General features: G+C 71.1%; 55 protein-coding genes and 3 pseudogenes (1 of these 58 running past the window's edge). 25 read left to right on the forward strand and 33 right to left on the reverse strand.

Translation table 11 applies throughout. The features are described from left to right. Window positions 1-269 precede the first annotated feature (269 nt). On the forward strand, window positions 270-824 hold the full coding sequence (locus tag AC067Z_RS13860) for a type 1 glutamine amidotransferase domain-containing protein (protein WP_478789702.1): 555 nt from the start codon (window positions 270-272) through the stop codon (window positions 822-824). Window positions 825-881: 57 nt separating this feature from the next. Here AC067Z_RS13860 and AC067Z_RS13865 read toward each other — a convergent pair whose 3' ends face one another. Continuing rightward, entirely contained in the window at window positions 882-1,121 is a 240-nt protein-coding gene (locus AC067Z_RS13865) for a DUF6158 family protein (RefSeq protein WP_478789703.1), read from the reverse strand. A 122-nt stretch (window positions 1,122-1,243) separates the two neighbouring features. Between AC067Z_RS13865 and AC067Z_RS13870 the strand changes: the two genes are divergently transcribed. Further along, entirely contained in the window at window positions 1,244-1,366 is a 123-nt protein-coding gene (locus AC067Z_RS13870; protein ID WP_478789704.1) for a hypothetical protein, read from the forward strand. Next, a complete protein-coding gene (locus AC067Z_RS13875; protein ID WP_478789705.1) occupies window positions 1,363-2,061 on the forward strand; it encodes an endonuclease in 699 nt (232 codons plus the stop codon). Before AC067Z_RS13870 ends, AC067Z_RS13875 begins: the two co-directional genes overlap by 4 nt. A gap of 83 nt (window positions 2,062-2,144) precedes the next feature. On the opposite strand, the gene AC067Z_RS13880 is transcribed toward AC067Z_RS13875, so the two are convergent. After that, entirely contained in the window at window positions 2,145-2,468 is a 324-nt protein-coding gene (locus AC067Z_RS13880) for a plasmid stabilization protein (RefSeq protein ID WP_478789706.1), read from the reverse strand. Window positions 2,469-2,726: 258 nt separating this feature from the next. Here AC067Z_RS13880 and AC067Z_RS13885 point away from each other — a divergent pair, with 258 nt between their 5' ends. Then, a complete protein-coding gene (locus AC067Z_RS13885) occupies window positions 2,727-4,994 on the forward strand; it encodes a PP2C family protein-serine/threonine phosphatase (protein WP_478789707.1) in 2,268 nt (755 codons plus the stop codon). A 45-nt stretch (window positions 4,995-5,039) separates the two neighbouring features. Here the strand turns inward: AC067Z_RS13885 and AC067Z_RS13890 are convergent, their stop codons facing one another. The 3 genes from AC067Z_RS13890 to AC067Z_RS13900 all read right to left on the reverse strand — a co-directional run bounded on the left by AC067Z_RS13890 (window position 5,040) and on the right by AC067Z_RS13900 (window position 8,828). Further along, window positions 5,040-5,222 (reverse strand): hypothetical protein, encoded by a 183-nt coding sequence (locus AC067Z_RS13890; protein ID WP_478789708.1) that lies wholly within the window; start codon window positions 5,220-5,222, stop codon window positions 5,040-5,042. 49 nt (window positions 5,223-5,271) lie between these two features. Next, entirely contained in the window at window positions 5,272-8,229 is a 2,958-nt protein-coding gene (locus tag AC067Z_RS13895; protein WP_478789709.1) for a hybrid sensor histidine kinase/response regulator, read from the reverse strand. A 161-nt stretch (window positions 8,230-8,390) separates the two neighbouring features. After that, on the reverse strand, window positions 8,391-8,828 hold the full coding sequence (locus AC067Z_RS13900; protein WP_478789710.1) for an ATP-binding protein: 438 nt from the start codon (window positions 8,826-8,828) through the stop codon (window positions 8,391-8,393). A 128-nt stretch (window positions 8,829-8,956) separates the two neighbouring features. Here AC067Z_RS13900 and AC067Z_RS13905 point away from each other — a divergent pair, with 128 nt between their 5' ends. Then, window positions 8,957-9,853, forward strand: a complete 897-nt coding sequence (locus AC067Z_RS13905) for a SigB/SigF/SigG family RNA polymerase sigma factor (RefSeq protein ID WP_478789711.1) — start codon at window positions 8,957-8,959, stop codon at window positions 9,851-9,853. Between the two features lie 22 nt (window positions 9,854-9,875). On the opposite strand, the gene AC067Z_RS13910 is transcribed toward AC067Z_RS13905, so the two are convergent. Next, window positions 9,876-10,343, reverse strand: a complete 468-nt coding sequence (locus tag AC067Z_RS13910; protein WP_478789712.1) for an ATP-binding protein — start codon at window positions 10,341-10,343, stop codon at window positions 9,876-9,878. 14 nt (window positions 10,344-10,357) lie between these two features. After that, on the reverse strand, window positions 10,358-10,753 hold the full coding sequence (locus AC067Z_RS13915) for an STAS domain-containing protein (RefSeq protein WP_478789713.1): 396 nt from the start codon (window positions 10,751-10,753) through the stop codon (window positions 10,358-10,360). A gap of 387 nt (window positions 10,754-11,140) precedes the next feature. Between AC067Z_RS13915 and AC067Z_RS13920 the strand changes: the two genes are divergently transcribed. Continuing rightward, entirely contained in the window at window positions 11,141-11,929 is a 789-nt protein-coding gene (locus AC067Z_RS13920; protein ID WP_478789714.1) for a SigB/SigF/SigG family RNA polymerase sigma factor, read from the forward strand. 60 nt (window positions 11,930-11,989) lie between these two features. Here the strand turns inward: AC067Z_RS13920 and AC067Z_RS13925 are convergent, their stop codons facing one another. The 4 genes from AC067Z_RS13925 to AC067Z_RS13940 all read right to left on the reverse strand — a co-directional run bounded on the left by AC067Z_RS13925 (window position 11,990) and on the right by AC067Z_RS13940 (window position 15,489). Next, window positions 11,990-13,225: an FUSC family protein gene (locus AC067Z_RS13925; RefSeq protein ID WP_478789715.1), complete on the reverse strand. Its 1,236-nt coding sequence runs from the start codon at window positions 13,223-13,225 to the stop codon at window positions 11,990-11,992. A 51-nt stretch (window positions 13,226-13,276) separates the two neighbouring features. Continuing rightward, complete coding sequence (locus tag AC067Z_RS13930; protein WP_478789716.1) at window positions 13,277-13,528, reverse strand: DUF5133 domain-containing protein; 252 nt, start codon at window positions 13,526-13,528, stop codon at window positions 13,277-13,279. Window positions 13,529-13,686: 158 nt separating this feature from the next. Next, the gene (locus AC067Z_RS13935) at window positions 13,687-14,535 is read right to left on the reverse strand and encodes a VOC family protein (protein WP_478789942.1); all 849 of its coding nucleotides are present in this window, start codon (window positions 14,533-14,535) and stop codon (window positions 13,687-13,689) included. A 249-nt stretch (window positions 14,536-14,784) separates the two neighbouring features. After that, a complete protein-coding gene (locus tag AC067Z_RS13940; RefSeq protein ID WP_478789717.1) occupies window positions 14,785-15,489 on the reverse strand; it encodes a type 1 glutamine amidotransferase domain-containing protein in 705 nt (234 codons plus the stop codon). A gap of 125 nt (window positions 15,490-15,614) precedes the next feature. On the opposite strand from AC067Z_RS13940, the gene AC067Z_RS13945 reads away from it, so the two are divergent. The 3 genes and pseudogenes from AC067Z_RS13945 to AC067Z_RS13955 all read left to right on the forward strand — a co-directional run bounded on the left by AC067Z_RS13945 (window position 15,615) and on the right by AC067Z_RS13955 (window position 17,761). Next, on the forward strand, window positions 15,615-16,520 hold the full coding sequence (locus tag AC067Z_RS13945; protein ID WP_478789718.1) for a LysR family transcriptional regulator: 906 nt from the start codon (window positions 15,615-15,617) through the stop codon (window positions 16,518-16,520). A gap of 114 nt (window positions 16,521-16,634) precedes the next feature. Next, window positions 16,635-17,362 (forward strand): annotated as a pseudogene (locus tag AC067Z_RS13950) (2OG-Fe(II) oxygenase). Between the two features lie 147 nt (window positions 17,363-17,509). Continuing rightward, window positions 17,510-17,761: a hypothetical protein gene (locus tag AC067Z_RS13955; RefSeq protein WP_478789719.1), complete on the forward strand. Its 252-nt coding sequence runs from the start codon at window positions 17,510-17,512 to the stop codon at window positions 17,759-17,761. Window positions 17,762-17,812: 51 nt separating this feature from the next. Here AC067Z_RS13955 and AC067Z_RS13960 read toward each other — a convergent pair whose 3' ends face one another. Beyond that, entirely contained in the window at window positions 17,813-19,045 is a 1,233-nt protein-coding gene (locus AC067Z_RS13960; protein ID WP_478789720.1) for a cation:proton antiporter, read from the reverse strand. A gap of 3 nt (window positions 19,046-19,048) precedes the next feature. Next, on the reverse strand, window positions 19,049-19,534 hold the full coding sequence (locus AC067Z_RS13965; RefSeq protein WP_478789721.1) for a cation:proton antiporter regulatory subunit: 486 nt from the start codon (window positions 19,532-19,534) through the stop codon (window positions 19,049-19,051). A 210-nt stretch (window positions 19,535-19,744) separates the two neighbouring features. Between AC067Z_RS13965 and AC067Z_RS13970 the strand changes: the two genes are divergently transcribed. Both AC067Z_RS13970 and AC067Z_RS13975 read left to right on the forward strand, forming a co-directional pair. Next, window positions 19,745-20,698: a HAMP domain-containing sensor histidine kinase gene (locus tag AC067Z_RS13970; protein WP_478789722.1), complete on the forward strand. Its 954-nt coding sequence runs from the start codon at window positions 19,745-19,747 to the stop codon at window positions 20,696-20,698. Next, window positions 20,695-21,360, forward strand: a complete 666-nt coding sequence (locus AC067Z_RS13975) for a response regulator (protein WP_478789723.1) — start codon at window positions 20,695-20,697, stop codon at window positions 21,358-21,360. Before AC067Z_RS13970 ends, AC067Z_RS13975 begins: the two co-directional genes overlap by 4 nt. Here AC067Z_RS13975 and AC067Z_RS13980 read toward each other — a convergent pair. The 4 genes from AC067Z_RS13980 to AC067Z_RS13995 are packed head-to-tail and all read right to left on the reverse strand — an operon-like array spanning window position 21,302 to window position 27,287. Then, the gene (locus tag AC067Z_RS13980) at window positions 21,302-22,570 is read right to left on the reverse strand and encodes a type III PLP-dependent enzyme (RefSeq protein WP_478789724.1); all 1,269 of its coding nucleotides are present in this window, start codon (window positions 22,568-22,570) and stop codon (window positions 21,302-21,304) included. The two genes, AC067Z_RS13975 and AC067Z_RS13980, sit on opposite strands and share 59 nt — an antisense overlap. Next, the gene (locus AC067Z_RS13985) at window positions 22,567-24,333 is read right to left on the reverse strand and encodes an IucA/IucC family protein (RefSeq protein WP_478789725.1); all 1,767 of its coding nucleotides are present in this window, start codon (window positions 24,331-24,333) and stop codon (window positions 22,567-22,569) included. Before AC067Z_RS13985 ends, AC067Z_RS13980 begins: the two co-directional genes overlap by 4 nt. Window positions 24,334-24,339: 6 nt before the next feature. After that, window positions 24,340-26,097 (reverse strand): IucA/IucC family protein, encoded by a 1,758-nt coding sequence (locus tag AC067Z_RS13990; protein ID WP_478789726.1) that lies wholly within the window; start codon window positions 26,095-26,097, stop codon window positions 24,340-24,342. Next, window positions 26,094-27,287: an ATP-grasp domain-containing protein gene (locus AC067Z_RS13995; RefSeq protein ID WP_478789943.1), complete on the reverse strand. Its 1,194-nt coding sequence runs from the start codon at window positions 27,285-27,287 to the stop codon at window positions 26,094-26,096. Before AC067Z_RS13995 ends, AC067Z_RS13990 begins: the two co-directional genes overlap by 4 nt. 229 nt (window positions 27,288-27,516) lie before the next feature. Between AC067Z_RS13995 and AC067Z_RS14000 the strand changes: the two genes are divergently transcribed. Next, window positions 27,517-28,392 (forward strand): (2Fe-2S)-binding protein, encoded by an 876-nt coding sequence (locus AC067Z_RS14000; protein WP_478789727.1) that lies wholly within the window; start codon window positions 27,517-27,519, stop codon window positions 28,390-28,392. A gap of 77 nt (window positions 28,393-28,469) precedes the next feature. Here the strand turns inward: AC067Z_RS14000 and AC067Z_RS14005 are convergent, their stop codons facing one another. Then, window positions 28,470-30,560, reverse strand: a complete 2,091-nt coding sequence (locus AC067Z_RS14005) for a SpoIIE family protein phosphatase (RefSeq protein ID WP_478789728.1) — start codon at window positions 30,558-30,560, stop codon at window positions 28,470-28,472. 257 nt (window positions 30,561-30,817) lie between these two features. After that, on the reverse strand, window positions 30,818-31,249 hold the full coding sequence (locus tag AC067Z_RS14010) for a DUF7144 family membrane protein (RefSeq protein ID WP_478789729.1): 432 nt from the start codon (window positions 31,247-31,249) through the stop codon (window positions 30,818-30,820). A 221-nt stretch (window positions 31,250-31,470) separates the two neighbouring features. Between AC067Z_RS14010 and AC067Z_RS14015 the strand changes: the two genes are divergently transcribed. Both AC067Z_RS14015 and AC067Z_RS14020 read left to right on the forward strand, forming a co-directional pair. Further along, window positions 31,471-31,980, forward strand: coding sequence for a hypothetical protein (locus tag AC067Z_RS14015; RefSeq protein ID WP_478789730.1), 510 nt, complete (start codon window positions 31,471-31,473; stop codon window positions 31,978-31,980). After that, window positions 31,977-32,159 carry a hypothetical protein gene (locus AC067Z_RS14020; RefSeq protein WP_478789731.1) on the forward strand — a complete coding sequence of 61 codons (183 nt, stop codon included), beginning with the start codon at window positions 31,977-31,979 and terminating at the stop codon, window positions 32,157-32,159. The genes AC067Z_RS14015 and AC067Z_RS14020 overlap by 4 nt, the downstream gene beginning before the upstream one ends. A gap of 93 nt (window positions 32,160-32,252) precedes the next feature. Here the strand turns inward: AC067Z_RS14020 and AC067Z_RS14025 are convergent, their stop codons facing one another. The 3 genes from AC067Z_RS14025 to AC067Z_RS14035 all read right to left on the reverse strand — a co-directional run bounded on the left by AC067Z_RS14025 (window position 32,253) and on the right by AC067Z_RS14035 (window position 36,498). Beyond that, window positions 32,253-32,984, reverse strand: a complete 732-nt coding sequence (locus AC067Z_RS14025; RefSeq protein ID WP_478789732.1) for a DUF2470 domain-containing protein — start codon at window positions 32,982-32,984, stop codon at window positions 32,253-32,255. A 258-nt stretch (window positions 32,985-33,242) separates the two neighbouring features. Next, entirely contained in the window at window positions 33,243-35,576 is a 2,334-nt protein-coding gene (locus tag AC067Z_RS14030) for a glycosyl hydrolase family 95 catalytic domain-containing protein (RefSeq protein ID WP_478789733.1), read from the reverse strand. A 193-nt stretch (window positions 35,577-35,769) separates the two neighbouring features. Then, entirely contained in the window at window positions 35,770-36,498 is a 729-nt protein-coding gene (locus tag AC067Z_RS14035; RefSeq protein ID WP_478789734.1) for a TetR/AcrR family transcriptional regulator, read from the reverse strand. Between the two features lie 89 nt (window positions 36,499-36,587). On the opposite strand from AC067Z_RS14035, the gene AC067Z_RS14040 reads away from it, so the two are divergent. Both AC067Z_RS14040 and AC067Z_RS14045 read left to right on the forward strand, forming a co-directional pair. Continuing rightward, complete coding sequence (locus AC067Z_RS14040) at window positions 36,588-37,493, forward strand: AurF N-oxygenase family protein (RefSeq protein WP_478789735.1); 906 nt, start codon at window positions 36,588-36,590, stop codon at window positions 37,491-37,493. Between the two features lie 27 nt (window positions 37,494-37,520). Continuing rightward, a complete protein-coding gene (locus AC067Z_RS14045) occupies window positions 37,521-39,188 on the forward strand; it encodes an FAD-dependent oxidoreductase (protein WP_478789736.1) in 1,668 nt (555 codons plus the stop codon). A 397-nt stretch (window positions 39,189-39,585) separates the two neighbouring features. Here the strand turns inward: AC067Z_RS14045 and AC067Z_RS14050 are convergent, their stop codons facing one another. The 4 genes and pseudogenes from AC067Z_RS14050 to AC067Z_RS14065 all read right to left on the reverse strand — a co-directional run bounded on the left by AC067Z_RS14050 (window position 39,586) and on the right by AC067Z_RS14065 (window position 41,763). Next, window positions 39,586-40,062, reverse strand: coding sequence for a DUF5958 family protein (locus tag AC067Z_RS14050; protein WP_478789737.1), 477 nt, complete (start codon window positions 40,060-40,062; stop codon window positions 39,586-39,588). 234 nt (window positions 40,063-40,296) lie between these two features. Next, window positions 40,297-40,482 (reverse strand): annotated as a pseudogene (locus AC067Z_RS14055) (UTRA domain-containing protein); the annotation flags it as partial. A 23-nt stretch (window positions 40,483-40,505) separates the two neighbouring features. Further along, complete coding sequence (locus tag AC067Z_RS14060; RefSeq protein ID WP_478789738.1) at window positions 40,506-41,030, reverse strand: hypothetical protein; 525 nt, start codon at window positions 41,028-41,030, stop codon at window positions 40,506-40,508. A 277-nt stretch (window positions 41,031-41,307) separates the two neighbouring features. Further along, on the reverse strand, window positions 41,308-41,763 hold the full coding sequence (locus tag AC067Z_RS14065; RefSeq protein WP_478789739.1) for a DUF4279 domain-containing protein: 456 nt from the start codon (window positions 41,761-41,763) through the stop codon (window positions 41,308-41,310). A gap of 235 nt (window positions 41,764-41,998) precedes the next feature. Between AC067Z_RS14065 and AC067Z_RS14070 the strand changes: the two are divergent. Then, window positions 41,999-42,178, forward strand: a pseudogene (locus AC067Z_RS14070) (discoidin domain-containing protein); the annotation flags it as partial. Between the two features lie 96 nt (window positions 42,179-42,274). Here AC067Z_RS14070 and AC067Z_RS14075 read toward each other — a convergent pair. From AC067Z_RS14075 to AC067Z_RS14090, 4 genes are read right to left on the reverse strand one after another with little or no spacing between them, the layout of a single operon-like run. Next, window positions 42,275-43,639: a GH1 family beta-glucosidase gene (locus tag AC067Z_RS14075; RefSeq protein ID WP_478789740.1), complete on the reverse strand. Its 1,365-nt coding sequence runs from the start codon at window positions 43,637-43,639 to the stop codon at window positions 42,275-42,277. A 29-nt stretch (window positions 43,640-43,668) separates the two neighbouring features. After that, window positions 43,669-44,508 (reverse strand): carbohydrate ABC transporter permease, encoded by an 840-nt coding sequence (locus tag AC067Z_RS14080; RefSeq protein WP_478789741.1) that lies wholly within the window; start codon window positions 44,506-44,508, stop codon window positions 43,669-43,671. 37 nt (window positions 44,509-44,545) lie between these two features. Then, the gene (locus tag AC067Z_RS14085) at window positions 44,546-45,541 is read right to left on the reverse strand and encodes a carbohydrate ABC transporter permease (RefSeq protein ID WP_478789944.1); all 996 of its coding nucleotides are present in this window, start codon (window positions 45,539-45,541) and stop codon (window positions 44,546-44,548) included. A gap of 11 nt (window positions 45,542-45,552) precedes the next feature. Further along, entirely contained in the window at window positions 45,553-46,869 is a 1,317-nt protein-coding gene (locus AC067Z_RS14090; protein WP_478789742.1) for an ABC transporter substrate-binding protein, read from the reverse strand. A gap of 186 nt (window positions 46,870-47,055) precedes the next feature. On the opposite strand from AC067Z_RS14090, the gene AC067Z_RS14095 reads away from it, so the two are divergent. After that, entirely contained in the window at window positions 47,056-48,345 is a 1,290-nt protein-coding gene (locus tag AC067Z_RS14095) for an ROK family transcriptional regulator (RefSeq protein WP_478789743.1), read from the forward strand. 272 nt (window positions 48,346-48,617) lie between these two features. Here the strand turns inward: AC067Z_RS14095 and AC067Z_RS14100 are convergent, their stop codons facing one another. Further along, a complete protein-coding gene (locus AC067Z_RS14100; protein WP_478789744.1) occupies window positions 48,618-48,971 on the reverse strand; it encodes a class I SAM-dependent methyltransferase in 354 nt (117 codons plus the stop codon). Window positions 48,972-49,408: 437 nt separating this feature from the next. On the opposite strand from AC067Z_RS14100, the gene dhaK reads away from it, so the two are divergent. The 6 genes from dhaK (at window position 49,409) to AC067Z_RS14130 (ending at window position 53,570) form a co-directional block, all read left to right on the forward strand. Then, entirely contained in the window at window positions 49,409-50,401 is a 993-nt protein-coding gene (gene dhaK / locus AC067Z_RS14105; protein ID WP_478789745.1) for a dihydroxyacetone kinase subunit DhaK, read from the forward strand. Window positions 50,402-50,451: 50 nt separating this feature from the next. Then, complete coding sequence (dhaL, locus tag AC067Z_RS14110; RefSeq protein ID WP_478789746.1) at window positions 50,452-51,066, forward strand: dihydroxyacetone kinase subunit DhaL; 615 nt, start codon at window positions 50,452-50,454, stop codon at window positions 51,064-51,066. Further along, on the forward strand, window positions 51,063-51,473 hold the full coding sequence (gene dhaM / locus AC067Z_RS14115; protein ID WP_478789747.1) for a dihydroxyacetone kinase phosphoryl donor subunit DhaM: 411 nt from the start codon (window positions 51,063-51,065) through the stop codon (window positions 51,471-51,473). Before dhaL ends, dhaM begins: the two co-directional genes overlap by 4 nt. A 306-nt stretch (window positions 51,474-51,779) precedes the next feature. Beyond that, window positions 51,780-52,604, forward strand: coding sequence for a hypothetical protein (locus AC067Z_RS14120; RefSeq protein ID WP_478789748.1), 825 nt, complete (start codon window positions 51,780-51,782; stop codon window positions 52,602-52,604). Between the two features lie 38 nt (window positions 52,605-52,642). Further along, window positions 52,643-53,278: a class F sortase gene (locus AC067Z_RS14125; protein ID WP_478789749.1), complete on the forward strand. Its 636-nt coding sequence runs from the start codon at window positions 52,643-52,645 to the stop codon at window positions 53,276-53,278. A 76-nt stretch (window positions 53,279-53,354) separates the two neighbouring features. Then, window positions 53,355-53,570 carry a hypothetical protein gene (locus AC067Z_RS14130; RefSeq protein WP_478789750.1) on the forward strand — a complete coding sequence of 72 codons (216 nt, stop codon included), beginning with the start codon at window positions 53,355-53,357 and terminating at the stop codon, window positions 53,568-53,570. 205 nt (window positions 53,571-53,775) lie between these two features. Here the strand turns inward: AC067Z_RS14130 and AC067Z_RS14135 are convergent, their stop codons facing one another. After that, window positions 53,776-54,156, reverse strand: coding sequence for a hypothetical protein (locus tag AC067Z_RS14135; protein WP_478789751.1), 381 nt, complete (start codon window positions 54,154-54,156; stop codon window positions 53,776-53,778). 39 nt (window positions 54,157-54,195) lie between these two features. After that, complete coding sequence (locus tag AC067Z_RS14140; protein ID WP_478789752.1) at window positions 54,196-54,555, reverse strand: hypothetical protein; 360 nt, start codon at window positions 54,553-54,555, stop codon at window positions 54,196-54,198. A gap of 173 nt (window positions 54,556-54,728) precedes the next feature. Here AC067Z_RS14140 and AC067Z_RS14145 point away from each other — a divergent pair, with 173 nt between their 5' ends. Then, on the forward strand, window positions 54,729-54,800 hold the beginning of the coding sequence (locus tag AC067Z_RS14145) for a glucosamine-6-phosphate deaminase (RefSeq protein ID WP_478789753.1). The gene runs 711 nt beyond the window's last position; 72 of the gene's 783 nt are visible here — the first part of the coding sequence; its start codon is at window positions 54,729-54,731; the stop codon falls past the right edge of the window.

Consider the following 54,800-nt stretch of genomic DNA (forward strand, 5'->3'; position numbering starts at 1 on the left):
CCCTTCGTCTGGACGAAGACCGCCGACGAGATCCTCGACAAAGTCGCCACCTACTGCCGACGAACCTCCGACTCAGGTCACTAGGTCCTGTCCGGCGGATCAGGGCGCAGGGCGGCCACGGCATCCGGTGAATGAAGTCTCCCGGGCCGGGCCGGAAGCGCTGTGGCGGAACGCCGGGCGGACCCGGTGGTCACGGCGGTGTCGCCTCGCCCGTCGCGGGTACCCGCCCCGGCCGACGCACCCGGCAGGGGGAACGAGGAGAGCGCATCATGCTGATCGCATTTCTGACCGCACACGAGGGCGTGGAGCAGATCGAGCTCACCGATCCGTGGCAGGCCGCGAAGGACGCCGGCCACGAGCCACGTCTGGTCTCCACGCGGCGGGGCACGGTCCAGGCATTCAGGCATCTCGACAAGGCCGACACGTTCCCCGTGGACGAAGTGGTGTCCGACGCGTCCGCGGACGACTTCGGCGCCCTGGTACTGCCGGGCGGCGTGGCCAACCCGGACGCGCTGCGCATGGACGGTGCTGCCGTCGCCTTCGTCCGGGCCTTCTTCGAGGCGGACAAGCCCGTCGCGGCCATCTGCCACGCGCCGTGGACACTCGTGGAGGCCGATGTGGTGCGCGGGCGCACCCTGACCTCGTGGCCGAGTCTGCGCACCGACATCCGCAACGCGGGCGGCCGTTGGGTCGACGAGCAGGTGCACGTCTGTGAGGCTGCACCGGGCACGCTGATCACCAGCCGCAAGCCGCACGACCTCAGGGCTTTCTGCGAGACGTTGACCGCGTGGCTCGCTAAGGCCGCCGCCCACGCGGGACGCTGACGGCACACCGGCTGACGGGCGCGCCCGCGGCGGGTGCCAGGGGCTCGGCAGGATCGGTCACTGGTGCCGCGAGCGGGCCCCCTCGCGGGTGCGGCCGGATGCCGCCGTGCGATCGGGATGACGCCTCAGGTACTCGGCCTCCAGATCCGCCATCCGTACGTTGTGCGCCGCGAGTGCGGCGGCCGAGCCGTACAGCAGCGTGTCGTGGCGGCTGCGGTGGATGGTCTCCAGCTCGCGCAGCAGATCCTGCTCGCTCAGGCGTGCCGGGTCGACGCCCTGGTGCTCGGTCTCCTTCACGGCAACCGTCCTTTCCGTTCTCGCTGCGTCCCAGGTCCCCGCGCGCACGAGGGTTCCGTGTGGCCGACGACCTCGCGGGTACCCGCCCGTGGCGCATCCACCGGCCTCCGAGGGAGGACCGCATGCAGTTGTCGTATCCCCGCTCTCTCTACGAGCGTCCCGGACCCCGGGCGAGTGTGCAGGTCGACAGTACGGAAGCGGACACCGCGCCGCTGCGGCCGTACGGGGCGGGTGACCGGCGGTGACCGCCCGGAGCGCGGCCCCTGCCGCCCGGCGGGAAGTGCTGCGCGTGCTGCTCGACGAGTACGGCAGCACCTATGCCGAGGAGGCGGGCATCCGCCTGCGGGACACCCCGCAGCCGCTGTACCGCCTGCTGGTCCTCGCATGTCTGCTCAGCGCCCGTATCCGCAGCTCCGCCGCCGTCGCGGCGGCCCGGGAACTCGCCGACGCGGGAATGCGCAGCGCTCGCGCCATGGCCGATGCGTCGTGGCAGGAACGGGTCGACGCGCTCGGCCGGGGCGGGTACCGCCGCTACGACGAGAGCACGTCGACCCAACTGGGCGACGGCGCACAGCTGATGATCGAGAAGTACGGCGGCGATCTGCGCCGGATGCACGAGGCGGCCGGCGGGAACCCCGATGAACTGCGCGCGCTGCTGCGGGAGGTGCCCGGTCTCGGACCGGCCGGAGTGACGATCTTTCTGCGCGAGGTGCAGTGCGTGTGGCCGGACATCGGGCCGCTGCTGGACGACAAGGCCCTCGACGGCGCCCGACGGCTCGGCCTGCCGACCGACCGGGCGCGGCTGCTGAAGCTGCTGGACACGGCCGACGACGCGGACCCCGCCCATCTGGCGGCGGCACTGGTGCGGGCCGCGCTGGACGGAAAGTCGGCCCAGTCGGTCGTGGAGAGGGCGAGGACGACGGCGCGGGCCGGCAGCTGAACACGCTGCCGACCACCATCCCGTCCCCGTCGCCCACGGACCGCCGCTTCCCCGGCCGCTCCCCCTGTCGCTACCCGAGGACGCTACTTCCCGAGCGACCGCTTCAGCTCCGCCTTGTTCATCGACGAGCGACCGTGCACATTGCGGCGCTGGGCCTCCGCGTACAGCTGGTCGTACGTGGGCCCTTCGGAGCCGCTGTGCGAACGCTTGCCGCCCCGCCGCGACGAGGACATGTCCTGCGTGGACGTCCTGCTCGCCTCACGGGACTCGCCCGAGCGGGCGCGCTCCTTGTTGACGGTCCGCGCGGCGATCTCCTTGGCGCGCTTCTCGCTCTCGCCGCGTTCCTCGGCGCTTTCCTTGATGTGCTCGTACTGGCGTTCCCTCTTGGGGCTCGAACCTCGGGGCATGACCCCTCCTTCACCGACCGGACGGACGAGCGACCCGTCCACCGTGCGCCGCACCGGACGGGGCCGCAATCGCCGCGGGCCGCGTGCGGAGGGTCGCGTACAGACGACGGGTACCCGTGACGGCCCACCGCATTCCGTCCGCACGCCGCCCGGCCCGCTGTCCGACATCTGCCGGGTCCTCCCCTCCCGCGTAAAATCGCAGCGGGCGCGATCAAACACCGGTCGCCGGGCTGCTTCGGGATGGGAGTGGTCGTGATCATGTCTGCGCAGGCGTCCCCCGCCGAGGGCGGGCGGAACGGGTCGTCGGGGATCGTCCAGCGGCTGACCGACGAGAACGCCACCCTCCGCGACGACATGGTCCGCCGCCATCTGACCGATCTGGCCACCGGGATCCTCGCGGCCCAGCTCGGTACCTCCCCGTCCGAGGCGGCCGAACATCTCACGCGGCTGGCGCTGTCCGCCACGGCAGACCGTGAGGACATCGCCGCCGACATCGTCAACGGTGTCGCGGGAGCCGTCGTCGTCACCGCACCCGGTCCCGCCGAAGGGGCGTCCCCGGGCGGGACCGAGGCGCGCAGGCTGCGCCGGGTGAGGGCGGCCGTGGAGGCCGAGGACTCCGTCGTCAGGGGTGCGGCCACGCTGCTGGAGGGTGGCCTGCGCCCGCTCGGGATCGAGGCGCTGTGGCTGTGGCGGCTGACGGACACGGGGTGTCTGGACCTGGCGGGCCACGCGGGTGTCAGCGCTCTGGAAGCGGCGCAGTGGCGATGGATCCCGCCGGCCGCTCCCCCGTCCGTCCGGGCAGCGCTGGCCGACGGCGGTCCGGTGTGGCTGCCATCGGGTCCACCGGCAGGCGAGGTGCTGCCCGGACCGTTGCCGCAGGCGGCCCGGGCGGTCGTTCCGCTGCGCGTACGCGGCGCGACGGTGGGTCTCGCGCTGACGGTATGGACGGACCGCACGGATCTCGACGAACGGCTCCGTACGTCGTTGCCGGGCCTGTTGGAGGTCGCCGGGCTGCTGCTGGGCGCCGCGGCCGAACCGCCTGCCGAACTGCCCGCGCTCGACGACCTGATCGACTCCCTCGTCCATCCCGCCATGACGCTGCGCCGCGACCCTGCCACGTCCGCCCTGTGGGTGGAACACGTCAACGCGCATGCCGCCGAGGCGCTGGGCGGGGGCCGCCACGTGGTGGGACATCCGATGGAGGCGGCGTTCCCCCTGCTGCACGACGATCTGTCCGCCATGGCCCAGCGGGCACAGTACGCGGCGTTTCCCCAGCGCGCCGCACGGCTGCCGGCCGAGCATCGGGGCGGAAGCGCGGAACCGCTGCTGGATGTGCGGGTGTTGCCCGTGGGCGGCAGTCGTGCCGTCGTGCTCTGGCACACGGCGAGCGACCGCCGCACCGCGATGGGCCGGGCGGTGGGACGTCTGCAGGGCCTCGCACTGTTCGAGGACGACGTGGTGACCGGCAGGTCGGCGTGGACGGAACAGACGTACGCGATCTTCGGTATGCCGAGGGACGCGACACCGGTGCCGCTCGCCGAACTGGCCTCCCGGGTGCAACCCGACGACAGGGACGATCTGGCGGAACTGCTGACGGATCTCATCGGGCGCCGCAAGGGCGCTGCGGCCGTGGTCCGGGTGATCCGGCAGGACGGCGGTCCCCGGCACGTGCGGATCGCCGCCGAGCCGTTGCTGGACGGGGCCACGCTGACCGGGATCACGGGTGTCTACCAGGACATCTCCGCCGAGTACCACACCGAGGTCGCACTGACGGCGACGTTCGACCAGCTCACGGCTGTGCGCGCGCAGGCGGCGATGCGGCACCGGCTGGTGCTCCAGCTGCAGCAGGCGATCGTGCCGGAGATTCCGTCGGTGGCCAGGCTGCCCGGTCTGACAGCGGCCGCCCGCTACCGTCCGGCGGCGGCGGAGTACCGCGTGGGCGGCGACTGGTACGACATCCTGCCTCTGCCGGACGGCCGGGTACTGGTGGCCGTCGGCGACGTCGCAGGCCACGGCATCGATTCGGCGACCGGCATGGTCGCACTGCGCAACGCGCTGCGCGGCCTGGCGTTCACGGGCCACCCCCCGGCCCGGCTGATGGGCTGGCTCAACGAGCTGACCCTGCACGCTCCCGGCCGGCCGACGGCGACGGCGGTGTGCGCGCTGTACGACCCGCAGGCCCGGACCCTGCGCTGGGCGAGCGCGGGTCATCTGCCCCTGCTGCTGCTCCGCGAGGGGCGGGCCAGGCTGCTCGATCCGCCGCACGACATCCTGCTCGGCGCCGTCCGCACAGCCTGCTACCGGGAGCGCACGACCCGGCTGGGGCCGGGCGACACGCTGCTGCTCTACACGGACGGCCTCGTCGAACGGAGGCACGTCGGGCTCGACGAGGGGCTGGACGCCCTGCGCAGGACCGCGTCGGAACTGGGGCCCTGCTCGGTGGACGAGCAAGTGGACCGCCTGCTGCGCAGCGCCACCGGGGACACGGACGACGACACCAGTCTCATCGCCATCCGTGTGGGGTGACCTCCCCCTGCGGTGACGCCCGGGCAGCCCTCCCGCTCGCGCGGGTCACTTGGCGTGCTTGCCGTGGCTCCGGCGGCCCTCGGTCCTGGCCGCCTCGGCCTCGGCCCGGCCCTCCTGGGCGCGTCGGCGGCCCTCCTCCTTCATCCGCTCGTTCTCCAGCACGATGCCGTCGGACTCCTCCATCCGGCCCCGCAGTTGCTTCAGCCGGGCCTTCGCCTTGCCCATCATGTGCGTTCCTTTCTGCGCCGGCCCGCCTGATCGGCGGGTGTGCCGGCTGTCATCGGTTGCGTTCCTGTGCCAGCCATGTGCGGATCTTCGACAGCAGTTGCAGGGCGTCCACGGGCTTGGCCACGTAGTCGTCGGCACCGGCGGCGAGCGCTTCGGCCCGGTCACCCGGCATGGCCTTGGCGGTGACCACGATGATGGGCACACTGCCGGCGCGAGGCAGTTCTCTGATGGCCTCCATCGTCGCGTACCCGTCCATGCCCGCCATCATCACGTCCATCACCACGAGGTCGATCCCGTCGTGACGGCGCAGGATCTCGATGCCGGCCGCTCCGTTGTCGGCGGTGAGCACCCGCACGCCCTCACGTTCCAGTACCTCGGTGAGAGCGAAGACGTTGCGCCTGTCGTCGTCTACCACCAGCACCGTGCTGCCTGCCGCGGGGGTACCAAGGCCCTGTACGTCCTCGGCCGCCCTGTCGCCCGCGGCGGCGGCCGTCACGTCCGAGGAGGTGCCGCGCCCCTCGGCGAGGAGATAGAGGGTGAAGCAACTGCCGCGCCCGGGGGTGGACTGCACGTCGATGACCCCGCCGAGCAGTTTGGCGACCTCACGGCTGATCGAGAGGCCGAGACCGGTTCCTCCGTAGTGGCGTGAGGTGGTGCCGTCGCCCTGTTGGAAGGCGCCGAACATGGTCTCCAGACGGTCGGCGGGGATACCGATGCCGGTGTCGAGCACACGGAAGGCGACGACCGGGCCGGCGTCGCGCAGCGAGGGGGGCACCTCCTCGGCGGCGGCGGCAGCGACCCGCAGTTCGACCTTGCCGTGATCGGTGAACTTCAGTGCGTTGGACAGCAGGTTGCGCAGCACCTGCCGGAGCCGGGACTCGTCGGTGGTCAGCCGCTCGGGGGTGCCGGGCTCGGCGATCACCTCGAAGGCGAGGTCGCGTTCGCCCGCGACGGGCCGGAACGTGGCTTTCACGTACTCCAGGAGGTCGGCGAGCGAGAACGCGGCGGGGTGGACGGGCATCTTGCCCGCTTCGACCTTGGACAGGTCGAGGATGTCGTTGATCAGCTGCAGCAGGTCGGACCCCGCGGAGTGGATCACTTCGGCGTAGTCGACCTGCTTCTCGGTCAGATTGCCTTCGAGGTTCTGTGCGAGCAGCTGCGCGAGGATGAGCAGGCTGTTCAGCGGGGTGCGCAGTTCATGGCTCATGTTGGCCAGGAACTCGGACTTGTACATGGACGTGCGGGACAACTGCTGGGCGCGTGCCTCCAGTTCCTGCCGGGCCTGCTCGATCTCCAGGTTCTTGCGTTCGATGTCGCGGTTGCGGTCCGCCAGCAGCGCGGCCTTCTCCTTGAGTTCCGCGTTGGAGCGCTGCAACTCCTCCTGGCGGGCGGTGAGTTCCTTGGAGCGTGTGCTGAGTTCCGCGGTGAGCCGCTGGGACTGTCCGAGCAGTTCGTCGGTGCGGCTGTTGGCGATCAGCGTGCTGACGTTGACACCGACGGTCTCGATGAACTGGTCGAGGAAATCGCGGTGCACGACGGTGAGCGGACGTACGGCGGCGAGTTCGATGACCCCGAGCACCTGCCCCTCCTGGAGGACGGGCAGCACGATCAGATGGCCGGGGTCGATGCCGCCGGTGCCGGTGGCGACCGTGGCGTAGCCGGGCGGCAGGTCATGGACCTCGATGGCGCGGCGGCTGCGCGCGGCCTGGCCGACGAGGGACTGGCCCATGCGGAACCGCCGCGGCACGGCGTCCGGGCCCTCGGGGGCACCGTAGGAGGCGATCATGACGAGTTCGGGGCCGTCGGGGGTGTCCTCGGCGAGGAAGAACCCGCCGTACTGGGCGCGCACCAGCGGGGGCACCTCCTCCATGATGCGTTCGGCGACGGCGTCGAGGTTGCGGGTGCCCTGCATGAGGCCGGACATCCGGGCGAGGTTGGTCTTGAGCCAGTCCTGTTCCTCGTTGGCGCGGGTGGTCGCGCGCAGGGACTCCACCATGGCGTTGATGTTGTCCTTGAGGTCCCCCACCTCGCCGGGGGCCTCGACGGTGATGGAGCGGGTGAGGTCGCCCTCGGCGACCGCGCTGGTCACCTCGGCGATGGCACGTACCTGGCGGGTGAGGTTGCCGGCGAGTTCGTTGACGTTCTCCGTGAGCCGTTTCCAGGTCCCGGAGACGCCTTCCACTTCGGCCTGGCCCCCCAGCCTGCCTTCCCGGCCCACCTCCCTGGCCACCCGGGTGACCTCGGCCGCGAACGAGGACAGCTGCTCCACCATGGTGTTGATGGTGGTCTTGAGCTCCAGGATCTCGCCGCGCGCGTCGACGTCGATCTTGCGGGTGAGGTCGCCGCGGGCGACGGCGGTGGTGACCTGCGCGATGTTGCGGACCTGGTTGGTCAGGTTGTTGGCCATGGAGTTGACGTTGTCCGTCAGGTCCTTCCAGGTGCCGGACACACCGCGGACGGTGGCCTGGCCGCCGAGGCTTCCGTCGGTGCCGACCTCACGGGCCACCCGGGAGACCTCCTCGGCGAACGAGGACAGCCTGTCGACCATCGTGTTGATGGTCTCCTTGAGCTCGAGGATCTCGCCGCGCGCGTCGACGTCGATCTTGCGGGTGAGGTCGCCGCGGGCGACGGCCGTGGCGACCTGGGCGATCGAGCGGACCTGGGAGGTCAGGTTGTCGGCCATGGTGTTCACGCCGGACGTCAGTTCGCTCCACACGCCGCTGACCCGCGGTTCGCGCGCCTGTCCCCCGAGCAGGCCCTGTCCACCGACCTCTCGGGCCACCCTGGTGACCTCCGAGGTGACCAGCGACAGCTGGTCCACCATGTCGTTATAGATCACGGCGATCTCTCCGAGGAGTGCCGAATCGTCACCGGGCAGCCGGACCGACAGGTCCCCGTCGCGCACGGCGATGAGCCCGGCCAGCAGCTTCCTCAGCCCCTCCTCGCCCAGTTCCGCGGGCGCCGGGCTCCGGTCGGAGCCGCCCTGCCCGGAAGCAGACACATCCATGCGCAGACCTCGCCCTGTGGTGGCTCGCGGCGCCTTCGGCCAACGGCCGGAGCGGCGTCGCCTACGGCTTCCTCCACTGTGGCACGCGGGTTCTGGCGCGACACCCCGGCACGGGGCGGCCCCCGGGCAGCGGTGTCGTGGACCTTCCGCGGGAAGGCCCGTCACTCGGCAGGCTCTACGGGGAGCTCGATGACGAACCACACGGTCTTGCCGATGCCGGTCCGCGCCCATCCCCAGCCGGCGGACAGCCGCTCGAGGAGATACAGGCCGTGGCCGGAGGAACGAGCCGCACGGTGCGGGCCGTGCGGGCGTGGCCGCGCCGGGCTGGTGTCGCTCACCCGGACCCAGAGACGGCCGGGAGCCCGGTCGAGCGCCAGCTCGTAGGGAACGCCGCCGTGCCGGTACGCATTGGTGACCACCTCCGACACGAGCAGCAGCACGTCACCGACCACGACCGGTGCGTCCGGCCCGGTCAGCCCGAACCAGTCGTACAGGGCCTGCCGCGTCAGATCGCGGCAGCGGGCCACCACGCCGGGTCCACCCTCCAGGGCGAAGCTGCGGGTGTCGGAGACGAGCCGGGTCTGCGCGGGATATCCCATACCGATGCCAGTGCCCAGCAAAAGCGCATCAAAGCATGCAAAGGAGGGAATCTGTAGATAACAGGACTATCCCGGCGGTCACGCTGCATCCGACAGCGCCGGCCCCTGCCCCCGTCGAAGGAACCCTGATGGCCACCACGCCTACCCAGCAGCCCGCCCACGCACCTGCCGCGCCGCCGCGCCGGGGCACGGCCGGCCGCAGGGTCCCGGTGGCCCTGCCGGACATCCCCGACCCTCGGGCCGTCGGTCCCGCGGACGCCCGCCCACTGTCGACGACGCTCCTGAAGCGCCTCGCCGAGCTGGAGGAGGGCACAGCGGATTACGCGTACGTCCGCAACACCCTCGTCGAGCTGAATCTGAGTCTGGTGAAGTTCGCGGCACTGCGTTTCGGCAACCACGGCGAGCCGATGGAGGACATCATCCAGGTCGGGACGGTCGGGCTCATCAAGGCGATCAACCGGTTCGACGTGGAGCGGGAGGTGGAGTTCGCCTCCTACGCACTGCCGACCGTCGTCGGCGAGATCAAACGGTACTTCCGTGACTCCAGCTGGTCCGTCCGGGTCCCGCGGCGGCTGCAGGAGCTGCGCATCGCGCTGGCGAAGGCGCTGGACGTGCTGGAGCAGCAGCTGGGGCGCAGGCCCACCACGGCCGAACTCGCCGAGCATCTGCAGGTCAGCGAGGAGGAGGTGCGCGAGGGCGAGCGGGCGTCGAACGGCTACACGGCGCAGTCGCTCGACGCTGCGGTCAACGACGACGAGACGTCGAACGGCGTCTCGCGCCGGCTGGGGGTGGAGGATCCGGCGTTCGACATCGTGGACAGCCTGGAGGCTCTCAAGCCGCTGGTCGCCACGCTCGACGAGCGCGACCGGCTCATTCTGTCGCTGCGGTTCCGCGACGAGCTGACCCAGTCGGAGATCGGCGAGCGTCTCGGCATCTCGCAGATGCATGTCTCACGGCTCCTCGCGCAGATCCTGGCGACCCTGCGCGCAGGGATCATGGACGATCCGCCTCGCGGCGGGCGCTGAGCTTCGCACCAGGTCAATACAGCTAGGCCCTGTCCGGGCGGGGCACGACGGGAGGCGGGTCCGGCACCTCGGCCCAGACGATCTTGCCTGTGCCGCGCGGCTCGGAACCCCAGGTGCGCGCCAGGCGCTCCAGGATGATCAGGCCGTGGCCGCCGGGCAGGGCGAGATTGTTCGGAAGGCGGCGGCGCGGCGGTTCGGGGCTGGCGTCCGCGACCTCGATCCTCAGGCGCTGTCCGGAGTGGTTGAGCACGAGTTCCACCGGGCCGCCGGCGTGCAGGCACGCGTTGGTCACGATCTCCGAGACCAGCAGCATGACGTCCTCCACCCGGGCGTCCCGCTCGCCGTCGTGCTCGGCGTTCGTTCCCTCGATCCACCCCCAGTCGTCCAGCGCCTCCTGCGTGAAGTCACGGCACCGGCTGACCACCCCCTTGGTTCCGAACAGCGCGAGCCGGCGGGTCTGACCGCCCGGGCCGCGAGGACTGGTGCTCATCGGGCCGCCCCCCGTCAGGCCGGCCGCTCGTCCGCCAGCGCTTCGTCGACGCCGGCGTACACCCGGAAGACGGCGTGGGCACCCGTGATCTCGAACATGCGCACCACCGGGGCGCGCAGGCCGGCGAGGTCGATGCGTCCGTCGGCGTCCTGCGCGGCCAGCCGTGCGTGCAGGAGGACGTTGAGGCCGGTCGAATCGCAGAAGCTCAGGGGACCGCAGTCGACGATGATGCGCGCGTGGCCCTCCCCCACATGGCGGTCGAGCGCCTCGCGCAGGGGGCCGGCGGTGTCGTGGTCGAGCTCGCCGCTGAGGGTGAGGACGACGGCGTCGGCTTCCCGCCGCGAGGTGACGGCGAAGCGCTCGCCCCCAGCCGACTGCCCCCCGGAACCGCTGGTGGCTTCCGAGCCCATGGACTCCCGCCTCCTCGACGTATCTGCCGCACCCGGCGCGCATATCGGCACTTCGACATTGCCCGGCCTGGTTGCCGTGGCCACCGGTACGGCCCGGGGGCCGCCGGTACGGCGCGGGTACCCGCCGGGCGTCGCGCCACACCCCGCCACGAGCACTCGGCGCATGCGCACGCCCAGTCAGCCCGGCGCTCGGCACGGCCGGGGCGATGCGTCCCGGTGTGGCACGTTTCCGCCCTGAAGTCCCGGGCAGGTGCGTGGTGTGCCTCCCTGGGAGGCACACCCCGTGGGAGCCGGGGTTCCGGGCGCGGGCCGCCCGGCCGGGTCCTCTTCCACGGGCACGTCGATCCTCATCCTCAAGGCACCACACCCTGCAGGAAGTCCGACATCATGCGAACGTCTGCACACAGCAAGCACCCGCACTCGGACGCCCCTGACACGGCGGAGGCGTTCCGGAGGCTGGCAGGGCTGGACGAAGGGCACGAGCGGCAGGAGTTGCGGCAGGAGATCGTGGCGGCGTGGCTGCCCATGGCGCAGCGGATAGCGGGCCGGTACCGCAACAGGGGCGAATCGCTGGAGGACCTGCAACAGGTCGCCGCCCTCGGGTTGGTGAAGGCCGTCGACCGCTACGACCCCTCGCGCGGGGCGTTCGAGAGCTTCGCGGTGCCCACCGTCGTCGGCGAGGTCAAACGGCACTTCCGCGACCACATGTGGGCGCTGCACGTCCCGCGCCGCGTGCAGGACCTGCGCAACCGTGTCCGCTTCGCGCGCCAGGATCTCGGCCAGACCATCCCCGGCCGCTCCCCCACGGTCGCCGAGATCGCCGAGCGTGCGGGGGTGTGCGAGGAGGACGCGCTGCTGGGCCTGGAGGCCCTGGAGAGTTTCACCGCGCTCTCGCTGGACGCTGAACTGCAGGGCGCCGACGACGGGTTCGCCCTCGGCGACACCCTCGGGTCCGCCGATCCGGCGATCGATGTGCTCGTGGACCGCGAGTCGGTCAAACCGGGGCTGCGGCGCCTGCCGGAGCGTGAACAGAGCATCCTGTACATGCGCTTCTTCCGCGACATGACGCAGAGCAGCATCGCGCAGACCCTCGGCATCTCCCAGATGCATGTCTCCCGGCTGATCAGCCGGTGCTGCGACCAGCTGCGCAACGAGGTCATGCGGGACGCGGCCTGAACACCGCGCCGCGACGTCGGCCGCACGCCCCGCCCGCCCCGGATCCCGTCCGGCGGTCGGTCAGCCGCGGGCATCCCGGCTCTCGCTCCGGCCGCTCACCCACTCGCGGAGTCTGGCGAGCCGGGGGAGCCGCTCCCGCTGTTCCCTGGCCTGGCGGTCGAGTTCCTCCATCAGGCGGCGGGACCGGTGGTCCAGGTCGAGTTCGTCGAGCATACGGTCGATCTCGGTGAGCAGGGCACCGTGCAGCTGCCAATGGCGGGGCAGCGTCGGCACACCCTGGAAGAGCAGATCTGCCACCTTGTCGCGGCTGACGCGGGCGGCGGCGAGTTCCCCCGTCAGCCGGGACTCGGCGGCGTCGGCGTTGTCGCTGGTACTGGTGGTGACGAGGACGGCGTAGTCGACGAGCGTGTCGGCGACATGCGCGAGCAGTTCCCGCAGGGCGAGCCCGACCTCGTGCGGAAACAGGTCCTCGTCCCGGCGCGCCTTGGCGAGGTCGGTCAGCGTGCGGGCCAGGACCCGCAGCACGACGGCACAGATCTCCAGCGTGTCCAGGCCGGTACGCAGCACGATCCGGTGCAGCAGCCCTTCCTTGACACGCGGGTTGAACCGCAGGCTGTCCTCCGCCTGACGCAGGGCCGCGTCCACGTCCGCGACGTCGTTGTCGAGCCTGCGTGCCTCGTGCAGCCGGGCCGCCGCCCGCTCGACCGGGGTGGGGCTGGTCAGTTCCTCGCCGATGCGCAGCAGGAGCTGCCGCATGCGGCGGGCGAGGTCCTCGATCGATTCCCCGGCGGTCTCGACCCAGACGGGCGGCACGAACAGCACGTTGAACAGCAGGCCCACGACGGCTCCGATCAGCGTCTCCAGCACCCGGTCCCAGGCGGTGTCGGCGACCTGCGTGACGCCGAGCACCAGCATGGCGCTGATCGCGACCTCGGGAACGAACTCGTCGACACGCGCGAATCGTCCGACGACGAGCGAGGCCAGGATGATCAGTCCGAGGCTCCACCAGGACAGCCCCACCAGGACGCTGAACGCGATCGCGATGACCACACCGACGACGACGGAGTTGACCCGGCGGATACCGGTGGTGAGCGTCGAGTAGAGGGTGACCTGGACGACTAGCAGGGCGGTCAGCGGGGCGGTCAGCGGGGCGGGTTCGCTGCTCAGCTGGAGTGCGACGACGTACGCGATGGTCGCGGCCGCGGCGGATCGCAGAGTCTGGGTGACGACGGGTTCCTTGCGCAGACTGATGATCTCGGCGACATGATCGGAGAACGCTCTGCGGACTTCAGCCACCTCGGTCCTTTCTGCGCGGGTCCGGCGGGCCGCCGTGGGGACCCCGCCCGGTCAGCAGCCGCCGGGGGCGGCGCGCTCGCCGACGGGCTGTGCGGCCTGCCGGATGTGGCGGTGCACGTAGCGTTCGGCCGCGAGCACCGCCTCGCGGGCGGTGCGCTCGCACATCAGCACGCACAGGGTGTAGGCCGTGTCCTCGAAGCGTCTGCGCGCGCGCTCGTCGTGCGGCGCGGTCAGTACGTGGTGCTCCTGGGCCCGGTAGCGGGCAATCAGCCTGGTGATCACGCTCGTGTCGGGCATCAGCATGGTGGGTCTCCCGGTTTCTGCGGCCCCCAACACACGGCGGAGCAACGTCCGTCCGGTGCCTCATTGTGATCCGGTGCCGTCTCTTCCGCCACGCAAGCCGTCACCCTCCGTATCTTCTTTGGGCTGCACATGGCACGACCGGCGGTGGGCCCGTGGCGTCAGACGGAAGCGCTCCGCGCGAGATCGGGGTCGTACAGCGCGTCCTCGGACGAGGTGAGCGTGAAGATCGCCCCGTCGGGATCGCGGAGGCTTGCTTCGAAGCCGTGCCGCGTCGCACGCTCCCCGAGCAGCGTCGCGCCGTGTCTGCGGGCCGTGTTCGCGGTCTCCTCGACGTCCTTGACCGCGAAGTGGACGTGCCAGCGCGGGTGCAGCAGCGGGCTCATGGCGGTGCCGTCGGCACCGCCGGTGAGCCGGGCGAGCACCCGACCGCCGCGGTGCAGGACGACCGCGTCCTCCCGGTAGCTGACCTCGCAGCAGCCGGCCCGGTCACCGGCCCAGTCGAGGACCTCGCCGTAGAAGATCGCCGCCTCGAACGCGTCCCTGGCGAGCAGTCGGATCCAGGCAGGCGCGCTGTCCCGCCAGGCGGGCCAGTCCCTGACCAGCTCGCCCTCCCAGACGCCGAACACGGCGCCGTCGCGGTCCGCGGCCAGCAGGCCGCGTCCTGTCGCCAGCGAGATGGGGCCCACCGCGACCGTGCCGCTGCGTTCGCGGATGCGTCCTGCGGTCTCGTCGGCGTCGTTGACGGCGAAGTACGGGGTCCAGGCGACGGCGACGGTGAGCCGGGGCGCGAGCGCGCCGATACCGGCGACAGGGACACCGTCGGCGAGGGCGACGCTGAAGTCCTCGCCGAGTCTGCCCTTGCGGAACTCCCACCCGAGAACCGTCCCGTAGAAGTCCTGCGCGGCGGTGAGGTCACGGGCCATGAGGCTCACCCAGCACGGAGCACCGAACACGGTTTCGCCGTCCGTGCCGGTCGCGGAACTGGCCGTTGTCGTCTTGTCGATCATCACCACGTCCGACTGTCGGGGGCTCGGCGGGGGCGCGTGGCTCCGGGGCCGCCAGCTGCGCCGGGGCGGGGACGCCGCATCCCCGGGTCCCATGGTGCTCCGCGGGGCGCCAATAAGCCAGCGCGACTGTCACGGTACGTGACGACACCGGCCGTCCGCGTCATCGGCCGGCCGAGTTTCCCCGGGCACATGGTCCGCCGTGAGGGCCGCCCGCCGCCCTTGCGGGGGCGGCGGGCGGCCGTCACGCGGTCAGCGGGCCTCGAGCGCCCCGATGACCCGCCGCGCCGTGTCGGCGCTGGACTGCGGGTTCTGGCCGGTGATCAGATTGCCGTCCTCCACCACCGTGCTCGACCACGCGGGGCCCGTGGTGACCACGGCGCCGCGCTCCCGCAGCCGCGACTCGACGAAGTACGGCGATGCGTCGCCGAGGCCGGCCTGCCGCTCCTCCTCGTCGCTGAACGAGGTCACCTCCCGCCCGGCGAACACGAACGAGCCGTCGTCCCGGGTCGCGCTCAGGAGCGCCGCCAGGCCGTGGCACAGGGCGGCGACGACCTTGCCCCGGGCGTCGGCCTCGCCGAGCAGCCTGCCGAGGTCGGCGTTGCCCGCGAGATCGGTCATCGGCGCGTGCCCGCCGGGGATGTACACGGCGTCGTAGTCGTCGCCGACGGCCTTGGCCAGGTCGAGCGGGGCTGCGAGCTCCCCGTCGATGGCCTCCAGGTAGGTGCGGAAGCGCCGGGCGTCCGCCTCCTCGACGCCACCGCGGGCGTCCAGGCTGATCGGGTCCGCGGTCGGCCGCACGCCGCCCGGCGTCGCGAGGGTCACATCATGACCGGCGGCGCGCAGCACCTCGTGCGATACGGCCACTTCCTCGGCCCAGAAGCCGGTGGGGTGGCTGGAGCCGTCGGACAGTTCCAGGCTGTCGGCGCCGGACACGACCATGAGGATCTTCGACATGAGCAAGGGGTCCTTCGCTGGGAGAAGTGGGTTTCGAGGCCTCGAGACGGACAACACCAGCTTTCACCCGACTCCATCCGCAGGCATCATGGAGGTCATAAGTTCTCTTATGGAACAGGTGTTGTGTGCCCGGCCTCGATCTGCTGTCGACGTTCCTCGAGATCTACCGATGCGGGTCGCTCTCCGGCGCCGCGGCCCGGCTGGGCCTGACACAGCCCGCGGTCAGCGGGCAGCTCGCCCGGCTGGAGCAGGAGCTGGGTGAGCCCCTGTTCGTACGGTCCCGCCAGGGCGCCACGCCCACGGCGCGCGCCGCCGACCTCGCCGCCCGTATCGGCACCCATCTCGACGAGCTCCGCGCGGCGCTGGACACCTCGGGCGAGGGCGCCGCCCACGTCGGCACCGTACGCATCGGGGGCGCGGCGGAACTGATGTCCATGCGTGTGCTGCCCACCCTCGCGCCGCTGACCACGCGCGGGCTGAGGATCCATATCGTGCTCGGCCTCGCCGCGGAACTGCTCGCCGCGCTGTCCGCCGGCGAGGTGGACCTGGTGGTGTCGTCCGTCCGGCCGACGCAGCAGGAGATCACGGCCACACCGCTCATCGACGAGGAGTTCGTGCTGGTCGGGCCACCGACACTGGCCCGCAGTGTCGATCCCGTGCGGCTCGCGGCCGATCCGGTGGGGGCGCTGTCCCATCTGCCGCTCGTCGCCTATGCGGACGACCTGCCCATCGTCCGGCGCTACTGGCTCAGCGAGTTCGGCCGCCGCCCCCCGAACGGCATCGCGGTGACCGTCCCCGATCTGCGGGCCGTGCTCGCCGCTGTGGTCGCCGGGTCCGGTGTGAGCGCACTCCCCCGTTACCTGGCCGAACCGGCGCTCGCCGCAGGCTCGGTCGAGCTGCTGCACGAGCCGGCCGCGCCGCCGCTCAACACGCTGTATCTCGCCGTCCGCACGGGCGCGCTGATTCATCCGCCGCTGGCCCTCGTGCACGATCACCTACGGACCCGGGCGCATGCGTGGGGTGCCCTCTGAGCCTGGCGGGGCATCGGCTCGGGCCGGGACATGATGTCCGATTCCCGCCGGAATCCGGGCGGTGGCGGCCGCACCCTGGAGGCGGACGACACCGATTCCCACCCGGAGAGAGCCATGACCACCACGAGCACGGCCGGACCGCTGCGGCAGCGGGTGAACGGCGCCGACTGGCCGGGCCTCGCGACGGAACTAGACGAGCACGGCTGCGCGCTCACGCCCCGGCTGCTCACACCGGCCCGGTGCCGGGAGATCGCCGGGCTGTACGAGCGCGACGAACTGTTCCGCAGCACGATCGACATGACGCGGCACAGGTTCGGGTCGGGCCGCTACCGCTACTTCACGCATGATCTGCCCGGTCCCGTGGCCGAGTTGCGTGCCGCGCTGTATCCGCGTCTGCTGCCGGTCGCCCGTGACTGGGCACGGCGCCTGGGCCGCCCCGCGCCATGGCCCGACACCCTCGACGAGTGGCTGGCCATGTGCCACGCGGCGGGCCAGGACCGGTCCGCCCAGATCCTGTTGCGCTACGAGGCGGGCGACTGGAACGCGCTGCACCGCGACGTGTTCGGCGAGATGGTCTTCCCGCTCCAGGCGTCATCGGCCTGGACGCGTACGGATCCGACTACACGGGCGGCGAGTTCCTGCTCGTCGAGCAGCGCCCACGGGCGCAGTCCCGTGGCACGGTCCGTGCGCTCGAACAGGGCCACGGCCTGATCTTCACGACCCGGGACAGGCCCGTCGCCTCACGCCGCGGCTGGTCGGCGGGCGCCGTGCGCCACGGCGTGAGCACTGTGCGGTCGGGTGTGCGCCGCTCGCTGGGCCTGGTCTTCCACGACGCGGCCTGAGACCCCGGGTATGCCCGCGGCCCGAAATCCCGGGTATGCCGGATCGGACGGGCCCCTACGGGTTCGGTCCGCCGGAAATGGGTGCCTGCCCGGATACCGCGGAGCGGCGGTGCGCGCGAGGCTGGATGTACAGCGGACGGAGGAGCCATGCAGCCTGGTGTCGACGAGCACAGCGCGCGACCGCGGGCGGGGACCCGTGCCGGACGCATACCGCGTACGCTCCGCGGGCGCGGACGTGCCTGGGTGGTGCTGGTGTGCGCGCTGGCCGCCGTCGCGGCGGGCATGGTGCTGCCGCACGGCCTGCTCCTGGCGGCGGGGTTGGTCCTGGCCGGCGTGGCGGCCGGCCTGTTCGAGCCGCCGTCCGCCCCACGCCGTGGCGGCCCTCCCGGTGCGCGCTGAGCGGGGTACGCCGCGGCCGTCGCCCGCGCGGCGTACCCCCGACGCGACGGGTCAGTCGCGGGCGTCCACCGTCGCCGTGGCCTCCGGCCGCGGCTCGGCGGACCGGTCCGGCCCCACCGCGGGGGGCCGGCGCCGACCCGTCAGCCACGTACCCACAGGCTCGGTGAAGCGGGCGGTCAACGGGCCGACGACCACCAGGATCAGCACGTACGCCGTCGCCAGCGGCCCCATCGACGGCTCGATCCCCGCCGAGACCGCGAGACCCGCGATCACGATGGAGAACTCGCCGCGGGCGACCAGCGTGCCGCCCGCCCGCCAGCGGCCCTTGGGACCCACACCGGCCCGCTTCGCCGCCCAGTAGCCGGTCGCGATCTTCGTCAGCGCCGTGACGACCGCCAGCGCCAGCGCGGGAAGCAGCACGGGCGGGATGCTGGACGGGTCGGTGTGCAGTCCGAAGAAGACGAAGAACACGGCGGCGAACAGGTCTCGCAGCGGGCTCAGCAGTGTGTGCGCCCCTTCGGCGACCTCCCCCGAGAGGGCGATGCCGACGAGGAACGCGCCGACCGCCGCGGAGACCTGCAGCTGCTGGGCGATGCCGGCGACCAGCAGGGTCAGGCCGAGGACGACGAGCAGCAGTTTCTCCGGGTCGTCGCTGCTGACGAAGCGTGAGATGACCCGCCCGTAGCGGACGGCGACGAAGAGGACCAGGCCGGCGACGCCGAGCGCGATGGCCAGCGTCACACTGCCCGCGGCCAGGCTCACTCCCGCCAGCAGGGCGGTGATGATCGGCAGGTAGACCGCCATCGCCAGGTCCTCGAGGACGAGGATGCTGAGAATGACCGGGGTTTCACGGTTGCCGAGCCGCCCGAGGTCACCGAGGACCTTGGCGATGACGCCGGACGAGGAGATCCAGGTGACGCCGGCCAGAACGACCGCGGCCACCGGCCCCCAGCCCATCAGCAGGGCGGCGATCGCGCCGGGCAGGGCGTTGAGGGTGAAGTCGACCAGCCCTGCCGGGTACTGGGTCTTGAGGTTGGAGACGAGATCGCTGGCGGTGTACTCGAGGCCGAGCATGAGCAGCAGCAGGATGACGCCGATCTCGGCGCCGATCGCCACGAACTCCTCGCTCGCGCCCAGGGGCAGCAGACCGCCCTCGCCGAAGGCGAGACCGGCCAGCAGGTACAGCGGGATGGGCGAGAACCGCAGACGCCCCGCGAATCTCCCCAGCAGCCCCAGGCCGAGGATGATCGCGCCGAACTCGATCAGAAAGAGAGCGGAGTGCACCGATCACTCCCGACCGAGTATCGCGGCGGCCGCCTCGACGCCCTCGCGGGTGCCGATGACGATGAGGGTGTCCCCTCCCGCGAGGCGGAAGTCCGGCCCCGGCGAGGGGATCGCGTCCGCCCGGCGAAGTACGGCCACGACCGACGCGCCGGTCTCGGTCCGCAGCCGCATCTCCCCCATGACACGTCCGTTCCACACGGCGTGCGCGGACAGTTCGATGCGCTCGGCGACCAGGCCGAGGTCGGTGGTGTGCAGGACGTTGGAGCTGTGGTGATCGGGCATCAGGGCGTCGATCAGCGAGGCCGTCTCCGCGCCCGTCAGGTGGAGGGACTGCGCGCACGCGTCGGGGTCGTCGGGCCGGTACACGTTCACCGTCCTCGTCCCGTCCCGATGGGCGATCACCGACAGATGACGGTGCTCACGGGTGGTGAGGTCGTACTGGACACCGATGCCTGGCAGGGGTGTCGTGCTCATCCGGGGAGCGGGCACGGCCCGTCCTCCTTGTTCGTTCGCTTCGTTCACGGCTACGGGATGTGCGGCCCACCTGCCGACCGGGCGGGCCGGACCGCACCGGTCCGACATCGTGTCATCCCTTCGGCGTCCCGCGACATGGGTGTCAGCACGGATGGACAAGGCCCCCCGTCGGCGTAAAGGCTGGTCGGGGACACATGTGAGCGGAAGCGGGAGGAGAGTCGGGCCATGTCGCTGTTCTGGCGGATCTTCCTGCTCAACGCCGCGGTGCTGGTCGTGGCGGTCCTGCTGCTGCTCGGGCCGGTGACGGTCTCCACGCCGGTGCTGCTCGGCGAGGCACTGGTGCTCGGCGTGGGGCTGGTGGTGATGCTCGTGGCCAACGCGGTGATGCTGCGGATCGGTCTCGCTCCGCTGAAGCGGCTGAGCCGTGCGATGACGGCGGCGGATCTGCTGCGGCCGGGGAGCAGGACCCCGGTCACGGGGCCCGGCGAGACGGCGGAGCTGATCGCGACCTTCAACACGATGCTGGAGCGGCTGGAGGCGGAGCGGGCGACGAGCAGCGCCCGGGTGCTGTCCGCACAGGAGGCGGAACGGCACCGGATCGCGCAGGAGTTGCACGACGAGGTCGGGCAGACGCTGACGGCCGTGCTGCTGCATCTGAAACGGGCGGCGGACCAGGTCCCCGAGCCGTTGCGGGAGGACCTTCACCAGGTGCAGGAGACGACGCGGGCGGGCCTGGACGAGATCAGGCGGATCGCCCGGCGGCTGCGGCCCGGGGTGCTGGAGGAGCTGGGACTGCACAGTGCGTTGCGGGCGCTGGCCGCGGAGTTCTCCACGTCCTCCCTGACCGTGCGGCACCACATCGGGGCCGGCCTTCCCCCGTTGGACGAGGAAGCCGAACTGGTGGTGTACCGCGTCGCGCAGGAGGGCCTGACCAACACCGTGCGGCACGCGGGCGCCGATGCGGTGGAGCTGCGTCTGAGCGGCGGGCCGGCGGGAGAGGTGGAGCTGCTGGTCCGCGACGACGGCAAGGGGCTCGGCGGCGCAGCGGCGGGCTCGGGAATCCAGGGCATGCGCGAGCGGGCCCTGCTCATCGACGCCGAACTGACGCTCGGCGCGGGACCGGCCGGCGGTACCGAGGTGCGCCTGCGCGTGCCGGCCAGGAAAGGGATCACCGTATGACGACACCCCGACCGGCCGTGGCGCGCATTCTGCTCGCCGACGATCACGCGCTGGTACGCCGCGGGGTCCGGCTCATCCTCGACAACGAACCGGATCTCACGATCGTCGGAGAGGCGGGTGACGGGGCGGAGGCCGTCGCCATCGCCCGCACCGAGCAGATCGACCTGGCGGTCCTGGATGTCGCCATGCCCCGGCTGACGGGCCTGCAGGCCGCCCGGGAACTCTCCCGCCTCCAGCCGGGTCTGCGCATCCTCATCCTGACGATGTACGACAACGAGCAGTACTTCTTCGAGGCGCTGAAGGCGGGCGCGAGCGGCTACGTCCTCAAGTCCGTGGCCGACCGCGATCTGGTCGAGGCGTGCCGGGCGGCGGTGCGCGACGAGCCGTTCATCTACCCGGGCGCGGTCACCACGCTGATCCGCCGGTATCTGGACCGGGCCCGTGAGGGGGATCCGCTGCCCGCGCGGGCGATCACCGAGCGGGAGGAGGAGATCCTGAAGCTGGTCGCTGAGGGGCACACGTCGAAGGAGATCGCCGACATCCTGGTGATCAGCGCGAAGACGGTGGAGCGCCACCGGGCGAATCTGCTGCAGAAGCTGGGGCTCAAGGACCGTCTGGAACTGACCCGTTATGCGATCCGGGTCGGTCTGATCGAACCCTAGGCTCCTGCGCGCCGAGGAAGTGGAAACCGGGGCGCGGGTGCATCAGGAAGTCGTGGTGCGAGATGTTCCAGGCGTAGGCGCCCGCGAGGGCGAACAGCACGCGGTCGCCGGCGCGCAGGCCCGGGGCCGGTACTCCTCGCGCCAGGACGTCCTTCGGGGTGCACAGCTGGCCCGCAAGGGTGACGCGGTCGTGCCGGGCGGACGGGCGGGGCCAGGGATGCGGCCAGTCGGGCACCGGGAGCACGGTGCAGGGCTGGTCGTGGCCCTTGGTCGCCGGCGTGCGCAGATGGTGGGTGCCGCCGCGGACGACCGCGAAGTCCTCGCCGTGGCTGTGCTTCACGTCCAGCACTTCGGTGGCGTACCAGCCGCAGTACGCGGTCAGCGCGCGGCCCGGCTCGATGCGCAGCCGCAGTCCCGGCAGGCTGTCGACCAGTCGGCCGAGGCCCTTGCCGTACGCGGTCCAGTCGAAGCGGTCGTCGGGGCGGGCGTAGTCGACGGCCATGCCGCCGCCCACGTTCACCTCGGGCAGGGCGATGCGGTGCCGGGCGGCGAGGCGCTGTGCCCAGGTGACGACGGACGTGGCGACGGCGAGCAGTGCGGGCGCGGCCGGGCCGCTGGCGAGGTGCGCGTGGATGCCGCGCCATTCGAGGTGCGGGTGGCTGCCGTCGGTGAGGAGGCGTACCGCCTCGTCTGCCTCGGCCGGGTCGATGCCGAACGGGGTGGGCCGGCCGCCCATGGTGAGCGAACTGCCTGCCGAGGCGCCGTCGTCGAGCGGCAGGTTGAAGCGGAGCAGCACCGGGGTGCGGCGCCCCGGTGCGGTGCGGGCGGCGAGTGCGCAGAGCATGCGCAGTTCGTGCAGGCTCTCGACGTGGATGCGGTCGACGCCCGCTTCGAGGGCTCGGACCGTCTCCGCCGAGGTCTTGCCGGGGCCGCCGAAGGCGAGCGGGTGTCCCGGAACAGCCTTTGCGACATGGGCGAGTTCGCCCCCGGAGGAGACCTCGTAGCCGTCGACGTGGGGGGCGAGGGCGGTGAGGATCTCGGGCTCGGGATTGGCCTTGGCCGCGTAGTACAGCTCCACCCGGTCGGGAAGGGCGGCGCGGATGCGGGCGGCGTGGTCGTGCAGGGCGCCGAGGTCGTACAGATAGGCGGGCAGTTGGTCCGCGGCGAGGGCGAGCGCCCGGTCGCGCACGGTCCGGGTGGGCGCGGTCATCGGGAGGGTCCGTTCACGAGGGGCGAGCCGAGCGGGACGTAGCCGGCATCGCGGTCGGCGCTGCGCTGCCAGCGGGTGAGCAGGTTGGCCTTGGCGGGCAGCGGCACACCGGCGAGCAGGGCACGCAGTTCCGGCGGGGCGCCGTGCCGGCCGGCGGACGACTCGACGGTGCGGCGGACCTGCTGCCACAGGGCGCTCTCCAGGTGCGGGTGCTGGTCGGCGATGGCGGCGAGCAGTTCGGCGACATGGTTGACCAGCAGGCAGTACACGACGCGGTCCCAGCCGCGGCGCGAGTCGTAGGTGAGGGGTGCCGCCACGTCGGCGGGCAGTGCGGCAAGAGCGTCGGCGTGCCGGCCGGGCAGGAGCTTGGTGCCTTCGAGGTCGCGGAAGAGGACCTGGGCGGGCATGCCGTCCGGGTCGACACCGACGAGGACGTTCTGCAGATGGGGTTCCAGTACGAGGCCGTGGTCGAAGTAGGCGGCGAACACCGGCGGGACGAGCAGTGCCAGGTACCGCCGCCACCAGGCGAGGGCGGCGGCGGGCCCTTCGCCGGCGAGCAGGCGGGAGACATGCCCGGGACCGGTGGGGTACTCGTCGGCCACGGCGGCGGCGAGGAGCGCGGTGGTGTCGGGGTGCAGTCGGCTTTCGAGGCCTTCGCGGACGATCACTCCGAGACCTTCGAGGAGTTCACGGTCGGGTGTGCCGTCCGGTCCCGGCAGGGCCAGGCTGCGGTAGGCGGGCTCACGCAGGACGGCACTCCCGGGGAAGCGGGCTGCCAGGTCGTCGAAGGCGGGTGCGAGGAGGCGGGTGAGCGCGACGGCGCCGGCGAGTTCGTAATGGGCGTTCTTGCGTACGCAGTTGGTGATGCGCACGTCGAGGCTGAACTTCAGGAAGGTGTCGCCGTCGTAGAGGGTGCGTACGGAGGCGGTGGCGGCGAACGGCGTGGCGCCGGGCCCCAGGTCGAGGACGTCGCCACGGTCCAGGGCGGCGCGCAGTGCCGGCCTGGAACGCAGCAGGTCGTACTGCCAGGGGTGGGCGGGCAGCAGCCGGTACCCGGCGGGCGCCTCGCCGAGCCGGTCGAGCGGTCCGGCGGCGCCCGGCGTGGCACATTCCTCGGCTGTCAGTTCCTCGCGTACGGCGAGCAGCCGCAGCGGGAAAGCGGCCCCGGACTCGGGCGCGTACGCGGACCAGGCGTCCGGGTCACCGCCGTGCGCCTTGGGTGTGGGGTGGAAACGGTGCCCGAGGAACAGGGACTGTTCGGAGGCGAGGTAGGTCGCGAGGCGCCCGGTGCGGCGGGGCGCGCGCCGGGGCGCGGCGAGCGCCGCGCGTACGGCGCGGTGGCTCGCTTCGACCTGGGTGAGGAACTCGTCGTTGTCCACGCCGCTGCGCAGGGTCAGTTCGGCGTGGGTGTGCTCGGCGAGCCGCCGCCAGCCGATCGCCCTCCAACCGGCGTCACCGTGCTCGGCGACCGGGCCGGTGAAGCGGTGGGCGCCGATCGCCGAGGTGCGGCGCAGGGCGATACGCAGCAGCACACCGCGGCGCGGCAGCCTCAGCTGGAGGTGGCCGTCGGCGACCGTGGTCTGCCGTTCGGGGCCGGAGACCTCCCTGAGCAGGCAGTTGAGGAGCGTGTGTGCCACGGCGTCGTCCGCGGTGGGCGGTGCGAGCGGTGCGCAGGCGGGGAGGCCGGCCGGCCGCGACAGGGTGCGGGGCGGTGCCGCGGGCGGCTGGGATGCGCGCATCGGGCGGGGGGTGGTGCTGGGCATGGTCGGTCACGCTTCCCGCGACAGGTAGTTGGGGCCGGTGGTGTAGTGCTTGTTGATGTCGCTCGCTCCGGATCTCCCCTTGGTGAGCAGGGTGCCCGCCGTGACCATGGCCTTGACCGGCAGGTGGGACGCTTCCCGTACATGGGTACGCAGGAGGTCGCCGCCGTGTTCGCGGCCGAGGCGTACGACGGCTTCGTCGAGCCGGTCGCGGACGAGGCCGAGCAGCCGGCCGAGCGTGGCGTGCCCGTGGGCGGCGAGGCCGAACGCGTAGACACCGGCGCACAGGTGGACGGTGATGGTGGTGAACAGATCGGTCACCGGTCCGTCGGAGGTGCCCAGGATGCGGGGGTCGTCGAAGTCCGGGTCCGATGCGCCGGTGCCCAGCCGGTCGCGCAGCCGGCTGATGTTGACGCGCGGTCCGTCGTTGTCCTTGAACAGCAGCCGTAGCCGTCTCGGGCCGGTGTCGTCGAGGACGAGGGAGATGTTCTGCTGGTGGGACTCGAGGGCGATGCCGTAGCCGAACAGGGTGGTCTGCCAGCCGAGGAGCAGGGTGAGGACGGCGTCGAGGAGGGCGAGAGGATTGCCGCCGTAGTAGCGGTCGGCGAGCCGGTCGATGACGAGGCGGCCGCAGGGTGCCGTGGCGAGGAGCGCGGCCATGGGCACGACGGCTGCGCTGTCGAGTCCGTCGGGCAGGGTGCGGCGGAGTACGGCGAGCAGTTCGTGGCCCGCGTGGGCGTACGCCGTCTCGTCGGCGAGCAGGACTGTGTCGCGGTAGCCGGGTTCGCGGGCGAGCACGGCCTCCAGCAGGCGCTGTCCGGCGGCGCCGTCGCGCAGGCTGCCGGGCTTGACGGTGCGACGGTTCAGCAGGCCGAGCGTGGACGTGGCGAGCGGCAGCTTGAGGTGGACGCCAGGGTGCCCGGCCGGCGCAACGGTCCGCATCGACAGCGTCGGGACCGCCTCGGCGAAAGGCTGCTCGCAGAGGTGGGCCCGGCCGTCGAGTCCGGTGCTGCGCAGGGCGTCCTTCAGCGGGCCGTCGGCGGTCAGCGGGTGCACGGGCAGGGCGAAATGGGTGTCGTCCAGCCTCGGGGGCAGCCCGAACCGCGACGGGGCCGGCCAGGAGCCCTCGGACGGGGACAGCCCCTGGCGTGTGACGGCGTCGAGGGGCAGGGCGAGTAGGCGCAGGGGGAAGCTCGGGTGGAACTCCGGCGCATAGCGGCGCAGTTGACCGCCTGTCAGGCCGACGCGGGCGCGGGACGTGGGGTACACGGGGTGGTCGGTGCGGGCCGCGAGGGTGTCGAAGGCGAGTGACGCGGCAGGTCCGGTCCAGTCCGCGACGTCGGGACCGTACCGGTCGGCCAGCGCATCGGCGGTCGCGGCGTGGGTGTCGGTGTGCAGGCAGGCGGTGTCGAGCGCGGCACGGCACTCGTCGGCGAAGGCGTCGTACCCGGCCCGGTCCGCGGGGTCGGCGAGGCGGGCGAGCTCCTCGATGATGTCGTCGGCCGTCGTCAGTTCCGATCCGTCGCTCTCGCGGCGCAGCAGCGGCAGCCGTGCGGCCCACCGGCTCTGGAACCCGTCCTCGTGGACGGGCAGGAGCAGTGCCTCGCCCGCTCCGGTGTCCAGCCTCAGCCAGGTGCCGTCGGGTGCCCGCAGCGGGGTGCCGCGGGTGCGCAGATGGGCGACGTCCTCGCGGAGCAGTGCACTGAGGACGCGCAGCAGCAGACGGGCGGCTTCGGGGCGGTCCGCCGGTGCGGCCGGGGGTGTCACGGCGTGATCTCCCAGCGGTGTGCGGCGAGGAAGGCGTCGACGGCGCGGCCCACGGCCTGCCGGCTGTCGCCGACGGCGCGGACGATGCCGAGGAAGTCGCGGTTGGTGTGGTGCAGTTCGTGCCGTTCGCCGAGCTCACGGGTGGGCCGGTAGGTCAGACGGACGCCGTCGGCGGTCAGATCGGCGGGGCCGGGCGCGGCGGTCAGGGTGCCGGCGCGATCGGCGCACGGGTAGTCGAGCCGTGCGGCACGGTCTGTCCGCAGGTCGAGGTCCGCGGGCAGCGGGCGGCCGAGATGGGTGTGGAGGATGTGCTCGAAGAGCGGGATGCCGAGCAGTTCGGCGAGGAGCAGATCGCACTGGTCGCCGATGGCGCGGTAGTTGACCTCGATGATGCGGGCGCGTCCGTCGTGGACGACGAATTCGGTGTGGCATGCCCCGAGGCCGACGCCGAGCGCGTCGAGCTGGGCGAGCACCTGGGCGGTCACGTGCTCCGGGTGCGCGGGCACGTAGGTGAGCTGTTCCTCGATGAAGTACGGGGGTGGCGAGAGCCGGGTGCGGAATCCGCCGAGGACATGGCGGCGCCGGCCGTCGCCGAGTGTCTCCAGGGTGCACAGGTCGCCGGGCAGGAACTCCTCGACGACGAGTGCGTCGCCGGGTCTGCGGTCCTGGATCTCCTTGCAGTGCCGTACGAGTGCGGCCTCGTCGTCGGCGCGCACGACGTCCTCGCTGGCGACGCCCTCGCGCGGTTTGACGACGCAGGGGAAGGGGACGGGTGTGCGGGCGAGGGCGGTGGACGGGTCCTGACCGGCGCGGATTTCGACGGAGCGCACGGCGTCGGCGCCGGTGGCGGCGAGCCGGCGGCGCATCTGCGCCTTGTCCTTGGTGCGCAGCGTGGCGCGCCAGTCCTTGGCGGGCAGGCCGAACCAGTCGGCGGCGAGCGCGGCCTGGGTCTGCAGATGGTCGCTGTTGGTGAAGACGGCGTCCGGGGTGCCGCGGGCGGAGATACGGCTGATGACGGCACGGAAGTCACGTACGTCGCACGGCAGCACCTCGATGTCGGGGTACCTGTCGCGGTGGTCGGCGGGCCGGTCGGTGAGCACGGTGACGGCGAGGCCGAGCCTGCGCGCGGCGGGCAGGAATCCCTCGGTGACCGAGTCGGTGGGGTTGAGGGCGAGCAGATACAGCTGCATGAGTCGTTCACTTCCGCGCGCACGGTTCGAGGAGGGCACGTCGCACGCGGCGCCGTTCCTGGTCATCACGGGTGAGCTTAGGTTAGGCATGCCTAAAGGTGCCAACTCGCCACTCCCGCCCCCCGGTTCACAGCGACCCCACCCGAGTGTGGGTAAGGTGAGGCTTCCCTCAGTTCGCGGCGCTCCGTCGCGGTTTGCACATCGCCCTGCCCGTTCGAGGAGAGATTCCGTGATCCTGGCCCCGGCGTCGGCACCAGGCCGACCCGCCGCGAGCTGTGCCGCCCTGCTCGCCTCGGCCTACCGACACCTTGCCGCCGTGTGCCCGGCGCTCGAACTCACGGTGGGCGAGCCCTCCCCCGTCGGCCAGGGGTGGGCGGACGGTGCCGAACTGGTCTGCCGCCCGGAACTCCTGGACGCCTTCCTCGACACGGAGGCCGCCCGCATCCGCGAGCGGTACGCACACACCGCCCGCCCCGACGTCGTCGCGTCCCGCGCCCTGCACGGTCATCTGTGGACGGTCTGTCTGCTGATCAGCGGCCCCTGGTACCTCGAACGCCGGGTCCCCCGCCTGCTGCCGCACGAGGTGCGCATCAGCCGCACCACGGACGCCTGCGAGGTCGTGCCCGGCAGCTTCGCCTGCCTCCCGGACGATCCGGCGGCCGGGCTGCCCGGCGCACGAGTGGTGCCCCACGAGGAGGCGTTGCGCGCGGAGTTGCGCACCACGGTCGCCGAGCACGTCCGTCCGCTGCTCGCGGCGCTCGGACCGCGGCTGCGGCGCGGACCGCGCGCCCTGTGGGGCATGGTCGGCGACGATCTGGTGTCCGGCATCTGGTATCTGGGGCGGATGCTCGGCGAGGAGGAGCGTGCTGTGCGGGCGGCGGGCGCGCTGCTGCCAGGACCCGTCGCCCCGTTCCCCGGCGGCGCCGACTTCCGCAGTCTGACCGGCCGTGACGGGGCGTCGTATCCGACGCGGACGCGGCTCGGCTGCTGCCTCTACTACACGATTCGCCCGGACGAGGCGTGCGCCACCTGCCCGCGCACGTGCGACGCGGAACTGCTGCGCCGGCTCGAAGGCGACACCCCGCCCGGTCGGCCCGGCAACTGACGGGCCGACGGGCCCTGCCGCCCGGCGCAGGCAGGTCGGCACGCGGCCGAACGGCGGCTCCCCGACCGGGACATGCGTCAACCGGTCACCCGGGCGATCAGCAGGGCGACATCGTCGGGTGTGTCGGGCTGGCGCAGTGCCTGCAGCAGCCGGTCGCAGGTCTCGCCCAGCGTCGCGTCGGACGTCTGGAGCAGGCCGAGCAGCGTGTCCAGCCGGACGTCGATGTCCTGGTCGCGTGTCTCGACCAGGCCGTCGGTGTAGAGCACGAGGACATCGCCCGGGTCGATGCCGACGGTGATGCTGCGCAGGGCGACCCCTCCGACGCCCAGCGGCGTCCCGGTGGGCAGGTCGAGCAGCCGCGGCGCGCACCCGCGGCGCACCAGCACCGGGGGCAGATGCCCGGCGTTGGCGATGCAGCACTGGGCGCGGTGGGGGTCGTAGACGGCGTACATGCAGGTGGCGATGTACGGGTCGAGACCGGCGGTGATCTCGTCGAGGTGGCGCAGCACCACCGCGGGGTCGAGGGAGAGCCGGGCGAGGGTCTGGGTCGCGGTGCGCAGCCGGCCCATGGCGGTGGCGGCGTTGACCCCGCTGCCCATCACATCCCCGACGACCAGCGCGGTGCGTTCGCGGTCCATGGGGATGATGTCGAACCAGTCGCCGCCGACCTCGCTGTTCGCCCGCGCGGGCTGGTAGCGGGAGGCGACCTCGAGGCCGACGAGGTGCTTCGGGGTCTCGGGAAGCAGGCTGCGCTGCAGGGTCAACGCGGTCTCGCGCTGCTGGCGGTACCAGCGGGCGTTGTCGATGCACACGGCGGCCCGTGAGGCGAACTCGGTCGCGAGCAGCACATCGTCGTCGGTGAAGGGCAGCGGATTACGGGCACGTTTGAGGTCGAGCGCACCGAGCACCTCACCGCGCGCGATCAGCGGCACCGCCATGTACGAGTGGACGCCGGCATCGGCGAGCAGCGCGGCGGCCCTGCTGTCCCGTGCGATGTCGCGCAGATCCTGCTCGCCGAGCACCGGGATCGTGACCGGCCGTGCGGTGTCGACGCACTGGGTGACGAGCCGGCCGGCGTCGTAGCGGGCGAGTTCCCCGGGCCGGTCCGCCGCCTCGACGGCGACGGTGGGGTACGCAGCGGCGACGGCCAGGGCACGGATCAGCAACGGTCCCTCGTCCGGCATGCGGTTCGGCCGCCCGTCGGGGCCTACGAGCACACTGTCGAGGACATCGACGGCCGCGACGTCGGCGAGCTCGGGCACGGCGACGTCGGCGAGTTCCCGCGCGGTCTGCTCCAGGTCGAGAGTGGTCCCGATCCGTACGGACGCGTCGGCGACGAGTGCCAGGCGCCTGCGGGCGCGCTCAGCCTCCGTGGCCGCGCGGTGCCGGTCGGTGACGTCGACGACCGAGACGGCGAGGCCGATCACGCGCCCGCCGGGGTCCTCCAGCCGGTACATGGACACCGACCAGGCACGTTCACCGGCCGGTTCGGAGGGAAGACGGCCGAGCACATGGCGGTCCAGCAGCGGCGCGCCGGTGTCGAGGACATCGCGCATGGCGGCCTCGAGGCTGTCGGCGTCGCCGAACGGCAGGGTTTCGCGGATGCTGCGGCCCACGAGCTGCTCCGCGGGCAGTCCGCCGATCCGCTCCAGCGCCGGGTTCGCCGCCACGCACCGCAGATCACCGCCGAGGACGGCGAGACCTATCGGCGACTGGTCGACGAGGCGCACCGAGAGCGCAAGATCCCGTTCGACCCGGCGCAGGGTCACCTGGTCGGTGGCCAGCCCCAGGGCGTAGTAGCCGCCGAGGTCGTCCTGCAACCGCATGTTGCGCCATTCCAGCAGGCGCGTGGAGCCGTCCTTGTGCCGTACCCGGAAGACGCCCTCCCAGCCCTCCCCGCTCACCATGACCTGCTGGAAGAGGTTGAGCACCAAGTCGAAGTGCTCGTCGGCGACGAGCAGCTGCGCGGCGTACCTGCCCAGCGCCTCCTGGGGGGTGTATCCGAGGAGCTGCTCGGCCTGGGGACTCCAGAGGACGATGCGTCCCTGCGAGTCGAGGACGACGGCGGCCACCCCGAGCACGTCCATGAGCCCGCCCGGCGGCGACAGCGCCGCATCCGCCCGACCGTCCGCCGAGAGGCCGGCACGGAACACGTCAGCGCTGCCCACAATCGCTCCTTCCGCTGTCACGATGCTCGGGCACGCCGGATCTCTCACGTCCTCACACCGGGATGACGGGTACCTCCCATATTCCCTCCCCACCGGCGAAAACCGCAGCCCTTCGGCCCGATCTCCCGGTGCGGATTGTGTGCGGGACGTCTTCGGCACACCCCTGCCGCGCCGAGCGGGGCGCGGCGGGGGGGAACGCACAAGTGCCCGTGCGATCAACGGAGTTCACCCTATGCGGACTCGTGGCACGTGGAGGATCATTCGACGCGACCCGTGCGGTACGCGGCGAGCGCCCAGATCACGAACACGTCGAGCGCGATCATGATCACCGACCAGACCGGTGCATAGGGCAGGAAGAGGAACTGGGTGATCAGGCTGAGCGACGCCAGCAGGATGCCGGTGAGACGGGCCCACTCGGCGCCCTTGAGCACGCCGGCGCCGGTGATCGCGACCAGGATGCCGAGCACCAGGTGGATCCAGCCCCAGCCGGTGAGATTGATCCGGTACACGTAGCCGCCGACCCGGGTGTACCAGTCGTCCTCGACGATGCCCGCGATGCCCTGGAACACGGCCAGAACGCCGCCGCACAGCATCAGGATTCCGGCGAAGGCGACCCCACCGGTCACCCAGGCACTGGAGGGATCCGGCGCGGGCGGCCTGGCACCGACCGGAGGTGATTGCTGACTCATGGGTCGCTCCTTCTCGTCCGAAAACCCGTGCGTGCTCGTCCGGGATCCTGGGTGCGTGCGGATTTCGAGCGTCCGCCCCGGGTGATCCCTGCGCCATTCGGATGAGGCCGGGCGGGTGACGGCCCGGCTCCGGCGGGCCGTCACCCGGTTCCCGCAGCCCACCGGGCGCGCCGGTGGCGTCCCGGCGTTGACTGGGGCGAACACCGGCTACGGGAGGCCCCATGGCGGAAGCGCCGAGCCTGCGCGGGATGCTGCGCAGCGGCGGCTACTCCCGCCTGCTGCTGCTCTCCGTGCTCGTCGGTGTGCCCATCGCTCTGTCCTGCTTCTTCTTCGTGAGCCTGCAGCACGAGTTCCAGCACTGGGTGTGGCACACGCTTCCTGCGTCGGCGGGGCACGAGCAGCCCCCGTGGTGGTGGCCGCTGCCCGCCCTGCTGCTGGCAGGGCTGCTGCTGGCGCCCGTCGTCACCAGAGTGCCGGGAGGCGGCGGCCACGTACCGGTGAACGGGATCGGCGGTCCGCAGCTGGGGCCGAGGGAGCTGCCCGGGGTGGCGTTCGCGGCGCTCGCGACGCTGCCGCTGGGTGTGGTCCTCGGTCCCGAGGCTCCCTTGATGGCGCTCGGCAGCGGCCTGGCGCTGCTGGCCCTGCGCTCCGCGAAACGGGCCGCGGATCCGAAGACCGCGCTTGTGCTGGGGACGGCCGGGCGACTCCGGCACTGGCGCTCGGGGTCGTGACGGCGGTGTCCGTGGTCACCCGGCTGCCGGTCACCAGTACCGTCCTCACCGTCCTGCTCCTCGGCCGCGACGCGCACGAACAGATGCCACTGATCGTGGTCTGCGCGGTGGTCGGCTTCGTCACGGCGGAGCTGCTGGAGCGGGCCCCGGGCGAAGTAGTCCCAGCGAGGCCCGCCTGACCGGGCCGGCCGCGGACGTGCCCTCGAACACCCCCGGGGCCCGACCGGATTCCGCCGCGCACACCGTGGGTCCGCACGGGATGTGCGCGGGTGTCAAGGACGGTCGTGCGCGTCCTGGTGGTGGGGGCAGTGGCGTGCGGCGGCCAGGAGCACGTCCACCTGGGAGCCGATGTCATCGGCGTGGCGCAGTGGGGTGGGGAACAGGATGCGCAGGTCGCGGTGGGTGCGGGCGTATTCGCAGCGCAGGGTGATGCCGTAGCGGTCCAACGCGTAGGGGCGGATCCGTTCGACGCCGACGAGGAGCTCCGGGCCGCCCAGCCGGCTCAGCGCCGTGACGACGTCGACGTGGTCGTCGGCCATGTGGGTCAGCAGACCCGCCTCCTCGGAGGCCAGCGGGTCGGCCTCGGCAAGGACCACTTCGTCCAGGCCGACGTCGGCGACGGCGCCGTCCTTCTCCAGGGTCGCGCGGGCGGTGTCGAGACGGAGCACGCACACGCCGGGCTCCCGGTCCTCACCGCACGCCGTGAGCCACCCGGACAGGGTCACCCGGGCGCGCACCCGGTCCCGGACGGCGGTGGGCGCGACATCGGTGAACTCCAGAAGGGCGGCGAGTACGCCTCGTGGGGCGCAGGCGGCCTCCGCTGCCAGGGGGCTGTCGTTGGGCGCGTGGAGCCTCAACTGCCCCTTCCCGTCGACCGCGTGCATACCGATCAGGTCGTAGCAGTTCCCGCCGGTGGTCAGGCTCAGCGATCCCGCTCCGGCGAGGACGGAGCGGATCCGCTCGGCATCGCTCGGTCCGCCGCCGCAGACGTCTGTGAGGCCCATCAAGATCTCCTTAGGTTAGGCTTGCCTAACCTAGCAGCTCCTCGCGGCCTCTCGTCAGCCCCTGCTTCCGGCCGAGGGTCCGGGCCGTCGTCCCGCTCGAAGATCCCGTATGCCCGCGGCGCGGATCCGGTCGTCGTGCCATTCGGTGCGGGGCGCAGGCGGTAGCCGGACATGACGAAGCGGACCGGAGCCGTTCCGCCGACAGCACGGCTCCGGCCCGCGGTCCCTGTACGGCCCCGGGCCCGGTGCGCGGTCCCGTCACCCCGGCAGGCCCCAGGGTTCGGAGAGGCCGACGGCCGGAACATCGCGCGGCCGCGGATCGACCCGCGCTCCCCTCGGGGCCACGAGAGCGGTCGCGCCGCGTTCCAGCGCGATCTCGATGCGGCCCGGTGCCGTTTCCCGGTGGCGCAGCGGACGTCCGCGGGAGTCGCGTACCTCGATGTCTCCCCCGATGCCGTGCTGCAGCACGAGCGGCGAGCCCGCCTCGCTGTGCACGCGGACCCAGCGTGTCGTTCCTCCCGACCGGTCGGCGTCGACCAGGAACGCGCCTTGCGTGCGCAACGACTCCACCGACGCGTCCGGCCAGCGGCGGGACACCGAGGGGAAGACCCGAACGACTCCACCATGGCTCTGCACCGCCATGTCGAGGACCGACTGGGCGGCGGTCAGCGGACTCTCGGTGGCCAGGTTCCCCCCTTCGACATACATGGTGTTGGGGGTCATCCGGGCGTTCTTGATCAGGTTGCCGTCGGTGAAGAAGGTGAGCAGGTCGAGCGCGTCCTCGGGCCGTTCGATCCGCGAGGCCATGGACGAGGCGGCGGCATAGCTGTAGCCCGCCCACAACTGCCTTTCCCCGACCCAGTGGTCGAAGGTCGTCCGGATGACGTCCCGGTCGCCGGGGCGGTCCCAGTCCAGTTCGTGGAGGGGGAAGAACCAGAGCATGTGCGAGAAGTGCCGGTGCGACTCGGTCAGCGGCCGTCCGGCGCCGATCATGATTCCGGTCGCGTCACGCGGATAGGGCGTGAGGCGGTCGAGGATCTCCTGCCAGCGTCCGGCCCGCGGATGGTGCGTACGGAGCAGGCGTTGGCACTCGAGCAGCGTCGCGCACGCCCAGCGGATGAGCGACAGGTCGTAGGTGCAGTCCTCGGCGTCCGCCCACTCGGGCGAGCGGGTGAGCGGCAGATGCAGCTTGCCGTCGGGGCCTTCGTGGAGGAAGTGGTCGTAGAAATTGACCGCCTTGGCGAGTATCGGGTGGAGCACGTCGCGAACGATGCGCAGGTCCATGGTGTGGCGGTAGCTGAGCCAGACGTTGTGCATGGCCCAGATGAGATTGCCGGTGTTGTCGGTCTTCCTCGACGTGCCGGGGACGCCGACCGTCCATGCGCCGGGGCGCAGCATCCAGTCGGAGGGGTGGGCGAGCGCATAGGTGTCGCCGTCGCGGTACTCCGGTGGCACGGACAGCGGCAGATGCTTCTCGAAGGCCCTGAACGACGAGGTGACGGAGTCGAGTTCCTGGTGGTTGGAGCCCTGGATGAGCCAGGTCGCGATCTGGACGTTGAGGTTCCACCACACCGCCGTCCAGCTCCCACCCGTCTCCGGATACCAGGGTCCCCACTCGGACATGGAGGGGCCGCCGGCCCTGGTCGCGCAGGCCGCCTTGTACAGCTGGATCCAGTAGAAGTCCTGGATCCGCTTGTCCGGCACGGACAGGAGGCTGCGGCGGTAGAAGCGGTGCCACCAGCGGCGGTGGTCAGCCACCAGGTCGTCCGGGTCGGCGGCGAGAGTCCGGGCCACGTCGGCGACGGCGAGTCCGGTGGTCCCGGCGAGGTCCCCGGGGAAACGGTAGACGAGATGGGCGGCGAGGAGGCTCCCGGTCCCCGCTCGGCGCTCGCGCCAGGCGGTGGTCCAGCCGCCTCCGGCGACGAGTGGCTGTTCGACGTAGTGGGTGGCACCCGAGGAGCCGGACCGTGGGTCCGGATTGCCGGTGTAGTCGGCGGGCTTGTCCTTGGTACGGGGGGACGTCGCGGGCATGGATGTGAACGCCCAGGCAGCAGTCTCCTCCCCGGCGGTGGGCCGCGTCGAGATCAGCAGTGCGCTGCGGGTGTTGTGCACCAGCATCGAGAACCGGACGCTGCCACGGGTGGTGGTGATGGTGCCGTGGAGTTCGGCGTCCCAGATGTCGAGGGTCCAGTCGATCCCCGTCACTTCGCCGGCGAGGATGAGATCGAAGTGGCCGACGGGCAGCCGCGAGTATCCATAGGTGGCGCGCCACTGACTCCGCTGATCCTGCACCTGGCTGTGACTGACCATGACTTTCACGGAGCTGGGGGTCGCCCCGCGGTAGACCTGGACGCCGAGGAGCCCATTGGCCAGGAAGGGGCCGTCCTTCCAGTCCGCGGGCATCCGCCTCCAGCGCAGCGCGGCCGCGCGGGCGATCCGCTCGTGGACATCCGCGGCCGCCACGCCCCCCGACGGCGGTCCCGGCCGGGCCCACGCGACACCGGGACCGGCCGTCCACACGGCCGCACCGGTCGCCGCCGCCGAAGCGATCGCCGTTCTGCGTGAGATTCCGTACCCTGCCTGGGCGTTCACGTATGCGCCTCCCCATTCGGATGGTGAACTCCCCACGCATGGTGCAGGGTTGGGAGGCAAACCGGAATACCTCCGATGAATCTGAATCCAAGAGCAGGGAGGGAAGGCCGGGTTCGCGATCAGGAGGCGGTAGCGCGGGCACCCGAGCAGGAAACCTCGGAGGACTACCGCTGGGGCCTCAGCCGCGCCTGCCTCAGGAGCGGGGCGGACCAGGGGTGTTGCGGGTGCGCCGGAGAACCTCGTCCGGGTCGATCGGCTCGTCGGGATTCAGCACTACGCCGCTTCGGCGCAGGAACCCGTCGAGGCAGTCCCACACCATCCGGGTCAGATGACCGACGGCCTCCTGACGACTGATCGCGGCGGACTCGAGCCACCACTCGGCGGTGACATGGACCATGCCCACGATCGCGTACGCCAACGGCTGCGCCCCACGGGTGTCGAGGCCGAACGCGTCGAGGTATCCGCCGAACACGTCGGCAAGGGTGGCTGCCGCCAGCTCCTTGCCGACCCGCACACCCTTCCCCTCGCTCGTCGGCCCGGTGGGGACGGTGCGGCTGACCAACCAGTAGAGGTTGGGGTGCTCGTCGAGCACCGAGAAGACGGCGTCGATGGCACCGGCGATCTGCTCGTTCGGTGTGGCGTCCGGGTCGAGCGCGGGAACCAGCCGCTCCATCAGCATCGCTGCCGCACGGTCGTGGAGCGCGGCCAGGAGGTCCGCCTTGTCGGTGAACTGGCGGTAGAGCACGGGCTTGCTCACGCCGGCCTCCGCCGCCACCTCCTCGACACGCAACTCCGGGCCGCTCGTGGCCAGTGTACGCAGCGCCGCGTCGACGAACTCCTCGCGCCGCGCGGCACGGTGCGATCTCCACCGCTCCTTACGCCCGTCCCCCGACTTCGCCTCTCCCCCGCTCTTGACTGCCACGACCACAGGTTACATGCTACCGCCGGTAACTGTTACTCAAGGTAGCAGGTTCCGACAGGTAGCAGCCCGTCCCCGAGGAGTGAGCCGCCATGACCCATCCGCCGAAGGTCGAGAGCAGCCTGCCCGAGCACGATGTCGCCCGGCGACTGCTCGACTCGGCCGCGCAGCTGGCGTACGACCCCGCCACCGAGGTGGACTGGGAGACGCCGCTGGACAAGGACTTCCACGGTGCGAGCCCGGAGTGGAGCACGCTCTACGGCACGGCGTACTGGAGCGAGCTGACCGATGCGCAGCGCAAGGAGCTGACACGGCAGGAGGCCGCTTCGGTGGCCAGCACCGGCATCTGGTTCGAGATGATCCTGCAGCAGATGGTGCTGCGTGACATCTACGCGAAGGACCCGACCGACGCCCGGTTCCAGTGGGCACTGACCGAGATCGCCGAGGAGTGCCGGCACTCGATCATGTTCGCGCGCGGCGCGAAGAAGCTCGGCGCCCCCGCCTACCGTCCGCACCGTTTCGCGATCGAACTCGGCAGGGCCTTCAAGGCGATCGCGTTCGGCGAGGCGGCGTACGCGGCGATCCTGGTGGCCGAGGAGGTCCTCGACGTCATGCAGCGCGACTGGATGCGGGACGAGCGTGTCGTGCCGTTCGTCCGCACCATCAACAACATCCATGTCGTCGAGGAGTCCCGGCACATGAAGTTCGCGCGGGACGAGACGCGCAAGCGTCTGGCGAAGGCCGGCCGACTGCGCCGCCAGGTGCATGCCGTCGTCATCGCGGTCGCGTCCTACGTCATCGTCACCAGCATGGTCAACAAGGACGTCTACTCGAACGCCGGCCTCGACAGGAAGCGCGCCGTCGGCGAGGCGAAGTCCAACGAGCACCACAAGTCCCTGATGCGCTCCAGCTGCTCGGGCCTGATGGACTTCCTGGCCTCGGCCCGCCTGCTCACCAAGCCGGCGCTGATCTTCTACAAGCGCGCGAACCTGATCTGACCCGACTCGAGCCGAGCGACGGACCCCATGACCTACGCGATCACCCAGACCTGCTGCAGCGATGCCACCTGCGTCGCCGTGTGTCCGGTCAACTGCATCCACCCGACGCCCCAGGAGCGGGCGTTCGGCAGCACGGAGATGCTGTACATCGACCCGCGGTCCTGTATCGACTGCGGCGCCTGCGCGGACGCCTGCCCGGTGGACGCGATCTTCCCCGTGGACAGCCTGTCCGGGGCGCAGCAGGAGTACGCCGGGATCAACGCCGCGTACTTCGAGGACCAGGAGCCCGAACCGGTCGCCGACAGCCCGAACTTCCACGCCTGGGGGGAGCCGGCGTTCGAGCGGAGCCTGCCGTCCGACTTCGCTCCGATCAGGGTCGCCGTCGTCGGCACCGGACCGGCCGGCATGTACGCCGCCGAGGACCTGCTGCTGCACACCAACGCCGAGGTGACACTTGTCGACCGGCTGCCGGTCGCCGGCGGCCTCGTACGGTACGGCGTGGCACCCGACCACCCCTCGACCAAGAAGGTCGGCGACACCTTCTCGCGGTTCCACGCGCACCCGCGGGTGCGCATGCACCTGGGCCTCGAGGTGGGCAGGGACATCACACCGGAGGAACTCGCCGCGCACCACGACGCGGTCATCTACGCCGTGGGCGCCTCCACCGACCGCCGGCTCGGGATCCCCGGCGAGGACAAGCCCGGCAGCATCTCCGCGACCGCGTTCGTCGCCTGGTACAACGCCCACCCGGAGGTCGCGCCGGACGCGATCGACCTGTCCGTCGAGCGGGTGGTGGTCGTCGGCAACGGCAACGTCGCTCTCGACGTCGCCCGGCTCCTGGTCTGCGACCCGAACGCGCTGGCCGGCACCGACATCGCCGACCACGCGCTGGCGGCCCTGCGCGCGAGCAAGGTGCGGGAGGTGGTGCTGCTCGGGCGGCGAGGCCCCGAGGACGCGGCGTACACCACGTCCGAACTGCTGGCACTCAAGCATCTCGCCGGCGTGGAGCTGGTCGTGGACGACCACGATCCGCGAATCGGCGCGACGGCCGACGCGGCCGGGCCGAAGGACAAGGCCTCGGCGCTGCAAGGTGTCGCTCGCCGTCAGGTGGACTGGTCGCTCGCGCCGGCGGCGGGCCGGCGCATCGTGTTCCGCTTCCACTCGGCGTCCGTCGAGGTGCTCGGCGACGGCAACGTCCGCGGCGTGCGCGTCACGGGAGGTGCGGGAGACCTGGAGATTTCGGGCGGCATGGTGCTGCGGGCCGTCGGGTACCGCGGCGTGCCGGTTGCCGGGCTGCCCTTCGACGAGTCCACCGGCACCGTCCCGCACGAGGCAGGGCGCGTGACCGGGCTGCCGGGGACGTACGTCGTCGGCTGGATCAAACGAGGCCCCTCGGGTGGCATCGGCGCCAACCGCACCTGCGCCGCCGAGACGGTCGGGACGCTTCTCGCCGACGCCATCGGCGGCTCACTGCCCGCGCCGGCGCACCCGCCGAAGGCGTTCCACCGACTCGCGAGACGCCGCAACCGCCATGTCGTCGACGCCCGCGGCATGGCCGCCATCGACCGTGCGGAGCTGGCCGGAGGACGGCGCGACGGCCGTACGCGGGTCAAACTGGCCACGGTCCCGGAGCTGGTGGCGGCGGCGAACGGCAAGCGCCGACGGCTCTTCAACGTGTCGGGGAAGGCACGGTAGGGCGGACGAGTCGAGCCCTGGTTCCGGATCCCTTCTGAACGTCCGGTAGGCCGGGTACTCAGGATCACCCACCTCCAAGAGGGCGAACAGATCGAGGTCATGCCTTGCGAACCGGTGGAGGTACTGGAGGAAGAGCTCCAGTTCCTCCCCCGGCAACGGCTCATCAAGTCTCTCGTTGCGCACTCGCGTAGGCCGTCTGTACAGATCGGCAGCCCCATCGGCCGAGTCCCGCCGGGCGGGGCGTCGCCACCGCCCACCCCGCCTCGGCGACCGGTCCGGTAGCAACGGCTCCATCCTCGCCCACTGGGCATCAGTCAACGACACTCATCAACAAACGATCAGATGATCCGCAGGAAACGTCCCAGGGGGCCTCGTTTGGATCATTGTGCCGCCGCCGCTACGGCCTCACGGCTGAGGGCAAGTTGTGCCACGCGTGTCCGCAGGTGCCTTTGCAGTACGTCTGCCTGCGGCGGGTGTCGGCGACGGAGAACACCGAGACGAGGACACGGAACGCTTTGACGTGTTCGTCAGCGGGGAGGGCTGCGAACCAGTAGCGGGGTGGGTCCATGCAAATCATCATCGAAGGGTTAGCCGTGGGCTTCACTCCGGAACGGGCAACTCCCGCGCTCCCGTCCGCCGTCGTGATGTGCGCTTGCATCGCGTAGCCGGCGACTTCTTGCAGTACCGCCTGCCGTTCTGCCGGGGCGAGGGCGGAGAACCAGGTTGTCCCGTCGTCCAACGTGCGGAGCCCTTGGGCGACCTCGTTGACGATCCGCTCGGCTTCACGCCAAATGGCCCGCCCATCCTCACTACTGGTCCCCAACACCTCCCGATCATTCCACATCGCCGCGAGTCTAGAGCGAGCCAGCGGCATGCAGCACGACTCCTCGCGTAACCAACGACAATGATCCACAGGAAACGGCCTGGCCGCAGCAAGCGCTCTTGCCACGCGGCCGGCGGAGTCGGGCCCGGAGCGGGCGGAGAGCCTCGGGCCCGACGACGAGCCGGGGCGCGCGCGGTGAGTGGAAGCGAGCCACCTTGAACCCCCAGAGGTTCTTACTCACCTGACCCCAGGGCTACTTCACGTGCACGGGAACAATTCCACTTGCTACGCGTCCCGTTGCGCTACGTCGATCTCGTAGGCGATCTCCCAGCGGATGTCCGCGACGACGATGTCCGCCGTCTCCACGGGACGACCCTCACTGTCGTGGTAATTCCGCTCGATCTGAGTGACCAGGTCACCGATCGAGATGCCGAGCAGGTTCGCCTGCTCCTGTGTGGCGCGGGCCGGACGTCCAGGACTCAACGTCGGCTGACTCACATCTCCTGCAAAGCACCCTTGGCAGTACTGACGAAGCGAGTCAGGGCTTGCCAGAAGGGGGCGTAGCAGTCGTCAAACCGCTGCGCAGCCCCGGTTTCACCGTCAATCAAAGCCCGAAATGCCGCAAAGGAGCTATCTGTTGTGGCCTTGAGAGCTTCCGCTGCAGCCGCCACGGCATCCGGTCCTTCCAAGGCGATTACGCGCACGCAGCGACGCAGGACCACGTACTCAGCCTGTAGGAGGCGCCGCAAGTCTTCCAGGGTGTCATCCCGTACCGCGGCGTCACTGACGGCGTGAGATTCGGAAATCTTCCAGTACAGCGCGCCCATCCGATGAGTGCATTCGATGAACTCGACATAGGCCGTACGTCGAGCTTCGCGGAGCCGATCCGTACGTTGGGAGTTCGCGGCAGTCTCCGCTTGTATGCGGGCGGCCCGGGATTGGCCCCGGCTCGTCACCCAGCCGGCGAGGACGGCAGTGCCGCCGGTGAGAGCAGCGATCCATATCGTGTTGTCGGACACCTCGTCAGCCTTGCCCAAAGGGGGACCACAAGAATCCCGGCCGATGGGACCGGTTGCGCCTTCCTCAAGCGCATGGCGCGCAACTTGCAACGGAAGGCCTGGGCCCTCCGGCCTTGGGTATGCACTTGGACGGCGCCCCGTCGCCAACTTTCTCAACAGACGAGGGCTCAGCCGTGTGAACGGCGCAATTCAGACACCTCAGGCGCTTAGCGCGTCAAGTCGGCTGTTGGCGTGATCGAACAGCGGGGAGCGTCGGCTGGTCGCGCTGAGCGGGGAGTCAGCCGGAGTTCCCGTTCGGGGTCATGTCGTACTCGTCGACGTCGAGCTCGGCACCGGTGGCGGTGAGGAAATCCAGGACGCTGCGGTGCAGGTGCCAGCCGAAGAGGTTGGGTGCGTCCGGGAACGGAGACTGGTCTGGATCGGTGTCGTGGAAGTAGCGAACGACTTGGAGCACCGCTCCGCCGCCATGGTCGGCCAGGTGGCTGACGACTTCGGCGATGCGGTTCGTGTGCGGTTGGAGTCTGCTGAGGATCTGGGCAATCTGTTCGTCGACGCACAGACCCGGGTCTCGGCAGACGATCTTCCAGACGTGGTTGACCGGCACTGGCGGATCGGTGCGACGGCTGCCACGAACGGACACTTCATCAGGGGTGACCTTCAGCTGCAACGCCAATTCGTCCGCGGAGAGGTGATCGCTGAACAGTGCGAAGTAGGTGTACTGGCGAAGAGTCATCGTGCGGAGGGTAGCCCTGTGTGAGGGCCGATGAGATCAGGCGGCTGCCTCTGGGGCTCCCCCTGTCTCGGGGATGCCACGGCATAGGTTCGGTTGTGCTCCGACGTGCTCACTCCGGCCGATCCTGGGCGCTGGGCACTGGGCGATCGGGGGAACCGGCATGGGACTGATTCTGTTTCCGGGGGATGGAGACACCGGCAGTCCTGACGTCGCCTGGTCCTGCACCGGCTTCACCTACACGATCCAGACGTCCGACGACGGGCGGAACTGGACGACCGTGCACATGGCGAAGGACGGCAATGGCGGCATCGACGACTTCGACGTGCCGGGCTCCGGCCGCTACGTCCGGCTGCACGCCACCGAACGCGGCACCGGATACGGCTACTCGCTCCACGAGTTCGGCATCTACAGCTGAGTTCGCAGCCTGCCGCCCGCCGACGGCACCCACGCACGACGACCGCGGTGGTCCACTCCGGGAGCGGACCACCGCGGTCCTGCGGCGGGTTGGCCGTCAGGCGGCGCGGCGGGCGCTGTCCCGATGGGTGCGGATGATGTCGGTGTAGCGGTGGCCGCTGCCCTTGATGGTGCGCTTCTGGGTCCTGTAGTCGACGTGGACGAGGCCGAAACGCTTGGCGTAGCCGTAGGCCCACTCGAAGTTGTCGAGGAGGGACCAGGCGAAGTAGCCGGCCAAGGGGGCGCCCTTGCGGGCCGCGCTCGCGCAGGCGGCGAGGTGCTGGACCAGATAGTCGGCGCGGTCGGGGTCGTCGACGGTTCCGTCGGGGCGGACGAGATCGGGGAAGGCCGAGCCGTTCTCGGTGACGTACAGCTTGCGGGCCCCGTACTCGTGGGTGAGACGCAGGAGCAGGGTCTCGATGCCGGAGGCGTCGATCTCCCAGTCCATACCGGTGCGCGGCACGCCGAGGCGGCGTATCTGGCGTGCGAAGGGGGCGGGCCCTGTGGGGTCGTCGGCGACAGCGGCCGGGAAGTAGTAGTTGAGGCCCAGCCAGTCCAGCGGCTGGGCGATGGTCTCCAGGTCTCCGGGGTGCTCGGGGAGCGGGACCTTGTAGACGTCGAGCATGTCGGCGGGGAATCCCCGGCCGTGGACGGGGTCGAGCCACCAGCGGTTGGTGTGGCCGTCCATGCGGCGGGCGGCCGCGATGTCCTCGGGGCGTTCTCCGGCCGGTGTCACGGTGTTGAGGTTGTTGACGATGCCGATCTGCGCCGCGGGGGCGGCCGCGCGGATCGCCTGGGTGGCGAGTCCGTGTCCGAGCAGCAGGTGGTAGGAGGCGCGGACCGCGGCGGTGAGGTCGGTGAGACCGGGTGCCATGCGGCCTTCGAGGTGGCCGATCCAGGCGGAACAGAGCGGTTCGTTGAGGGTGGCCCAGTGGGTGACGCGGTCGCCGAGGCGTTCGGCGACGACGGCCGCGTAGCCGGCCAGGTGCTCGGCGGTGTCGCGCTCGGGCCAGCCGCCACGGTCCTGGAGGACCTGCGGCAGGTCCCAGTGATAGAGGGTCACGGACGGCGTAATGCCCGCTTCCAGGAGCGCGTCGATCACCTGGTCGTAGAAGTCCAGGCCCTTGGCGTTGACCGCTCCGTCGCCGCCGGGCAGGATGCGCGGCCAGGCCAGGGACAGCCGGTAGGCGTTGGTGCCCAGCTCCTTCATCAGGGCGATGTCCTCACGCCAGCGGTGGTAGTGGTCGCAGGCGATGTCGCCGTGATCGTTGTTGTCCACCATGCCGGGCGTGTGCGAGAAGGTGTCCCAGATGGACGGCGAGCGGCCGTCCTCGGCGACGGCCCCTTCTATCTGGTACGCCGCTGTCGCCGTCCCCCACACGAAGTCCTGGGGAAGGGCGGCGAGGTCGATGGGCTCGGTCACGGAAGTCCTCTCGGAAGCGGTGGGGTGGGTCACTTGACGGCTCCGGCGGTGAGACCGGCGACCAGATAGCGCTGGAGCAGCAGGAAGCCCGCGACCACGGGGATGCTCACGACGAGCGAGGCGGCCATGACCTGGTTCCAGTACACGTCGTTCTGGGTGGCGTATCCCTGGAGGCCCACGGCGAGTGTGCGGGTGGTGTCGTTGGTCATGACGGAGGCGAAGAGCACCTCGCCCCAGGCGGTCATGAAGGCGTAGACGGCGACCGCGACGATCCCCGGTATGGCGGCCGGGACGACTACCCGGAACAGGGCGCCGAGCGGGCCGCAGCCGTCGACCTTCGCCGCCTCGTCCAGGTCGCGCGGCACCGAGTCGAAGTACCCGATCAGCATCCAGATCGAGAAGGGCAGCGAGAAGGTGAGATAGGTGAGGATGAGCCCGCCGCGCGAGCCGAACAGCGCGATCCCGGTGGCGTTTCCGATGTTGACGTAGATCAGGAACAGCGGCAGCAGGAAGAGGATGCCGGGGAACATCTGGGTGGACAGGACGGTGACGGTGAAGACCCGCTTGCCGCGGAAGCGGTAGCGGCTGACCGCGTACGCGGCGAAGACCGCGATCACGACCGAGCAGATGGTCGCCGCACCCGCCACGATCAGGGAGTTCACGAAGTATTTCGCCAGCGGGACCGTGTCCCAGATGTCGAAGTAGGGCCGGACGGTCAGTCCGCTGGGCAGCCAGCGGAATGCGCCCGACACGTCCTGCAGCGGCTTCAGGGAGCTGGAGACCATGACGTACACGGGCAGGACCACGAAGCCGGTCAGCAGGGTGAGGAAGACGCGGCGGGACCACAGGAAGGACCGCGGGGGCGCCATCGGAGACCTGGGTGCCGGTCGTGACGTCTGTGCCGGGCTAGACATCGCTGGTCTTCCTTCCTCGGTTGGTGGCGAACAGGTAGAGCCCCGTCACCAGCAGCAGGAACAGCAGCAGGAGGACGGACATGGCGGATCCGGTACCGAAGTCCCAGGTGACGAAGGACGACTGGTAGATGTGGATCGAGATCAGGTCGGCGGACTCGGGCGCCGACTTGCCGAAGAGGACGTACGGCGTGTTGAAGTCGTTGAAGGTCCACAGGAAGAGCACCAGGACGAGGACCTGGTTGATGGGTCGCAGCGACGGCAGCGTGATGCGGCGGATCTGCTGCCACATTCCGGCGCCGTCGATGGACGCGGCCTCGTACAGCTCCTTGGGGATGTTCTGCAGGCCGGCCATGACGATGAGGAAGGCGAACGGCCAGCCCTTCCACACCGACACGGTGAGCAGCGCGACGAAGCTGTTGTCGCCGATCAGCCAGAAGGTGGGGCTGTCGGTCAGGCCCAGCTGGTCGTGCAGCACGTGGTTGATCAGTCCGTTGTCCCGCTGGAACATGAACGCCCAGGTGATCACGGAGGCGTAGACGGGCAGGGCGTACGGGACGAGGAAGAGGGCACGCAGCAGGCCACGGCCCCGGAAGGTGTCCTGCAGATACACCGCGGCCGCGGTCCCCAGCAGCCAGCACAGGCCGACGGACAGCACGGTGAAGGCACAGGTGATGAGGAAGGAGTGCAGGAGTGCCTCGCCGACCGGTGCCTCGAAGTCGACGGAGACCGCGTAGTTCTCCAGGCCGAGCCAGGGCGCGGCACCCCAGTCACGGAGAGAGAACTGGGTGAGCTCCTTGAAGCTCATCACGATGCCGATGACGATCGGCAGGAGATGGACGAGGATTTCCAGGAGCAGGGCGGGGAGCAGCAGCAGATAGGGCAGCCCGATGCGGCGGATCCGCCCGGGGCGGCGCGGACCGCGCGCCGCCCCGGGGATGGTCCCGCGCACCGCCCGCTGCCCGACGTCCTGGGGAGCGGTGACGGTCATGGTGGGATCGCTCACTTCTTCGGCATCTGCTGCTGGGCCTTGGTGAGTTCGGCCTTGACCGCGTCGTCGGTCACCTGCCGCCCGGCGGCGGCTTCGGCGAACAGGTTCTTCACGGCGGTGCCGACCGCGGTCTCGAACTGCGACTCGTTGGCGACCTGCGGCAGCGGTGCCGCGCTCCGCGCGAGGGTGTCCCGCAGGACCTTGAGGTCGGGGCGGTCGAAGGCGGGGTCGGACTGGGCGGACTTGACCGGCGGGATGGAGCCGTAGGTCTTGTTGAGGATCTTCTGCTCCTCGTCGCTCGTCATGAACTTGACGAACTTGAGGGCGCCGTCGATGTTGTCGGTGTTTTTGAAGACGGCCATGTTGATACCGGCGACCATCGAGTTGGTGGCCTTGTCCGCGCCGGGGCTGCCGGACCGGACGGGTGCGGGGGCGACGCCCCACTCGTCGGGGTTCATGCCCTGGGCATCGAAGCTGGAGGCGGCGGCCTGCCAGAGCACCATCGCCGTTTTGTCCTTGGCGAAGTCGCTGAGCGACTGGTTCTGGGCGTATTCCGCGTTGCCCGGCGCGATGATCTTGTCCTTGGCCATCAGGTCGACGTACTGCTTCACGGCGGCGACGGCCTCGGGCGAGGTGAAGTCGGGCTTGCCCTGGTCGTCGAAGAAGTCGGCGCCGTGCTGCTTGCCGAGGACGAAGACCTGGTGGATGTTGTTGGACAGGTTCGCGCCCTCTGCCCCCAGGGCCCACTTGCCGTCCTTGGACAGCTTCTTGCCGGTGGTGACCAGCTCGCCCCAGGTCGCCGGGGGCTTCTCGATGCCTGCGTCGGCGAACATCTTCTTGTTGTAGTAGAGGGCGTACGCCATCGAGTACAGCGGCACTGCTGCCGGATCACTGCCGGCCGCGCCCGCCGAGCCGAGCGCGGACTCCACGAAGCGGTCCTTGCCGCCGATCTTCTCGAAGTTCGTCGCGTCCCAGGGCAGCAGGGCGCCGCCGGCCTGGAGCGATGCGGACCACGTGTTGCCGATGTTGAGGACGTCCGGGCCCTGGCCCGAAGTCGTCGCCGTCAGGATCCGGTTGAGGAGGTCGGACCAGGGCACGACCTCCAGCTTCACCTCGATCCCGGTCTCCTTCTCGAACTTCTTCAGCTCCGGTTCGAGGATCTTCTTGTCGGCCTCGAGGCTGGGCCCCTGGTTGCTGGCCCAGTAGGTCAGCATCTTCGGCGATTCGTTGGATCCGCCGTCGGTCGACGAGCCGCCACCGCAGGCGGTCGCGGTCAGGACGAGGGAGAGGGTGACGGCGCCGGCGGCTGCGGCGCGGATTCTGCGCATGGCTCCAGGTGTCCCTTCCGAAGGGAGTCACGGATGCCGGAGGGCGAGGGGTCGGCGAGACGCCGCCTCCACGTCCTGAAGTCCCTCACGGCTTAATTTAGGGTGTGAGTTAAGCTGTAGGAAAAGGGCGCGTCAAGGGGTCGCGCAGGGGTACGTTGCGGGTCGGGGCAGAGGGGAAGGAGCCACATGGCCGGTCGGGGCGGACGCACGGTGAGCGACCTGCGGCGGGGCAACCGGACCGCCGTATTGCAACAGTTGTATTTCGAGGGGCCGATGAGCCGCCATTCGCTGGGCCCGGCGACCGGGCTCAGCTCCGGCTCCGTCAGCAATGTCGTCGCCGAACTGGCCGCCGAGGGACTGGTGGAGGAGGCCGGCAGCGTCGATTCGGCCGGCGGGAGACCGCGCGTGCTGCTGCGGGTCGTCCCCGAGTGCGGATACCTGATCGGCGTGGACGTGGGCGAGACCCGGGTCCGGATCGAACTCTTCGACCTGGCGCTCACCGAACTGGCCCGCACCGAAAGGCTGCTGGAACACCGCGACTACGACGTCGAGCGGATCGTGGGGCACATCGGGGACGGCATCACCGAGGTCCTGGGCGCTGCGGGCACAGCTCCCGAGCGGCTGCTCGGTGTCGGCATCGGGGTCCCCGGAATCGTCGCCCGTACCGCCGAACACGGTGCTGTCGTGCACGGCCAGACCATCGGCTGGGACGAGGTGCCGCTGGAGCAACTGCTCCGTGCCACAGGCCGACTGCCCGATTCCGTCCCGTACTTCATCGACAACGGCGCCCGCACGCTCGGACAGGCGGAGATGTGGTTCGGCGCGGGCCGCGGCGCCCGCGCCGCGGCGGTGATCCTCTTCGGCTCCGGCGTGGGAGCCTGCCTGGTCACGGACGTCGTCGAACACGGCAGGGCCGTCGAGTGGGGCCACCTCACCGTGCGGGTCAGGGGCCGCAGATGCCGGTGCGGGGTGCAGGGCTGCCTCGAGGCGTACGCAGGAGCGGAAGCGCTCCTGGAACGCTGGCAGGAGGCGGGCGGGCGCCCACCCGAGGGCGTCGACGAGGAGACCGCGCTCTCGGCGATGCTCACCGCCGCCTACCCGGCGGAAGGCACCGACCCCGACGCGGTGGCCCAGGCGGTCCTCGAGGAGACCGCCGAGTACCTGGGCGCCGGGCTCGCCGACCTGATTAATCTCTTCCAGCCGGAACGCATCCTGATCGGCGGCTGGGCCGGACTCAGGCTCGGTGCACGTTTCCTTCCGGCGGTACGGAAGTACGCAGCCTCGTATGCACTCGACTACCCCGCGAAGCGCGTCACCATCGAGATGGGCAAGCTCGGCCCGGATGCGGTCACGGTCGGCGCGGCGACACTGCCCCTGGCCGACTTCTTCGCCCGCGGCGGACGGCGCGAGGACCGTGTGAAGGAAAGCCGGCTCCCCGCGTGGCGCACCTCGCTGGAGGAGCGGGCCCTGGGCTGACCCGCTCCCCCGGCGCGGGAACCTACGCCGACTCGAGGACCACCAGCACGGGTTCGAAAACCACGCATGGTGGACGACCTCCAGCCCGTGCGCCTGCGCAAGAGCGATGGTCTCCTGGGCGGAGAGGGGAAACATGCGGCGACCGGTGGGAACCGGGCCGTGCCGCAGCGAGAGAATCACGTGCCCTCCCTCGTTGAGCAGGCTGACCAGGGTGGCCATGGCCGACGACCGCTGCCGCTCGTCCAGGTGCATCCAGACGGCGGTCAAAAGGATCAGGTCGAACGACGCCGGCTGCCGGCCAGGCCCGCCAGATCGGGCAGCGCGTCATCGACCCACTCGAGCTCCTGGGCCGCGTGGATGCGCTCGCCCAGCAGGCGGAGTTCGGCGGTCGGCTCGGCGGCGACGACCCGGTGTCCCAGTGCAGCCAGAGCCGCTGCGTCGCGCCCGCTGCCTGCTCCGATGTCCAGGACCGTGCTGGGCACCGGGGGGAACAGGTGCAGCACCTCCCGATGCACTTCGCCGAAGGTCACGCTCTCGTACTGCTCGGCCAGCGCTTCTGCGGCCTCGCCGTATCCGGCTGTGCTGGCCATGGAGAGCAACTGCTCCCTGTGTATGTCACTGTTCACGACGGGGGACCCTATGCCCCTGCGAGGGCCACGACGAAGGTCACCGGTCTGCGCGTCGCCACCCGCGCCGAGCGCATGAGTCCTCTCTTCACCGACACAGGCGCGAGGGCCGATGCCGACCTGAGCGTCGACAGCCACGACACCCTCGCAGGGCTCCCCGGCGCGGCTCACGTGTGGGCGGCAGGTGATCTCTGTGCGCCACCTTCGACGCGTCGCTTCCGGATCACTCCCGTCTCTTCGATACTGGAAGCCCTTGCCATGGCAGCCATGGGGGCCGAAGCGTTCCTGACACCCAGTCGGGCAACTCGGCATCGACTCGGCGTCAGACCCGCCGGAGACCGCCGTCGACCGCCAAGGGGCACGGCCCCATACATACCCGTTGACCAGGTGGAACCCTGCTCGAAGACCTGGTCGGCACGCTTCCCAGGAGGAACCCGTTGAGGATGCTCATCAACGTGCCGGAGACCGTCGTTGCGGACGCCCTGCGGGGAATGGCCCTCGCGCATCCGGAGCTCGCCGTCGATGTGGACAACCGTGTGATCGTCCGGCGCGACGCGCCCGTCGCAGGCAAAGTGGCGCTGGTGTCCGGCGGCGGTTCGGGGCACGAGCCGCTGCACGGCGGGTTCGTCGGGCCCGGGATGCTGGCGGGCGCATGCCCGGGCGAGGTGTTCACGAGTCCCGTTCCGGACCAGATGGTGCGGGCCGCCGCCGCGGTGGACAGTGGCGAGGGCGTCCTGTTCGTCGTGAAGAACTACACCGGGGACGTACTCAACTTCCAGATGGCCGCCGAGCTCGCCGAGGACGAGGGCGTACAGCTGGCCACCGTGCTCGTGAACGACGACGTCGCGGTGACGGACAGCCTCTACACCGCCGGCCGTCGCGGCACCGGAGCGACCCTGTTCGTCGAGAAGCTCGCGGGTGCCGCTGCCGAGGAGGGGGCGCCGCTGGAGCGGGTCGAGGCGATCGGCCGGCAGGTCAACGAGTCCTCGCGCAGTTTCGGGGTCGCGCTGAGTGCCTCCAGCACTCCGGCCAAGGGCGGTCCGACCTTCGATCTGCCGCCGGGTGAGCTGGAGTTGGGGATCGGCATCCATGGTGAGCCGGGACGCGAGCGGCGGCCGATGATGACCTCCGGCGAGATCGCGGACTTCGCCGTCGGCGCCGTCCTCGACGATCTGCGGCCCACCCGACCGGTCATCGCGCTCGTCAACGGCATGGGCGCCACGCCCCTGCTCGAGCTGTACGGGTTCAACGCGGAGGTGCAGCGGGTGCTCGCGGAGCGCAAGATCCCCGTGGCCCGCACGCTCGTCGGCAACTACGTGACGTCGCTCGACATGGCGGGCTGCTCGGTGACGCTGTGCCAGGTCGACGAGGAGCTGCTGCGGCTGTGGGACGCGCCGGTGCAGACGCCCGCCCTGCGGTGGGGGCGCTGAGCGCCTGCGCGGTGCCCGTATCCCGAACCGACCACTCCCGAGGAGTTCCTGTGCTCGACGCCGCATTCTTCCGCCGCTGGCTCTCCGCCGCCGCGGCCGCCGTGGACCGTGAGGCCGACCGGCTGACCGACCTCGACTCGGCGATCGGTGACGCCGACCACGGCAGCAATCTGCGGCGCGGCTTCTCGGCCGTCGTCGTGGCCCTGGACAAGGAGCCGCCGGCCACGCCCGGGGCCGTACTCGTCCTGGCGGGGCGGCAGTTGATCTCGACGGTGGGCGGGGCGTCCGGGCCTTTGTACGGGACGCTGCTGCGGCGTACGGGAAAGGCGCTCGGAGACGAACCCGAGGTGAGCGCAGGGCAGCTGGCCGAGGCGCTGCGTGCCGGGGTCGCGGCCGTGGCACAACTCGGCGGGGCTGCGGCGGGCGACAAGACGATGCTGGACGCCCTCGAGCCGGCGGTCGCCGCCCTCGGCGACCGCACGACCTCGTTCGCAGATGCCCGTGCCGCCGCCGAGGAAGGCGCACTGGCGACGGTCCCGATGCTCGCCCGCAAGGGAAGGGCGAGCTACCTCGGCGAACGCAGCATCGGCCACCAGGATCCTGGGGCGACATCATCGGCGCTGCTGATCGCCGCGCTCGCCGATACGGCGGGGGCATCGGAGTGAACGGCGAGGCACAGGTCGGCATCGTGCTCGTCTCGCACAGCCGGGAGGTGGCGCATTCCGTTGCCGAGCTCGCGAAAGGGCTGGCGGGCGGTGGCCGGCTCGCTCCGGTCGCGGCGGCGGGCGGCACACCCGACGGCGGTCTCGGCACCAGCTCCGAACTGATCACCGCGGCGGCGGAGCAGGTCGACCGGGGCGCGGGCGTGGCCGTGCTCGTCGATCTGGGCAGCGCCGTGCTGACAGTGAAGGCGCTGCTCGCGGAGGGCGACGAACTGCCCGATGCCACCGAGCTGGTGGACGCCCCGTTCGTGGAGGGCGCGGTGGCGGCCGTGGTCACCGCGTCGGCCGGAGGGGATCTCGCGGCGGTGCGCGCCGCCGCCTCGGAGGCGTACGGCTACCGCAAACAGTGAGGCACGGGGGTGGGAGGTGGACGTCCAGGGGCGTGTGGCGCAGTGCCCGGAGGGCCCCGGCGAGGCACGGTTTCCTGCCCGCCTGTCGCGCAGAACAGGGTGCAGAGGGAGCGCCTACGTCCAGGCGGGTGCGTATCGCCACCACCCCCCGACCGGCCGCGCGGGGCACCACGTGTGCGGCGTCACGGTCTGTCTGACGTCCCCCTCACCGCCGTTCCCGCGGTGCGGCCCTTCGGCCCCCTTGAAGTGGCGGCGCCCCGGGGGCGCTCCTAGCGTCGTTGCCGTAGAGGTGCACCTTCGCCTGACGTGGAACTCGTCCGCGCCTGCTCCTCGGGAACCGGAGACCTGACCATGCGCGCGATACGGATCGCCTTCCTCTCCCTCGCCGCCGCGGCCGCCCTGGTGCCTGTCGCTCCTGCCGCTCTGGCTGCCGACGACGGCGAGGTCGCCCCCTTCGCCTTCAGCGTCTCGCCCGCCACGGTCGAACCCGGCGGAACGGTCACGCTCACGGCGTCCGAGTGCGAGGTTCCGGCCGTGGCCGTCTCCTCCGGAGCGTTCGACACCGTCACCCTTGCCGAGGGCAGCCCGGGCAAGGCGCAGATCGACGAGGGTGCCGAACCGGAAACCGAGTACGACGTCACCTTCGACTGCAACGGCGAGCAGGGCCACGCTCCCCTCACCGTCTCCACCGGCGGCCCGGGCGGCGGAGGCCACGACCCCGGTATCTCCAAGCCCGACCCCTCGGACCCGGCCGCGCACAAGCCCGGTACGTCCGAGCCGGGCGGCGGAGGCCACGACCCCAGTACCTCCGGGCCCGACCCCTCGGACCCGGCCGCGCACAAGCCCGGTACGTCCGAGCCGGGCGGCGGAGGCCATGACCCCAGTACCTCCGGGCCCGACCCCTCGGACCCGGCCGCGCACAAGCCCGGTACGTCCGAGCCGGGCGGCCGGGACCCGGGCGGGTCCAAGCCCGCGCCGCACAAGCCCGACGGCGGCGTGAAGGCCGGGGCCGGTGGCAGCTTCTCTGACCTCGGGCCGGCGCAGCTCGCCACCGGGTCCGTCCTGATCGCGGGCGCGGTCGGTGCGAGTGCGCTGCTGTTGCGGCGCCGCCGCCCCGGCGACAGCGTCTGACCCGGGGTCGGCACACCCTGTCGGGAGGAGGCACCCGCATGCCCCCGGAGTCGCGGCGCGGCGCCTGGTTCACCGTGCTGTGCGTGCTGCTGCTCGGCGTCTTCCTCGTCCGCAACGGAGTCGGGGAGCCGGCCGGCGGGCCGCCGCAGCCCGGCCGCGTCGCCGGTTCCGCGCGGTACGGGCCCGCCGCGAAACCGCCCACCGCATCGACTCCGCTGCCGCGTGCGGTGCCGCGGCGCATCGTCGTTGAGTCGGTGGGCATCGACGCCCCACTGGTCGCGGTCGGCCTGGACGCGAACGGCTGGGTGGCGGCCCCGTACGCACGCCACGCCAACCTTGCCGGCTGGTACTCCGGCGCGGTCGCACCCGGCGAACGCGGAACCGCGGTCGTCGTCGGGCATGTCGACACCGACGCCGGCCCGGCCGTGTTCTATCCGCTCGGCTCCCTCCCGCGCGGTGCACGGGTGGAGGTGGCGCGCGCGGACGGCCGTACGGCGGTGTTCTCGGTGTACGCGGTCGAGGTGTTCCCGCAGAAGGCGTTCCCGGCGGCGCGGGTCTACGCGGACGGCGCGAACGCCGAGCTGAGGCTCCTCACGTGCGGCGGGGAGTACTCCGAAAGCGGCGGGTACGAAGGCAATGTGGTCGTGTTCGCACGGCTGGTCGACGTGCGCTGACGGACGGGGATCCCGGGCCGGTGTTCAGCCCGCCGGGCCGAACGCCGGTCGGAGCGTGCCTGGCAGACTGGGGCGCATGTCAGCTCCCCGCCGGCTGTGCCCGGAGTGCCGCCGTGAGATCGCCGTCGTCGCGGGCCGATTCGCGCGCCACGACCCGGCCGCTTCCCGTACGGGCGCGGAGTTGGTGTCCTGCCCGGGCTCGCGGCGGCTCGCCCAGCGCGATCCGGCGCTGCAGCCGTCGCTGGACGGCAGCGTGGTGCCGGAGTTTCCGGGGCAGTTGCCGCTGTTCTGACCAAGTGCACGGGGTCCGTGGCTGGTGGACGGCTGTGCGCGGACGCGGTGCGATCCGGGCAAGGCGGATCATGTCGCCCGGTGCAAGGACCGTCGTCGCGCCGGGCTTCGTACCGGGGACATCTGCCGTCCCCGGGACCGGACTTGGGCGAGCCGGGGAACGGGCGGCGCGCTGCCCGGTACGGCAGCCGCGCCGCCCGGAGGTCTCAGCAGCGGGGGATGCCGGGCGCCGGGTCCTGGCCGACGTTGACGTTCCCGCCCCATACCCAGGCGTTCGCGTAGATGTGGCCGATGTCGTAGTCGATCACGGTGCCGCGGTACCAGACGTCGGTGGTGTATCCGCCGGCCGTGACGCGTTGGCCGCGTGTGTAGCACTCGACCCCCGCCTCGGTCTCCCGCGTCGTGGTGCCGAAGAGCCGGCTGCTGGTGGTCGGCGCCTCACGGATGTTGCTGTGCGGCTGCACGGTGGTGGGGGTGCCCGCGGTGCCGGTGGTCGCCGCCTGCGCGGTACCGGCGGTACCGAGCAGGGAGGCGGCCGCACCGAGTGCGAGGGCGGCGGTGGCGAGCCGGGTTCGGTGCATGCGCATGGTGAGCTCCTGGGCTACGGGTACGGGTACGGGCGTGGATCAGCAGTGGGGGACGCCGGATGCCGGGTCCTGCCCGACATTGACGTTGCCGCCCCACGCGTACACCCCGATCCAGCCGTGCGCAGGATCGTTCTGGAAGACGTTGATGTGGTACCAGACGTTGGTCCCGTACCGGCCGATCTTCACGTACTCGCCGTACGTGAAGCAGCGGACCTCCGTCTCGCTCTCGCTCTGCGTCGTGCCCACCAGTCTGCTGTCCGTGGTCGCCCCGGCACGGAGGTTGCTGTGCGCCTGGATGGTGGCGGTGCGCGCGTGGGCAGTGCCGGTCATTGCGACGAGGGAGAGGGCCGTGCCGAGCGCCAGCCCCGCGGTCGCCAGCTTCGCGGTTCTCGTGATCATGACTTTCCCCTTGGCTCCGATGGCTCCTGTACCCGTACGACGGAGGACGCGGCACGCCCGTATGAGTCACTTCCGGCGACACCGCACGGCGACACGCGCCCGAGCAGACAGAACCGGCCCCCACCGGGTAGATTGGTCTACACCACTGAGCGCTTTCAGAGACAGGGATCTTCGTGGAAGTTGTCATCGTTCCGGACTCCGCCGCGGGCGGCGAGCTCATCGCCGAAGCCATGGCCGAACTGCTG

The sequence above is a fragment of the Streptomyces sp. NPDC043812 genome (assembly GCF_056436245.1).

What these genes read in the sequence shown, in the direction of transcription:
- AC067Z_RS13985 (WP_478789725.1), bottom strand. Translation starts at nt 24,333, where the DNA reads ATGCCCAGCACCACCCCCCGCCCGATGCGCGCATCCCAGCCGCCCGCG.
- AC067Z_RS14090 (WP_478789742.1), bottom strand. Translation starts at nt 46,869, where the DNA reads ATGCGCAGAATCCGCGCCGCAGCCGCCGGCGCCGTCACCCTCTCCCTC.
- AC067Z_RS14040 (WP_478789735.1), top strand. Translation starts at nt 36,588, where the DNA reads ATGACCCATCCGCCGAAGGTCGAGAGCAGCCTGCCCGAGCACGATGTC.
- AC067Z_RS14025 (WP_478789732.1), bottom strand. Translation starts at nt 32,984, where the DNA reads ATGGGCCTCACAGACGTCTGCGGCGGCGGACCGAGCGATGCCGAGCGG.
- AC067Z_RS13915 (WP_478789713.1), bottom strand. Translation starts at nt 10,753, where the DNA reads ATGGGCTCGGAAGCCACCAGCGGTTCCGGGGGGCAGTCGGCTGGGGGC.
- AC067Z_RS13910 (WP_478789712.1), bottom strand. Translation starts at nt 10,343, where the DNA reads ATGAGCACCAGTCCTCGCGGCCCGGGCGGTCAGACCCGCCGGCTCGCG.
- AC067Z_RS13900 (WP_478789710.1), bottom strand. Translation starts at nt 8,828, where the DNA reads ATGGGATATCCCGCGCAGACCCGGCTCGTCTCCGACACCCGCAGCTTC.
- AC067Z_RS14095 (WP_478789743.1), top strand. Translation starts at nt 47,056, where the DNA reads ATGGCCGGTCGGGGCGGACGCACGGTGAGCGACCTGCGGCGGGGCAAC.
- AC067Z_RS13885 (WP_478789707.1), top strand. Translation starts at nt 2,727, where the DNA reads ATGTCTGCGCAGGCGTCCCCCGCCGAGGGCGGGCGGAACGGGTCGTCG.
- AC067Z_RS14065 (WP_478789739.1), bottom strand. Translation starts at nt 41,763, where the DNA reads ATGACTCTTCGCCAGTACACCTACTTCGCACTGTTCAGCGATCACCTC.
- AC067Z_RS13920 (WP_478789714.1), top strand. Translation starts at nt 11,141, where the DNA reads ATGCGAACGTCTGCACACAGCAAGCACCCGCACTCGGACGCCCCTGAC.
- AC067Z_RS14135 (WP_478789751.1), bottom strand. Translation starts at nt 54,156, where the DNA reads ATGCGCATGCACCGAACCCGGCTCGCCACCGCCGCCCTCGCACTCGGT.
- AC067Z_RS14015 (WP_478789730.1), top strand. Translation starts at nt 31,471, where the DNA reads ATGGCGGAAGCGCCGAGCCTGCGCGGGATGCTGCGCAGCGGCGGCTAC.
- AC067Z_RS14130 (WP_478789750.1), top strand. Translation starts at nt 53,355, where the DNA reads ATGTCAGCTCCCCGCCGGCTGTGCCCGGAGTGCCGCCGTGAGATCGCC.
- AC067Z_RS13935 (WP_478789942.1), bottom strand. Translation starts at nt 14,535, where the DNA reads ATGATCGACAAGACGACAACGGCCAGTTCCGCGACCGGCACGGACGGC.
- AC067Z_RS14125 (WP_478789749.1), top strand. Translation starts at nt 52,643, where the DNA reads ATGCCCCCGGAGTCGCGGCGCGGCGCCTGGTTCACCGTGCTGTGCGTG.
- AC067Z_RS13970 (WP_478789722.1), top strand. Translation starts at nt 19,745, where the DNA reads ATGTCGCTGTTCTGGCGGATCTTCCTGCTCAACGCCGCGGTGCTGGTC.
- AC067Z_RS13870 (WP_478789704.1), top strand. Translation starts at nt 1,244, where the DNA reads ATGCAGTTGTCGTATCCCCGCTCTCTCTACGAGCGTCCCGGACCCCGG.
- AC067Z_RS13895 (WP_478789709.1), bottom strand. Translation starts at nt 8,229, where the DNA reads ATGGATGTGTCTGCTTCCGGGCAGGGCGGCTCCGACCGGAGCCCGGCG.
- AC067Z_RS13880 (WP_478789706.1), bottom strand. Translation starts at nt 2,468, where the DNA reads ATGCCCCGAGGTTCGAGCCCCAAGAGGGAACGCCAGTACGAGCACATC.
- AC067Z_RS13890 (WP_478789708.1), bottom strand. Translation starts at nt 5,222, where the DNA reads ATGATGGGCAAGGCGAAGGCCCGGCTGAAGCAACTGCGGGGCCGGATG.
- AC067Z_RS13905 (WP_478789711.1), top strand. Translation starts at nt 8,957, where the DNA reads ATGGCCACCACGCCTACCCAGCAGCCCGCCCACGCACCTGCCGCGCCG.
- AC067Z_RS14010 (WP_478789729.1), bottom strand. Translation starts at nt 31,249, where the DNA reads ATGAGTCAGCAATCACCTCCGGTCGGTGCCAGGCCGCCCGCGCCGGAT.
- AC067Z_RS14085 (WP_478789944.1), bottom strand. Translation starts at nt 45,541, where the DNA reads ATGACCGTCACCGCTCCCCAGGACGTCGGGCAGCGGGCGGTGCGCGGG.
- AC067Z_RS14050 (WP_478789737.1), bottom strand. Translation starts at nt 40,062, where the DNA reads ATGCCGCTGGCTCGCTCTAGACTCGCGGCGATGTGGAATGATCGGGAG.
- AC067Z_RS13930 (WP_478789716.1), bottom strand. Translation starts at nt 13,528, where the DNA reads ATGCTGATGCCCGACACGAGCGTGATCACCAGGCTGATTGCCCGCTAC.
- AC067Z_RS14045 (WP_478789736.1), top strand. Translation starts at nt 37,521, where the DNA reads ATGACCTACGCGATCACCCAGACCTGCTGCAGCGATGCCACCTGCGTC.
- AC067Z_RS13860 (WP_478789702.1), top strand. Translation starts at nt 270, where the DNA reads ATGCTGATCGCATTTCTGACCGCACACGAGGGCGTGGAGCAGATCGAG.
- AC067Z_RS13980 (WP_478789724.1), bottom strand. Translation starts at nt 22,570, where the DNA reads ATGACCGCGCCCACCCGGACCGTGCGCGACCGGGCGCTCGCCCTCGCC.
- AC067Z_RS13995 (WP_478789943.1), bottom strand. Translation starts at nt 27,287, where the DNA reads ATGCAGCTGTATCTGCTCGCCCTCAACCCCACCGACTCGGTCACCGAG.
- AC067Z_RS14080 (WP_478789741.1), bottom strand. Translation starts at nt 44,508, where the DNA reads ATGGCGCCCCCGCGGTCCTTCCTGTGGTCCCGCCGCGTCTTCCTCACC.
- AC067Z_RS13940 (WP_478789717.1), bottom strand. Translation starts at nt 15,489, where the DNA reads ATGTCGAAGATCCTCATGGTCGTGTCCGGCGCCGACAGCCTGGAACTG.
- AC067Z_RS13975 (WP_478789723.1), top strand. Translation starts at nt 20,695, where the DNA reads ATGACGACACCCCGACCGGCCGTGGCGCGCATTCTGCTCGCCGACGAT.
- AC067Z_RS14140 (WP_478789752.1), bottom strand. Translation starts at nt 54,555, where the DNA reads ATGATCACGAGAACCGCGAAGCTGGCGACCGCGGGGCTGGCGCTCGGC.
- AC067Z_RS13955 (WP_478789719.1), top strand. Translation starts at nt 17,510, where the DNA reads ATGCAGCCTGGTGTCGACGAGCACAGCGCGCGACCGCGGGCGGGGACC.